This window comes from Curvibacter sp. EU05-FHT14A10 (genome assembly GCF_058791075.1).
This window is the reverse complement of the sequence record NZ_JBYTDE010000012.1, coordinates 1-55,543: the sequence shown is the minus strand read 5'-3', so window position 1 is coordinate 55,543 and position 55,543 is coordinate 1. Positions and strand designations below refer to the sequence as shown.

The 55,543-nt window shown below is 63.6% G+C and carries 53 protein-coding genes, 1 tRNA gene and 2 pseudogenes (1 of these 56 cut by a window edge); 34 read left to right on the top strand and 22 right to left on the bottom strand.

Annotated features, from left to right (window positions below; genetic code table 11):
- The 7 genes from AC3WUT_RS21130 to AC3WUT_RS21100 all read right to left on the bottom strand — a co-directional run.
- Positions 1–720, bottom strand: the 5' portion of a protein-coding gene (locus AC3WUT_RS21130; protein WP_492349058.1) for an ABC transporter permease. 204 nt of this gene lie to the left of the window's left edge; 720 of the gene's 924 nt are visible here — the first part of the coding sequence; its start codon is at positions 718–720; the stop codon falls past the left edge of the window.
- Positions 717–1,778, bottom strand: coding sequence for an ABC transporter permease (locus AC3WUT_RS21125; RefSeq protein WP_492349057.1), 1,062 nt, complete (start codon positions 1,776–1,778; stop codon positions 717–719). The genes AC3WUT_RS21130 and AC3WUT_RS21125 overlap by 4 nt, the downstream gene beginning before the upstream one ends.
- Complete coding sequence (locus AC3WUT_RS21120; RefSeq protein ID WP_492349056.1) at positions 1,775–3,343, bottom strand: ABC transporter ATP-binding protein; 1,569 nt, start codon at positions 3,341–3,343, stop codon at positions 1,775–1,777. The genes AC3WUT_RS21125 and AC3WUT_RS21120 overlap by 4 nt, the downstream gene beginning before the upstream one ends.
- Positions 3,336–4,280: a 5'-methylthioadenosine/S-adenosylhomocysteine nucleosidase gene (locus AC3WUT_RS21115; RefSeq protein WP_492349055.1), complete on the bottom strand. Its 945-nt coding sequence runs from the start codon at positions 4,278–4,280 to the stop codon at positions 3,336–3,338. The genes AC3WUT_RS21120 and AC3WUT_RS21115 overlap by 8 nt, the downstream gene beginning before the upstream one ends.
- Entirely contained in the window at positions 4,280–5,284 is a 1,005-nt protein-coding gene (locus AC3WUT_RS21110) for a BMP family protein (RefSeq protein ID WP_492349054.1), read from the bottom strand. Before AC3WUT_RS21110 ends, AC3WUT_RS21115 begins: the two co-directional genes overlap by 1 nt.
- A 92-nt stretch (positions 5,285–5,376) precedes the next feature.
- A complete protein-coding gene (gene upp / locus AC3WUT_RS21105; RefSeq protein ID WP_492349053.1) occupies positions 5,377–6,006 on the bottom strand; it encodes a uracil phosphoribosyltransferase in 630 nt (209 codons plus the stop codon).
- Between the two features lie 326 nt (positions 6,007–6,332).
- Positions 6,333–7,289, bottom strand: a complete 957-nt coding sequence (locus tag AC3WUT_RS21100) for a LysR family transcriptional regulator (RefSeq protein ID WP_492349052.1) — start codon at positions 7,287–7,289, stop codon at positions 6,333–6,335.
- Positions 7,290–7,414: 125 nt separating this feature from the next.
- On the opposite strand from AC3WUT_RS21100, the gene AC3WUT_RS21095 reads away from it, so the two are divergent.
- Entirely contained in the window at positions 7,415–7,681 is a 267-nt protein-coding gene (locus tag AC3WUT_RS21095; protein ID WP_492349051.1) for a DUF2798 domain-containing protein, read from the top strand.
- Between the two features lie 25 nt (positions 7,682–7,706).
- Here AC3WUT_RS21095 and AC3WUT_RS21090 read toward each other — a convergent pair whose 3' ends face one another.
- A complete protein-coding gene (locus AC3WUT_RS21090) occupies positions 7,707–8,681 on the bottom strand; it encodes a threo-3-hydroxy-L-aspartate ammonia-lyase (protein WP_492349050.1) in 975 nt (324 codons plus the stop codon).
- A gap of 19 nt (positions 8,682–8,700) precedes the next feature.
- On the bottom strand, positions 8,701–10,236 hold the full coding sequence (locus tag AC3WUT_RS21085; protein ID WP_492349049.1) for a helicase HerA-like C-terminal domain-containing protein: 1,536 nt from the start codon (positions 10,234–10,236) through the stop codon (positions 8,701–8,703).
- Between the two features lie 62 nt (positions 10,237–10,298).
- On the opposite strand from AC3WUT_RS21085, the gene AC3WUT_RS21080 reads away from it, so the two are divergent.
- From AC3WUT_RS21080 to AC3WUT_RS21040, 9 genes are read left to right on the top strand one after another with little or no spacing between them, the layout of a single operon-like run.
- Positions 10,299–11,018 (top strand): YebC/PmpR family DNA-binding transcriptional regulator, encoded by a 720-nt coding sequence (locus AC3WUT_RS21080; protein WP_492349048.1) that lies wholly within the window; start codon positions 10,299–10,301, stop codon positions 11,016–11,018.
- A gap of 5 nt (positions 11,019–11,023) precedes the next feature.
- On the top strand, positions 11,024–12,304 hold the full coding sequence (gene purD, locus AC3WUT_RS21075; RefSeq protein ID WP_492349047.1) for a phosphoribosylamine--glycine ligase: 1,281 nt from the start codon (positions 11,024–11,026) through the stop codon (positions 12,302–12,304).
- A complete protein-coding gene (gene hemF, locus AC3WUT_RS21070) occupies positions 12,304–13,242 on the top strand; it encodes an oxygen-dependent coproporphyrinogen oxidase (RefSeq protein ID WP_492349046.1) in 939 nt (312 codons plus the stop codon). Before purD ends, hemF begins: the two co-directional genes overlap by 1 nt.
- Positions 13,239–13,844 (top strand): nicotinate (nicotinamide) nucleotide adenylyltransferase, encoded by a 606-nt coding sequence (gene nadD / locus AC3WUT_RS21065; protein WP_492349163.1) that lies wholly within the window; start codon positions 13,239–13,241, stop codon positions 13,842–13,844. Before hemF ends, nadD begins: the two co-directional genes overlap by 4 nt.
- Positions 13,844–14,608, top strand: a complete 765-nt coding sequence (rsfS, locus tag AC3WUT_RS21060; RefSeq protein ID WP_492349045.1) for a ribosome silencing factor — start codon at positions 13,844–13,846, stop codon at positions 14,606–14,608. Before nadD ends, rsfS begins: the two co-directional genes overlap by 1 nt.
- 13 nt (positions 14,609–14,621) lie before the next feature.
- A complete protein-coding gene (gene rlmH / locus AC3WUT_RS21055) occupies positions 14,622–15,089 on the top strand; it encodes a 23S rRNA (pseudouridine(1915)-N(3))-methyltransferase RlmH (RefSeq protein WP_492349044.1) in 468 nt (155 codons plus the stop codon).
- Between the two features lie 59 nt (positions 15,090–15,148).
- The gene (locus AC3WUT_RS21050; RefSeq protein WP_492349043.1) at positions 15,149–15,769 is read left to right on the top strand and encodes a Maf family protein; all 621 of its coding nucleotides are present in this window, start codon (positions 15,149–15,151) and stop codon (positions 15,767–15,769) included.
- A 37-nt stretch (positions 15,770–15,806) separates the two neighbouring features.
- Positions 15,807–17,291 carry a ribonuclease G gene (gene rng, locus AC3WUT_RS21045; RefSeq protein WP_492349042.1) on the top strand — a complete coding sequence of 495 codons (1,485 nt, stop codon included), beginning with the start codon at positions 15,807–15,809 and terminating at the stop codon, positions 17,289–17,291.
- A gap of 8 nt (positions 17,292–17,299) precedes the next feature.
- The gene (locus tag AC3WUT_RS21040; protein WP_492349041.1) at positions 17,300–18,112 is read left to right on the top strand and encodes an aldose epimerase family protein; all 813 of its coding nucleotides are present in this window, start codon (positions 17,300–17,302) and stop codon (positions 18,110–18,112) included.
- Positions 18,113–18,329: 217 nt separating this feature from the next.
- Here the strand turns inward: AC3WUT_RS21040 and msbA are convergent, their stop codons facing one another.
- Positions 18,330–20,150, bottom strand: coding sequence for a lipid A export permease/ATP-binding protein MsbA (msbA, locus tag AC3WUT_RS21035; protein ID WP_492349040.1), 1,821 nt, complete (start codon positions 20,148–20,150; stop codon positions 18,330–18,332).
- A 329-nt stretch (positions 20,151–20,479) separates the two neighbouring features.
- Here msbA and tolB point away from each other — a divergent pair, with 329 nt between their 5' ends.
- The 16 genes and pseudogenes from tolB to typA all read left to right on the top strand — a co-directional run bounded on the left by tolB (position 20,480) and on the right by typA (position 36,224).
- Positions 20,480–21,706 (top strand): Tol-Pal system beta propeller repeat protein TolB, encoded by a 1,227-nt coding sequence (gene tolB / locus AC3WUT_RS21030; RefSeq protein ID WP_492349162.1) that lies wholly within the window; start codon positions 20,480–20,482, stop codon positions 21,704–21,706.
- A 67-nt stretch (positions 21,707–21,773) separates the two neighbouring features.
- Entirely contained in the window at positions 21,774–22,316 is a 543-nt protein-coding gene (gene pal, locus AC3WUT_RS21025; RefSeq protein WP_492349039.1) for a peptidoglycan-associated lipoprotein Pal, read from the top strand.
- Between the two features lie 20 nt (positions 22,317–22,336).
- The gene (ybgF, locus tag AC3WUT_RS21020) at positions 22,337–23,110 is read left to right on the top strand and encodes a tol-pal system protein YbgF (RefSeq protein ID WP_492349038.1); all 774 of its coding nucleotides are present in this window, start codon (positions 22,337–22,339) and stop codon (positions 23,108–23,110) included.
- 4 nt (positions 23,111–23,114) lie between these two features.
- A complete protein-coding gene (locus AC3WUT_RS21015) occupies positions 23,115–23,915 on the top strand; it encodes a tRNA threonylcarbamoyladenosine dehydratase (protein WP_492349037.1) in 801 nt (266 codons plus the stop codon).
- A 46-nt stretch (positions 23,916–23,961) separates the two neighbouring features.
- Positions 23,962–24,037 (top strand) — tRNA-Lys (locus tag AC3WUT_RS21010).
- 47 nt (positions 24,038–24,084) lie between these two features.
- Entirely contained in the window at positions 24,085–25,182 is a 1,098-nt protein-coding gene (locus AC3WUT_RS21005; RefSeq protein ID WP_492349036.1) for an acyltransferase family protein, read from the top strand.
- 191 nt (positions 25,183–25,373) lie between these two features.
- Positions 25,374–26,030: a c-type cytochrome gene (locus AC3WUT_RS21000; RefSeq protein ID WP_492349035.1), complete on the top strand. Its 657-nt coding sequence runs from the start codon at positions 25,374–25,376 to the stop codon at positions 26,028–26,030.
- Positions 25,925–26,464 (top strand): annotated as a pseudogene (locus AC3WUT_RS20995) (c-type cytochrome); the annotation flags it as partial. The gene AC3WUT_RS21000 and the pseudogene AC3WUT_RS20995, both read left to right, overlap by 106 nt.
- Positions 26,465–26,800: 336 nt before the next feature.
- On the top strand, positions 26,801–27,328 hold the full coding sequence (locus tag AC3WUT_RS20990; RefSeq protein ID WP_492349161.1) for a c-type cytochrome: 528 nt from the start codon (positions 26,801–26,803) through the stop codon (positions 27,326–27,328).
- Between the two features lie 34 nt (positions 27,329–27,362).
- The gene (locus AC3WUT_RS20985; protein WP_492349034.1) at positions 27,363–27,776 is read left to right on the top strand and encodes a thioredoxin family protein; all 414 of its coding nucleotides are present in this window, start codon (positions 27,363–27,365) and stop codon (positions 27,774–27,776) included.
- 180 nt (positions 27,777–27,956) lie between these two features.
- Positions 27,957–28,550 (top strand): ribosome maturation factor RimP, encoded by a 594-nt coding sequence (gene rimP, locus AC3WUT_RS20980; RefSeq protein WP_492349160.1) that lies wholly within the window; start codon positions 27,957–27,959, stop codon positions 28,548–28,550.
- 66 nt (positions 28,551–28,616) lie between these two features.
- Positions 28,617–30,101: a transcription termination factor NusA gene (nusA, locus tag AC3WUT_RS20975; protein ID WP_492349033.1), complete on the top strand. Its 1,485-nt coding sequence runs from the start codon at positions 28,617–28,619 to the stop codon at positions 30,099–30,101.
- A 24-nt stretch (positions 30,102–30,125) separates the two neighbouring features.
- Positions 30,126–32,999, top strand: coding sequence for a translation initiation factor IF-2 (gene infB / locus AC3WUT_RS20970; RefSeq protein WP_492349032.1), 2,874 nt, complete (start codon positions 30,126–30,128; stop codon positions 32,997–32,999).
- 27 nt (positions 33,000–33,026) lie between these two features.
- Entirely contained in the window at positions 33,027–33,398 is a 372-nt protein-coding gene (gene rbfA / locus AC3WUT_RS20965; protein WP_492349031.1) for a 30S ribosome-binding factor RbfA, read from the top strand.
- 4 nt (positions 33,399–33,402) lie between these two features.
- A complete protein-coding gene (gene truB / locus AC3WUT_RS20960) occupies positions 33,403–34,404 on the top strand; it encodes a tRNA pseudouridine(55) synthase TruB (protein ID WP_492349030.1) in 1,002 nt (333 codons plus the stop codon).
- Positions 34,401–36,224, top strand: coding sequence for a translational GTPase TypA (typA, locus tag AC3WUT_RS20955; RefSeq protein WP_492349029.1), 1,824 nt, complete (start codon positions 34,401–34,403; stop codon positions 36,222–36,224). The genes truB and typA overlap by 4 nt, the downstream gene beginning before the upstream one ends.
- A 259-nt stretch (positions 36,225–36,483) precedes the next feature.
- Here typA and AC3WUT_RS20950 read toward each other — a convergent pair whose 3' ends face one another.
- From AC3WUT_RS20950 to cyoA, 7 genes are all read right to left on the bottom strand, one after another.
- Positions 36,484–37,020 carry a response regulator transcription factor gene (locus AC3WUT_RS20950; RefSeq protein ID WP_492349028.1) on the bottom strand — a complete coding sequence of 179 codons (537 nt, stop codon included), beginning with the start codon at positions 37,018–37,020 and terminating at the stop codon, positions 36,484–36,486.
- Positions 37,010–38,314: an ATP-binding protein gene (locus tag AC3WUT_RS20945; protein ID WP_492349027.1), complete on the bottom strand. Its 1,305-nt coding sequence runs from the start codon at positions 38,312–38,314 to the stop codon at positions 37,010–37,012. Before AC3WUT_RS20945 ends, AC3WUT_RS20950 begins: the two co-directional genes overlap by 11 nt.
- A 65-nt stretch (positions 38,315–38,379) precedes the next feature.
- Entirely contained in the window at positions 38,380–39,165 is a 786-nt protein-coding gene (locus tag AC3WUT_RS20940) for an SURF1 family protein (protein WP_492349026.1), read from the bottom strand.
- Positions 39,162–39,563 carry a cytochrome o ubiquinol oxidase subunit IV gene (gene cyoD / locus AC3WUT_RS20935; RefSeq protein WP_492349025.1) on the bottom strand — a complete coding sequence of 134 codons (402 nt, stop codon included), beginning with the start codon at positions 39,561–39,563 and terminating at the stop codon, positions 39,162–39,164. The genes AC3WUT_RS20940 and cyoD overlap by 4 nt, the downstream gene beginning before the upstream one ends.
- Positions 39,560–40,207 (bottom strand): cytochrome o ubiquinol oxidase subunit III, encoded by a 648-nt coding sequence (gene cyoC / locus AC3WUT_RS20930; protein ID WP_492349024.1) that lies wholly within the window; start codon positions 40,205–40,207, stop codon positions 39,560–39,562. Before cyoC ends, cyoD begins: the two co-directional genes overlap by 4 nt.
- Complete coding sequence (gene cyoB, locus AC3WUT_RS20925; protein ID WP_492349023.1) at positions 40,200–42,206, bottom strand: cytochrome o ubiquinol oxidase subunit I; 2,007 nt, start codon at positions 42,204–42,206, stop codon at positions 40,200–40,202. Before cyoB ends, cyoC begins: the two co-directional genes overlap by 8 nt.
- Before the next feature lie 70 nt (positions 42,207–42,276).
- The gene (gene cyoA / locus AC3WUT_RS20920) at positions 42,277–43,332 is read right to left on the bottom strand and encodes a ubiquinol oxidase subunit II (protein ID WP_492349022.1); all 1,056 of its coding nucleotides are present in this window, start codon (positions 43,330–43,332) and stop codon (positions 42,277–42,279) included.
- A 169-nt stretch (positions 43,333–43,501) separates the two neighbouring features.
- On the opposite strand from cyoA, the gene AC3WUT_RS20915 reads away from it, so the two are divergent.
- The 3 genes from AC3WUT_RS20915 (at position 43,502) to AC3WUT_RS20905 (ending at position 46,996) form a co-directional block, all read left to right on the top strand.
- On the top strand, positions 43,502–44,842 hold the full coding sequence (locus AC3WUT_RS20915) for an MFS transporter (protein ID WP_492349021.1): 1,341 nt from the start codon (positions 43,502–43,504) through the stop codon (positions 44,840–44,842).
- Positions 44,843–45,029: 187 nt separating this feature from the next.
- On the top strand, positions 45,030–45,905 hold the full coding sequence (locus tag AC3WUT_RS20910) for a DMT family transporter (RefSeq protein WP_492349020.1): 876 nt from the start codon (positions 45,030–45,032) through the stop codon (positions 45,903–45,905).
- Complete coding sequence (locus tag AC3WUT_RS20905) at positions 45,902–46,996, top strand: enoyl-CoA hydratase/isomerase family protein (protein ID WP_492349019.1); 1,095 nt, start codon at positions 45,902–45,904, stop codon at positions 46,994–46,996. The genes AC3WUT_RS20910 and AC3WUT_RS20905 overlap by 4 nt, the downstream gene beginning before the upstream one ends.
- Positions 46,997–47,019: 23 nt before the next feature.
- Here AC3WUT_RS20905 and AC3WUT_RS20900 read toward each other — a convergent pair whose 3' ends face one another.
- The 4 genes from AC3WUT_RS20900 to smpB form a co-directional block, all read right to left on the bottom strand.
- Positions 47,020–47,880 carry an anti-sigma factor family protein gene (locus AC3WUT_RS20900; protein ID WP_492349018.1) on the bottom strand — a complete coding sequence of 287 codons (861 nt, stop codon included), beginning with the start codon at positions 47,878–47,880 and terminating at the stop codon, positions 47,020–47,022.
- Between the two features lie 22 nt (positions 47,881–47,902).
- On the bottom strand, positions 47,903–48,472 hold the full coding sequence (locus tag AC3WUT_RS20895) for an RNA polymerase sigma factor (RefSeq protein WP_492349017.1): 570 nt from the start codon (positions 48,470–48,472) through the stop codon (positions 47,903–47,905).
- A gap of 12 nt (positions 48,473–48,484) precedes the next feature.
- Complete coding sequence (locus AC3WUT_RS20890) at positions 48,485–48,883, bottom strand: COG4315 family predicted lipoprotein (protein WP_492349016.1); 399 nt, start codon at positions 48,881–48,883, stop codon at positions 48,485–48,487.
- 90 nt (positions 48,884–48,973) lie between these two features.
- The gene (gene smpB / locus AC3WUT_RS20885) at positions 48,974–49,447 is read right to left on the bottom strand and encodes an SsrA-binding protein SmpB (protein WP_492349015.1); all 474 of its coding nucleotides are present in this window, start codon (positions 49,445–49,447) and stop codon (positions 48,974–48,976) included.
- Positions 49,448–49,626: 179 nt separating this feature from the next.
- Here smpB and AC3WUT_RS20880 point away from each other — a divergent pair, with 179 nt between their 5' ends.
- Both AC3WUT_RS20880 and AC3WUT_RS20875 read left to right on the top strand, forming a co-directional pair.
- Positions 49,627–50,067: a type II toxin-antitoxin system RatA family toxin gene (locus tag AC3WUT_RS20880; protein WP_492349014.1), complete on the top strand. Its 441-nt coding sequence runs from the start codon at positions 49,627–49,629 to the stop codon at positions 50,065–50,067.
- A complete protein-coding gene (locus AC3WUT_RS20875) occupies positions 50,060–50,416 on the top strand; it encodes an RnfH family protein (RefSeq protein WP_492349013.1) in 357 nt (118 codons plus the stop codon). The genes AC3WUT_RS20880 and AC3WUT_RS20875 overlap by 8 nt, the downstream gene beginning before the upstream one ends.
- A 42-nt stretch (positions 50,417–50,458) precedes the next feature.
- Here the strand turns inward: AC3WUT_RS20875 and AC3WUT_RS20870 are convergent, their stop codons facing one another.
- The gene (locus tag AC3WUT_RS20870) at positions 50,459–50,983 is read right to left on the bottom strand and encodes a DUF4124 domain-containing protein (protein WP_492349012.1); all 525 of its coding nucleotides are present in this window, start codon (positions 50,981–50,983) and stop codon (positions 50,459–50,461) included.
- 116 nt (positions 50,984–51,099) lie between these two features.
- Here AC3WUT_RS20870 and guaB point away from each other — a divergent pair, with 116 nt between their 5' ends.
- From guaB to AC3WUT_RS20855, 3 genes and pseudogenes are all read left to right on the top strand, one after another.
- Positions 51,100–52,569 (top strand): IMP dehydrogenase, encoded by a 1,470-nt coding sequence (guaB, locus tag AC3WUT_RS20865; protein ID WP_492349011.1) that lies wholly within the window; start codon positions 51,100–51,102, stop codon positions 52,567–52,569.
- A gap of 14 nt (positions 52,570–52,583) precedes the next feature.
- Positions 52,584–54,203 (top strand): glutamine-hydrolyzing GMP synthase, encoded by a 1,620-nt coding sequence (gene guaA / locus AC3WUT_RS20860; protein WP_492349010.1) that lies wholly within the window; start codon positions 52,584–52,586, stop codon positions 54,201–54,203.
- Between the two features lie 306 nt (positions 54,204–54,509).
- Positions 54,510–55,465, top strand: a pseudogene (locus AC3WUT_RS20855) (tyrosine-type recombinase/integrase); the annotation flags it as partial.
- Between the last annotated feature and the right edge of the window lie 78 nt (positions 55,466–55,543).

Sequence of the window (55,543 nt, the reverse complement as noted above, 5' to 3'; positions counted from 1 at the left end):
GGGTCGCCACGAGGCAAACACCACCAGGGCCACGCAGATCCAGCCGCGCCCATTGACCATGTTGAAGAAAAAGGCATTGAAGGCCGACAAGGTCAGGAAGGAGCCCGCCACACCCATCAGGGCTGAACCAGCCACGATGCCTGCCGTGCGGGTGCGGCCCACGCTGAGGCCCTGGCCTTCTGCGGCCTGGGGGTTTTCGCCCACCATGCGCAGCGCCAGCCCCGATGGGGTTCGGTACAGCCACCAGGCCAGGGCTGGCACCAGCAGCAGGGCCAGCAGGGTGAGCGGGGTCTGCGCCGACAGCACCGGAATGCCCAGCCCGTCCATGGCCGTGAAGGGCGTGATGGTGGGGGGCGTGTTCACCTTGGGAAAGCTGACCCGGTAGCCGTAGTAGCTGAGCGCAGTGGCCAGCATCGTGATGCCCAGGCCCGCCACGTGCTGCGACAGCGCCAGGCCCACGGTGAGCGCGGCATGCAACAGGCCGAAGGCCGCCCCGGTCAGTGCGGCCACGGCCACGCCGCCCCACAGCGGCAGACCCAGGTAGACCGCCAGCCAGCCGGCGAAAGCGCCTGCGACCATGATGCCCTCGATGCCCAGGTTGAGCACTCCGGCACGTTCGCACAGCAGCACGCCCAGGGTGCCGAAGATCAGGGGCGTGGCGATGCGCAACACGGCCACCCAGAAGGCCGGTTGGGCCAGGATGTCGAACAGTTCGGTCATTTCAGGCGCACCCGGTATTGCGTGAGCAGGGTGGCCACCAGCACTGACAGCAGCGAGGCCGCCACGATCACGTCGGCGATGTAGGTGGGCACGCCCACGGCGCGGCTCATGCTGTCGGCGCCTACCTGCACGCCGGCCACAAAGATGCTGGCCACCAGCACACCCAGAGGGTGCAAGCCGGCCAGCATGGCGATCACGATGCCGCTGTAGCCATAGCCCGGTGACATGTCCAGCGTCACATAGCTGGTGCGCCCGGCCACCTCGACGGCCCCCGCCAGCCCGGCCAGTGCCCCCGACATCATGGCCACCAGCAAAGCGGTGCGTCCGGTCGCCACCCCGGCAAAGGCCGCCGCGCGGGCATTGGCGCCCGTGGCCCGGATGTCAAAGCCCAGCACGGTAAAGCGCATCAGCACCCACACGCCCAGGCACAGGGCCGCCGCCAGCAACAGACCGGTGTGCACCCGGGTGCCCTCGACCAGGCGCGACAGCTCCATCTCGGGCTGCAGGGCCACACTTTGCGGCCAGCCCAGGGCGGTGGGGTCTTTCATGGGACCGTCCAGCAAGGCCGACACGCCCAGCAGGGCCATGAAATTGAGCAGCAGGGTGGTCACAACCTCGTCCACGCCAAGCCGGCTCTTGAGCAGCGCCGGCCCCAGCAGCAGCATGGCGCCGGCCGCGGCTGCCGCCAGCAGCATCAGGGTGAACAGCAGCGGCATTGGCAAGGACCAGCCGGCGCTGTCGTGCATGCCACCCACGGCCACGGCGGCCAGGGCCCCGGCATACAACTGGCCCTCGGCGCCGATGTTGAACAGCCGGGCCCGGAAGGCCACAGCGGCCGCGAGGCCGGTGAAGATCAGCGGGGTGGCGCGCGTCAGGGTCTCGCTCCAGGCGAACAGCGAGCCGAACCCCCCCTGAACCAGCAGGCCGTAGGTGCGCCCCACCGGGGCCCCGGCCCACAGCACCAGCAGGGCACTGATCAGCAGGGTGAAGGCGATGGCCCCCAGCGGGGCCAGCACATGGGCCAGGTGAGAGGCCTGGTGCCGTTTCTCAAGTCTCATGGGGTCTCCGAGGCCTGGGCCGCGACCGGGCCGCCGGCCATGGCCAGGCCGATGCTGTCGCGGCTCCAGTGGGAACTGGGGTGGGCCGGGCTCAGATGCCCGTGATGCATGACCGCGATGCGGTCACCGAGGGCCATGGCTTCGTCCAGGTCGTCGGTGATCAACAACACCGCGGCCCCTGCGTCACGGGCGGCCAGCAGCTGTTGCTGCACATAGGCCACGGCGCCGATGTCCAGGCCCCAGGTGGGTTGGTGGGCCACGATCAGGCAAGGCCCCTGTTGGGCGGTCTGGCCGGGCAGGGGCAGCAGGGCGCGGCCCAGGATGAGTTTCTGCATGTTGCCGCCCGACAGGGCCCGGGCCGGGCTCAGGGGGCCGGCGCCGCGCACATCGAAGGCCTCGATCACCCGCTGGGCGTGTTGTCGCGCCACGGCACGGCGCACCCAGCCCCAGCGCGAGAACACGGGGTGCCGAAGCCGCTCTGAGACCGCGTTCTCCCAGACCGGCAGATCACCGACCACGCCCACAGCGTGCCGGTCCTCGGGAATCCGTGCCACCCCTTGGGTGACCAGCCAGGCAGGCGAGGCCTGCAGGGGCTGGCCCTTGAGCCAGACCTCGCCCTGGGCGGCGCGGCGCGTGCCACACAGCAGTTCGGCCAGCGCCAGTTGCCCGTTGCCTGAGACGCCGGCGACGGCCACGATCTCGCCCGCCCTCAATTGCAGGTTGACCTGGCTGAGGCGCTCGCGCTGACCGGCCGGTGTGCTGACGTTGCGCAATTCACAGGCCACCGGGCCAGGCGCCGCCGCGGGGCGCCGTTCGGGCGCTGAGACGGCGTGGCCCACCATCCACTGCGCCAGCTGAGCCTGGGTGGTTCCGGCAGCCGGGGCTTCGGCGACCAGGCGGCCGCCGCGCAGCACCGCTACCCGGTGCGAGACGCGCAGCACCTCGGCCAGTTTGTGGCTGATGAAGATCACTGACAGGCCCTCTCGGACCAACTGGGCCAGGGTGTCGAACAGGGCCTCGCTCTCTTGCGGGGTGAGTACGGCCGTGGGCTCGTCCAGGATCAGGATGCGCGCGCCGCGGTACAAGGCCTTGAGGATCTCGACGCGCTGGCGCTCGCCCACCGAGAGCTGGCCCACACGGGCCTCGGGCTGGACGGTCAGGCCAAAGCGCTGACCCACCTGCATCAGGCGGTTCCGGGCCCGGGCCCGGGCCGACCAGGGCTGCCAAAGGGCTTCGGTGCCCAGGATCACGTTGTCCAGCACACTGAGGTTGTCGGCCAGCGTGAAGTGCTGGTGCACCATGCCGATGCCGGCGGCCAGGGCCGCGGCCGGATTGCCAGGGGGCAGGGGCTGACCGTTCACGGTGATGTGGCCTTCGTCGGCCCGGTAGTGGCCGAACAGGATGGACATCAGGGTGGATTTACCGGCCCCGTTTTCGCCCAGAAGGGCCAACACCTCGCCTGCGTTCAGGCTCAGGGAGATGTTGTCGTTGGCCACCAGCGGGCCAAAGCGCTTGGTGATGCCCTGCAGTTGCAGCACCGGGGCGGGGTGGGGGGTGTCAGTCATGGAGGGCTGCCAGAAAGGCCAGCAGAACCCGCGCCGAATTGCCGGCGGCCAGCGTCATGAAGGTGTGCATTTCGTTTTCGCCCTCGCCGCCGCCCGCCAGATCGCTGAGGGAGCGGAACGCAATGAAGGGGACCTGGTTGCTGTAGGCCACCTGGGCGGTGGCGGCGCTTTCCATGTCGAGCACCTGCGCCTGGAAAGTATTGAAGGCGTACTCGCGCCAGGCTGCGTTGTCGACAAAGGCGGCGCCCGAAACGCCATTGCCGCCTACCACCACGCGGGGTGCCTGGCTCAGGCATTGCTGACGGGCATCGCAGCGCTGCAGCGGGGTCTGGGCGATGCGCTCGGCCATGGCCAGCAGGGCCGCATCGACTTCGAACCAGGCTTTGCGCTCGGTGCCCGCCTGGCGGCTGGAACGCACCTCGACCGAGCGCGGCACGAAGGGGCCGAAGCCCGGGCCGACCAGGTCGTCCATCCAGGGCGGGGGCTGGTAGTGGCCTGGGGTGGTTTCGCGGGCCAGCACCCCTTCGAGGTAAGGGGCCCAGCGGCGTGGAACAGCCACATCACCCACATGCAGGGCAGGGTCGACACCGCCAGCGATGCCGCTGAACAACAGTCGGCGCACCTTGAAATGGTCCAGGGCGCGTTGGGTGTTCATGGCTGCATTGGTCATGCTGATGCCGCTGAGAAACAGCAGCACGGGCTTGCCCTGCAACTGGCCGGTGGTGAATTCGACCCCGGCGATCCGTTGCACGCGGGGCTGGCGCAGCTGCGAGCGCAGCAGCACCAGCTCGGGCTCGAACGCAGACACGATGGCTGTGCGCGGCACGCCATCGTGCCTGGGGGCCGCTTGCAGCGGCGCGGCGAGGGCACCGGCCAGCAGGCCGGCCGTCAGCAAGCTGCGCCACCGAGGCACGCTGGGTGGGGCAGGCCGCCTCATCACTTGGCGCTGGACTTGGGCTGGCTGTCGTCCACCTTGACGGTGAACTTGCCGGACAGGATCTCGGCCTCGCGTGCCTTGACCTTGTTCATGATGGTGGCAGGCACTTTTTTCTCGAAGGTGCCCAGGGGCGCCAGCTCAGAGCCCTTGTGCTTCATCGTCGAGTAGGGGCCGTAGTCTTCGGCGGTGAATTTGCCTTCCTTGACCAGCTTGAGGGCGCGATCGATGCTGGGCTCCATGTTCCACAGCGCCGAGGCGACCACGGTGTCAGGGTATTTGTCCTGGGTGTTGATGACGTTGCCGATGGCCAGCTTGCCCTTTTCTTTGGCGGCATCACTGACGCCGAAGCGCTCGGCATACAGCACGTCGGCGCCCTGATCGATCATGGCAAAGGTGGCTTCCTTGGCCTTGGGCGGGTCAAACCAGCTGTTGATGAAGCTCACGCTGAAGGTCACCTTGGGGTTGACCTCCTTGGCGCCCGCCATGAAGGCATTCATGAGGCGGTTCACCTCGGGAATGGGGAAACCGCCCACCATGCCGATCTTGTTGGATTGGGTCATGCCACCCGCCACCATGCCGCTGAGGTAGGCCGGCTCTTGGATGTAGTTGTCGAAGACGCTGAAGTTGGGCGCCTGCGGCTTGCCCGAAGAGCCCAGCAGGAAGTAGGTCTTGGGTGAGTCTTTGGCCACCTTGCGGGCAGCGGCCTCGACCCCGAACACCTCGCCGACGATCAACTGGTTGCCACCGGCGATGTATTCGCGCATCACGCGCTCGTAGTCGGCGTTGGCCACGTTTTCGCTGGCCTTGTATTCAATCTCGCCACGGGCCTCGGCGGCTTTCAGGGCCTTGTGGATGCGGCTCACCCATTGCTGCTCGAAGGGCACGGTATAGATGGCCGCCACCTTGATCTTGGCCTGGGCCAGGACGGGCAACGAAACCGAAGCCGCGAGCGCGGTGGCTGCCACCACCAGGTGGCGGCGGGACGGGGCGAAACGACGGGACATGAAGGCTCCTTTTGGCAAAGTTGGCGGGGGTTGCAAAATTGAGCGGGCCCGGCAGGCCCCGGACGGCCCGTCGTGGCGGCCGTAGGCGGTGTTTACTGGGTACCGAAGATGCGGTCGCCCGCGTCACCCAGGCCCGGCAGGATGTAGCCGTGGTCGTTGAGCTGGCGGTCGATCGACGCGGTGTAGATGGGGACGTCGGGGTGGGCGGCCTGCATGGCGGCCACGCCCTCGGGGCAGGTCAACAGGCACACGAACTTGATCGACTTGGGTTTCAGGGCCTTGAGCTTTTCAATCGCCGCAATGGCCGAGTTGCCGGTGGCCAGCATCGGGTCGACCACGATGATGTCGCGCTCGGTCATTTCCGAGGGCATCTTGAAGTAGTACTCGACCGGCTTGAGGGTGTCGGGGTCGCGGTACAGGCCAATGTGGCCGACCCGGGCGCCAGGCACCACGTTGAGCATGCCCTCCAGAATGCCGTTGCCGGCACGCAGGATGGACACGAAAACCAGCTTCTTGCCGTCGATCACGCGGCCAGTGGTGGTTTCCAGGGGGGTCTGAACCTCAACGTCCTGCAACGGCAGTTCGCGGGTGATCTCATAGGTCATGAGGCTCGCCAGTTCGCCGAGCAGGCGGCGGAAGCTGTTGGTGCTGGCCTCGCGGTTGCGCATCAGGGTCAGCTTGTGCTGAACCAGGGGGTGGTCGATGACGTGGACGTTGCTCATGGTGTTGGGCTTGGGTGCAGTGAAAGGTCAGGGACGCCCGCCGGCAGCGCTGGCCGGACCGGGGTGATCAGTGCAAGCGCTGTGCCAGGATGGGGGGAAGACCGGTGGCATGGGGTGACAGGGCTCCTGCAGGGCTTGGCAAAGAGGGGCCGCTGTCGGGTGGCCTTGGGCCCAGGCGGACGCCGGGCCAGGGCGCACCCCCGCAGCGGGCGGTGGCTGGGGCAAAAGAATACCATGCAGGCGCACCCGGCTGGTGCCTGGGGGGCACCAAATTTGATCAGATGGTCAAGAAACGGGCGCCCCGCGAGGCCGAGTGGGCCTGGTAGTCAGGGCGGGGGCAGGCCAGGGCGTCGCGGCATGTGCAGCCCCGGGTGATGGCTCAAGTCTTCGCTGAGTTCGTCGATGAACAGGCGCAGCTTGGGTGGCACGTGTTGGCGGTCGCGATAACACACATAGAACTCCAGTGGCTCGGGTGCGGCATGGGCTGTGGCCGGGTCGGTGAACAGCGGGATCAGTTCGCCCGATTCAATCAGCGGGTTGGACACGAAGCTGCCCAGGCGCGCGATGCCGGCACCGGCCAGGCAGGCTTGCGCCAGGGTGTCGATGTCGCTGCAGGTCAGGCTGGGCTCAAAGGCGGCTTCAATGCGCAAACCCTCCCGGATGAACGGCCAGGGCATGATCCGGCCGTCCATGGCCATGCGGTAGGCCAGGCAGCGGTGTCTGGCCAGGTCTTCCAGCGTGGCGGGCTGCCCGTGATGGGCCAGGTAGGCTGGCGAGGCGCAGTAGTGGATCGGCGCACTGGCGATGCGCCGGGCCACCAGGCCGGGCTCCAGCATGTGCTGGTAGCGGATGCTGGCGTCGACGTTCTCGTGCAAGAAGTCGACCTGCCGGTCGACCACCAGCAACTCCACGTTCAGGCGCGGGTAGCGTTGCATGAAGCCGGTGATCCAGGGCCCCAGCACATGGCGACCGAAGGCCACCGAGCAGGCCACCTTGAAGCGGCCCTGGGGTTCGCCCCGCAGTGCCCCGATCTCGCCATGCGCGTCCTCCAGCACGCCGAGCACCGGTCGCACGCGTTCAAAGTAGATCTGGCCCTCGTCGGTCAGCGCCAGGGACCGGGTGCTGCGGCGCAGCAGCCGGGTGCCCAGATCGGCTTCCAGTCGGGCAATGCTCTGGCTGGCGGCGGCAGCGCTCAGGCCCAGCTGGCGACCTGCCGCCGCAATGCTCCCGCCTTCCACCGCCTTGATGAAGGCCTCGATGCCGCGCAGGGAAGGGGTGGTCATGTCTTTTGAATGATGGTCATCAGTCGAAAGATTTTAGGATGACTGACGGTGTGCCAAGCCCTCTTCTGCGCTGGGATGAAGCTGGCCAGAATCCAGCCATCGAACTGAACCTGAGGGAATTGACCATGCCACACACCACGGACACCCGCCCGCGGCGCCGGATTCCGCGCCTGCACAAACGTTTCACTCCGCTGGTTTTTGCCTTTTACATGGCCGGGATCATGGCCTTGCTGATGTCGGCCGTGATCGTCGCCGCCGGCTCGGGCCTGGGAGGCGATTACCACTGGCGCGTACTGCGCGCCTACGCGCTGGCCATGCCGGTGGCCTTTGTCTGTGTGATGCTTGTGCGGCCCGTGGTGATGCGCCTGGTGGCCCTCACCGTGCAAGGCTGAGGCCCGCAGCCTGCGGTGCCGTGGCTCAGACGCCCTGGCTCAGCAGCTGGGCATAGCGGGGCAGGTCGACGTTGCCGCCGCTGATGATCACCCCCACGCGCAGGCCCTTCAGGTCCAGCCCGCCATGGTGGGCGCCTGCCAGGCTGAGTGCGCCGGTGGGTTCCACCACCAGTTTCATGCGTTCGGCATAGAAGCGCATGGATTCGACCAGTTGGGCATCACTGACGGTCAGGATGTCGCTGACATCGCGGCGGATGATGCCGAAGGTCAGTTGCCCCAGGTGCTGGGTCTGCGCGCCGTCGGCGATGGTGCGGGGTGGGGCGATGTGGATCACCTCGCCACGGCGCAGCGATTGTTGGCCGTCGTTGCCCGCCTCGGGCTCGACCCCATACACGCGGCAGTCGGGCGACAGGGCCCGCGCGGCCAAGGCGCTGCCGGCCAGCAGGCCGCCCCCGCCCAGGCAGACCAGCAACACATCCAGGGGGCCCACCTCTTCGAGCAACTCTTTGGCGGCGGTGCCTTGCCCTGCGATCACATCGGCATGGTCGAATGGCGGGATCAAGGTCATGCCCCGTTCGGCAGCGACGCGGCGGCTGATGGCATCCCGGTCTTCGCTGTAGCGGTCGTAGGTGATGACTTCGGCCCCATAGCCGCGGGTGGCCTGCAGCTTGGCCGCGGGCGCATCGGCGGGCATCACGATCACCGCCGGCATGCCCAGTTCGCGCGCCGACAGGGCGATTGCCTGGGCGTGGTTGCCGGACGAGAAGGCCAGCACGCCGGCACGTCGCTGATCTGCACTGAAGCGGCTCAGCGCATTGAAGGCGCCGCGAAACTTGAAGGCGCCCATGCGCTGCAGGTTTTCGCATTTGAAGAACAGCGTCGCTTGCAGGGCCTCGTTGGCCGTGCGCGAGCGCAGCACCGGTGTGCGGTTGGCGTGGCCGGCCAAACGGGCCGAGGCGGCCTCGACATCGGCGTAAGTGGGCAGGAGCAGTTCGGTCATGGGGAGGCTTTCGTGGGGCTCAGCGGCTCTTGCCGCCAAAAATGCCGCCCAGCACGCCGCGGATGATTTCCTTGCCTACGGTGGTGCCCATGGTGCGCAGCGCCGATTTGGCCAAGGTCTGCGCCAGACCATCGTGGTGGCCGCCACGGGGGCCGGTGGTGCCGAACAACACATCGTTGAGCACTGAGCCCAGGCCGGCACTGCCGGCCTGGCCGCCCTGCGGCTGCAGACCGGGCAGGGTGGGTTTGGCCGATCCCTGGGCTGGTGCTGCCGGTGCGCTCGCGGTACGGCCCTTGAGCACTTCGTAGGCCGATTCCCGGTCGACGGCCTTTTCATAGACGCCAGCGACCAGCGACCCGGCCAGCAAGACCTGTCGCTGCGCCGGGGTGATCGGGCCGATCTGGCTGCCGGGGGGCAGCACATAGACACGCTCGGTTTCGCAAGGGCGACCTTTGGCATCCAGCAGGCTGATCAGGGCCTCGCCCACGCCAAGCTCGGTGATGGCGGCCTCGATGTCCAGGCCGGCCTTGGGCCGCATGGTCTGGGCGGTGGCCTTGACGGCCTTCTGGTCACGCGGTGTGAAGGCGCGCAGCGCATGCTGCACGCGGTTGCCGAGCTGGGCCAGCACGGTGTCGGGGATGTCCAGCGGGTTCTGGGTGACGAAATAGACCCCCACCCCCTTGGAGCGCACCAGGCGCACCACCAGTTCGATGCGCTCGACCAGTACCTTGGGTGCCTCGTTGAACAGCAGGTGAGCCTCGTCAAAGAAGAAAACCAGCTTGGGTTGGTCGGGGTCGCCGATTTCGGGCAGGTGTTCGAACAGCTCGGACAGCATCCACAGCAGAAAGGTGGCATACAGGCGCGGTGCGTTCATCAGCTTGTCGGCTGCCAGGATGTTGACCACGCCGCGGCCGTCCACGGTCTGCATCAAGTCGCTGATGTTGAGCATGGGCTCGCCGAAGAATTTGTCGCCACCCTGGGTCTCGATTTGCAGCAGGCCGCGTTGGATGGCCCCCACGCTGGCGGCGCTGATGTTGCCGTAGCTGGTGGTGAATTCGGAGGCGTTGTCGGCCACGTGCTGCAGCATCGCGCGCAGGTCTTTGAGATCCAGCAGTGCCAGGCCGTGGTCGTCCGCGATCTTGAACACCAGGTTCAGCACGCCGCACTGGGTGTCGTTGAGGTTGAGCATGCGCCCCAGCAGCAGGGGGCCCATGTCCGACACGGTGGCACGCACCGGGTGGCCTTGTTCGCCGAAAACGTCCCACAGGGTGGTAGGGCAGGCCTGGGATTCGGGCGTGGGCAACGCACGTTCTTTCAGGGCCGCGGCCAGCTTGCCGCTGATCTGGCCGGCCTGGCTGATGCCGGTCAGATCGCCCTTGACGTCGGCCATGAATACCGGCACACCGATGCGGGAAAAGCTCTCGGCCAGGGTTTGCAGGGTGACAGTCTTGCCGGTGCCGGTGGCCCCTGTGATCAGTCCGTGGCGGTTGGCCAGGCCGGGCAGCAGAGTGCATTGGGCGTGGGCATTTTGGGCAATCAGGATCGGGTCGGCCATGGTGGGGTGGGCGAAAAGTAAAATCGGTCCCGATAGATTAAACAATTAATAAGGAATCTCCCGTGGCTGGACACAGTAAATGGGCCAATATTCAACACCGCAAGGGTCGTCAGGACGAAAAGCGCGGCAAGGTCTGGACCCGCGTCATCCGTGAAATCATGGTGGCCGCGCGTGCCGGTGGCGGCGATCTGACCACCAACCCCCGTCTGCGCCTGGCCGTTGAAAAGGCCAAGGCCGCCAACATGCCGGCCGACACCATCAAGCGCAACATCGACAAGGCCACTGGCAACCTCGAAGGCGTGAGCTACGAGGAAATCCGGTACGAGGGCTATGGCATCGGCGGCGCTGCGATCATCGTCGACACCATGACCGACAACCGTGTCCGCACCGTGGCCGATGTCCGTCACGCCTTCAGCAAGTACGGCGGCAACATGGGCACCGAAGGGTCGGTGGCCTTCCAGTTCAAGCACTGCGGCCAGATGATCTTTGCGCCGGGCACCGACGAGGACAAGCTGATGGAATTGGCCCTGGAGGCCGGGGCCGAAGACGTGATCACAGGCGATGACGGCGCCATCGAGGTGCTGACGGCACCTGCTGACTTTGAGGCCGTGAAGAACGCCCTGGAGGCCGCCGGCCTGAGGCCCGAAGTGGCCGAGGTGACCATGCGCGCCGAGAACACCATCGAGTTGACCGGCGACGACGCCGCCAAGATGCAAAAACTGCTCGACATGATCGAAGACCTGGACGATGTCCAGGAGGTCTACCACAACGCTGCACTGTGAGCACCATGAAAGTATTAGTCATTGGCGGCGGTGGCCGCGAACATGCCCTGGCATGGAAACTCAACCAGTCGCCCAAGGTGCACAAGGTCTATGTGGCGCCCGGCAACGGCGGCACGGCCCTCGACAATCGCCTGATCAACGTGCCCATCACTGATGTGAAGGCCTTGCGTGAGTGGGCCCAGGCCGAGAAGATTGGTCTGGCCGTGGTGGGCCCTGAGGCCCCGCTGGCCGCCGGGGTGGTGGATGAATTCCGCGCCCACGGCCTGCGGGTGTTCGGCCCGACCAAGGCGGCGGCCCAACTGGAAAGCTCGAAGGCCTTCTCCAAGGCCTTCATGAAGCGCCACGGCATTCCGACCGCTGAATACGAGAGCTTCACCGATGCGGCACTGGCCCACGCCTATGTGGACGCCAAGGGCGCCCCGATCGTGGTCAAGGCTGATGGCCTGGCTGCCGGCAAGGGCGTGGTGGTGGCCATGACGGCCGCCGAGGCCCATGAAGCCATCGATTTCATGCTGCTCGACAACAAGCTCGGCGTGGTGCACAACGATGGTGGCGCCCGCGTGGTGATCGAAGAGTTCCTGCAGGGCGAAGAGGCCAGTTTCATCGTGCTGTGCGATGGCAAGAATGTGACCGCCCTGGCCACCAGCCAGGACCACAAACGCTTGCTGGATGGCGACGAAGGCCCCAACACCGGCGGCATGGGCGCCTACTCGCCGGCCCCGGTGGTCACGGCCGACGTGCACGCCCGCGCCATGCGCGAAATCATCCTGCCGACCATCCGCGGCATGGAAAAGGACGGTATCCCCTACACCGGCTTCTTGTACGCCGGCTTGATGATTGATGCACAGGGCCGGCCCAAGACCCTGGAGTTCAACTGCCGCATGGGCGACCCGGAAACGCAGCCCATCATGATGCGCCTGAAGAGCGATCTGTCCGATGTCTTGGCCGCTGCGGTCGATGGCAAGCTCGACCAGATCGAACTGCAATGGGACCGTCGCACTGCCCTGGGCGTGGTGATGGCCGCCCACGGTTACCCCATGACCCCCCGCAAGGGCGATGTCATCACCGGTTTGCCGGCTGAGGCTGACGATGCTGTGGTGTTTCATGCGGGCACTGAGCTGCAAGACGGTGCTGTGCGCGTGACCGGCGGGCGAGTGTTGTGCGTGACGGCCTTGGCCGACAACGTCAAGCTGGCACAGCAGCGCGTGTATGAGGTGGCGGCGGGCATTCATTTCGACGGTGCGCAGTACCGTCGTGACATCGGTCACCGCGCGGTGAAGATCTGATGGAGGCCGCACACGACGCCGTGGCCTCGGTGCGGTCCTGGCTGCTGGGACTGCAAGATCGCATCACCTCGGCGATCGAAGCCCAGGAAACAGCCGGGGGCGGCGCAGCCCGCTTCCTGGCCGACGCCTGGGACAAACCTGCCGGCGAGAAGTTGCAGGGCAATGGCCTGACCAAGATCCTGGAGGGCGGCACGGTGTTTGAGCGCGCCGGCTGCGGCTTTTCGCACGTGCGTGGCCCGCAGTTACCGCCCTCGGCCACCCAGCACCGCCCGGAGCTGGCCGGTGCGCCCTTCGAGGCGATGGGCGTGTCGCTGGTGTTCCATCCGCGCAACCCCTATGTCCCGACCGTGCACATGAACGTGCGCATGATTGCTGCCACTCCGGCGGACAAGGCGCCGGTGTGCTGGTTTGGCGGCGGCATGGACCTCACGCCCTTTTACGGCTTTGATGAGGATGCACGGCACTTTCATACCACCTGCCGGGATGCGCTCGCCCCCTTTGGCGACGACAAGTACCCTCGCTTCAAGACCTGGTGCGATGAGTATTTCTTCTTGAAGCATCGCAACGAACAGCGTGGCGTGGGCGGGGTCTTTTTTGACGATTTTGCTGAACTTGGCTTTGATCAGAGCCTGGCCATGACGCAGGCCGTGGGCGATGCATTTTTGCAGGCCTACCTGCCCATCGTTGAGCGCCGGGTGAGCACGCCTTATGGCGAGCATGAGCGCGCGTTTCAGCTGTACCGTCGTGGGCGCTATGTGGAGTTCAATCTGGTCTGGGACCGGGGCACCCACTTTGGTCTGCAGTCGGGTGGGCGCACCGAGTCCATCCTGTTGTCGATGCCGCCGCTGGCCAGTTGGGCTTACCAGCAGACCCCGGCAGAGGGCACGGCTGAGGCGCGCCTGTACGAGCACTTTCTGGTGCGCCAGGCGTGGGTCTGACCCTGAAACAGCCCCGTTTGGGGGTGTTCGGCGGGGCATTCGACCCGCCTCACCGGGCCCATGTCGCCTTGGCCGAGGCGGCGCTGCAGCAACTGAGCCTGGCGCGCTTGCATGTTCTGCCCACGGGGCAGGCCGCGCACCGGGCCGGCTTGTCGCCAGGCGAGCATCGACTCGCGATGGCCCGACTGGCCTTCGCCAGCCTGCCCGGGGTGGTGGTGGATGAGCGTGAATTTCATCGCGCCGGCCCCAGCTACACCGTGGACACGCTTGATGAACTGAAGCGCGAATATCCGGCCTACGAGCTGGTGCTGATCATCGGTGCCGACCAGGCCCGGGCCTTTGGCCAGTGGCATCGCCACGATGAGATTTTGCGCAAAGCTATAATTTCGGTAGCTGGTCGTGAGCAAAGTGCTGCGGCCGGCGGTCAAACTGAGCTTCAAGATCTCCCGGGAGGGCGATGGGAGCCTCTGCAGTGGCCCCTCATGTCCGTGAGTGCAACGGACATCCGGTCGCGCGTCGCACAAGGCCTGGGCATCGAACATCTGGTTCCCGCTGGCGTTGCGCGCTATATTGAACAACATCATCTTTACAAATCCGCCTGATGACCACCTCCACGGACTCCTCCGCTAAAAAAGACATCCAGAAACTCCAGCGGGCCATCGTCGATGGCCTGGAGGATGTGAAGGCCCAAGACATCCAGGTTTTCAACACCGAAGCCCTCTCGCCGCTGTTTGAGCGCGTGATCGTGGCCTCCGGGACCTCCAACCGCCAGACCAAGGCCCTGGCCTCCAGCGTGCGCGATGCCGTGCGTGAGGCCGGCTTCAACAAGCCTCGTACCGAGGGCGAAGAAAACGGCGAATGGATCATTGTTGACTGCGGCGCAGCCGTGGTCCACGTGATGCAGCCCGCGATCCGCCAGTACTACCGCCTGGAAGAGATCTGGGGCGCGACGCCAGTGCGTCTGAAACTGGGTGCGCCCAAGCCGGTTGCCGCAGAAGGTGCCAAGGCGCCGGCCAAGAAGGCTGCAGCCAAGAAGACGGCCGCCAAGTCTGCCAAGACCGCCGAGCCCGCCGCCACCACCCCGGCCAAGGCTGCTGCCAAGGCCACCAAAGCCTTGAAGGGCGCCCCTGTGGCTGAGAAGGCACCTGCCAAGACATCAACCCGCGCACCCGCCAAGACGGCGGTCAAGGCCCCTGCCAAGACGGCTGCAAAAACACCCACCAAGACCGCAGCCAAGACCAGCACGGCCAAGCCGGCGGCCAAGAAGGCTCCGCTCAAGGTGATCAAGGTGGGCGCACCGAAGAAGCCGGCAGCCAAGAAGGCGGTTGCTGCACCGGCCCCGCGCAAGAAGCCCAGCAAGGCTTGATGGATCGCCAGGCATGAAGCTGGTGATCGTGGCGGTGGGGCAGCGCGTGCCCGATTGGGCTCAGACAGCCTGGGACGATTACGCCAAGCGCTTCCCCCCTGAGCTCAAGGTCGAGCTCAAGGCCGTCAAGACTGAGCCCCGCAGCTCCAAGACGCTTGAAACCCTGCTGGCGGCCGAGCGTGAGCGCATCGAGGCGGCCATTCCGAAGGGCGCCCGTGTGGTGGCGCTCGATGAGCGGGGCACCCAGCTCACCACCGTGGCGCTGGCCGCCAAACTCAAAGGCTGGCAGCTGGCGAGCGACGACGTGGCCTTGATCATCGGGGGGCCCGATGGCCTGGAGCCCGCGTTTCGTCAGGCTGCGCATGAGCGCATCCGTTTGTCCGACCTGACGCTGCCTCATGCCATGGTGCGCGTGCTGCTGATCGAGCAGCTATACAGGGCCTGGTCGGTCAACGCTGGCCACCCTTATCACCGCGAGTGATTTCCGGGGCGTGGCCTTGGCTGCGCCCTGTTCCGTGTCAACCTGGCTGGAGCCTGTCCATGGCCAACCCCGAATTCATCTACCTTGCCTCCCAGAGCCCGCGTCGGCGCCAGTTGCTTGAGCAGTTGGGCGTGTCGCATCGGTTGCTCCTGCCGAATACCGATGGTGACCTTGGCGAAGATGCCGAAGCCATCGAGGCTGTGCTGCCTGGCGAGGCGCCGGCCACCTATGTGCAGCGTGTGACCGGCCTCAAGCTGGATGCCGCCTTGGCCCGGCTCAAACGCCGGGGCCTGCCGGTGGCGCCTGTGTTGTGTTCTGACACCACGGTGGCCCTGGGCCGGGAGATTTTTGGCAAGCCCGATGATGCCGCCCATGCCCGGCGCATGCTGGCTGCGCTGTCTGGCCAGACCCACCGGGTGCTGACGGCTGTGGCCATTCAAAAAGGCCGCCGTCGCATGGCCGCGCTGAGCACCTCCAAGGTGACCTTTGCTGAACTCACGCCGGCCCGTATCAAGGCCTACGTGGACAGTGGTGAGCCGTTGGGCAAGGCCGGGGCCTACGCGGTACAAGGCCGCGCTGCGGCGTGGATCTCGCAGTTGAGCGGAAGTTATTCGGGCATCATGGGGCTACCGATGTTTGAGACGGCCGAACTGCTGCGCCAGTGCGGCTGGAAACTTTGAGGCCTGCCCGGCCTGACTTTGAGGAAAAAGCCAAGCCATGCAACAAGACATTCTGATCAACTGGTCTCCCCAGGAGACCCGCGTGGCCGTGATCGAAAACGGCGCTGTGCAGGAGCTGCACATCGAGCGTTCGCTGGAGCGGGGCTTGGTGAGCAACGTTTATCTGGGCAAGGTCACCCGCGTATTGCCTGGCATGCAATCCGCCTTCATCGACATCGGGTTGGAGCGCGCGGCATTCCTGCACGTGGCCGATGTCTGGCAAAAGCATCCCGAAGGTGAGGCGCCGCCCGCGCGACAGGCGCAACCAGCCGTGCCCATTGAACGCCAGGTGTTTGAAGGTCAGGCCTTGATGGTGCAGGTGATCAAGGACCCCATTGGCACCAAGGGCGCCCGCCTGTCCACCCAGATCAGCATTGCCGGGCGTCTGCTGGTGTTCTTGCCACAGGACGAGCACGTTGGGGTGTCTCAGAAAATCCCGGTCGGCGAGCGGGAGGCCTTGCGCAGCCGCTTGCAGGCGCTGGTGGGCGAGAAGGCCACCGGAGGCGGCGGCGGATTCATCCTGCGGACCAATGGCGAAGATGCCAGCGATGCTGAGTTGGCCGACGACATTGCGTACCTGCGCAAGACCTGGGCCCGCATCAAGGATGCGTCGGTGCGTCTGCCACCGGCTTCGTTGCTGCATGAAGACCTCAACTTGCTGCAGCGCGTGTTGCGCGATCTGGTGGGCGAGCAGACCCAGAACATCCGCATCGATTCGAAAGAACAGTCTGAAAAGTTGTTGGCTTTCGGGCAGGAGTTCATGCCTTCGGCCGTGGGCAAACTTCAGCATTACAAGGGCGAGCGGCCGATCTTTGACCTTTTCGGGGTGGAGGAAGAGATTGTGCGAGCCCTGGGGCGGCGGGTGGACCTGAAATCGGGGGGCTACCTGATCGTGGACCAGACCGAGGCCCTGACCACGGTGGACGTGAACACCGGTGGCTTTGTGGGGGCACGCAACTTTGACGACACCATCTTCAAGACCAACCTGGAGGCGGCCCAGGCCATTGCACGTCAATTGCGGCTGCGCAATCTGGGCGGCATCATCATCGTCGACTTCATCGACATGGTGCGTGATGACCACCGTGAGGCCGTGCTGGCGGAGTTTCGCAAGCAACTGGGCCGGGACCGGGTCAAGACCATGATCGGGGGCTTTTCGCAACTGGGCCTGGTCGAGATGACGCGCAAGCGCACCCGTGAATCACTGGCACATATGCTGTGCGAACCTTGCCCGCAATGCCATGGCTCGGGGCAGGTGAAGACGGCCCGCAGCGTGACCTACGACATCCTGCGGGAGATCCTGCGGGAGGCGCGGCAGTTCAATCCCCGCGAGTTCAGGGTGGTGGCTTCGACGCAGGTGGTCGATCTGTTCCTGGATGAAGAAAGCCAGCACCTGGCCGGCCTGTCGGACTTCATCGGCAAACCGATCTCGCTGCAGGCCGAAGGCAGCATGGGGCAGGATCAGTACGACATTGTGCTGTTGTGAGGCCCGGGATGCTGAACGGTCAGGAGGATGCGCAGGGTTTGCGCCACCAGGCTTTGGGGGCGCAGTTGCTGCAGGCAGTCACCCCACAGGGATTGTCTCTGCTGTACCTCAGCCCCTTGAGCTTGGCCGACCAGCCGGCGCGTGGGGGCGTGCCTTTGCTGTTTCCGCAGTTCGCGCAGTTTGGCCCGGGGCGCAAGCACGGCTTTGCCCGGCATCAGCGTTGGACGCTGGAGCGTGCCGAGCCTGACTCTCTGAGCTACTGCCTGGAGGTACTGCCAGACCAGTTGGATGGATGGCCGCACGCAGCGCGATTGCGCCTGATTGCCACCCTGGACAGAGGGGCCTTGAATCTGAATTGGCAGGTGGAGAACACCGGGCAGACGGGTTTTGAATGGGGGGGTGGCCTTCATCCGTATTGGGCAGTGTCATCGCTGGAGGCTTGCGAGCTGCTGGGGCTGGAGGCCACACCGGGGTTGGACAACCTGTCCGGTCAGCCCTTGCCACCCCAGGCTCAGCCCTGGCGCTTTGGGCCGGAGGGCATGGAGTACCTGTTCGAGGGGCTTCCCTCACTGCAGTTGAAGACCTCGACCCACACCTTGCACCTGCAGGCCAGCGGCTTCACGCAGTGGATGGTCTGGAATCCAGGGCAGGAAGGGGCCCGGGGCCTGTCAGACCTGCCTGATCACGAGGCACTCCAATTCATTTGCATCGAGCCGGTGTGCGCCCGCCCCATGCAGTGGCTGGCACCGGGGGCGGGTTTCAAGGGCACGCTTCAGGTACGTTGGGAGTGTGTTTCGGGGGCACGCCCCGATGGCGCCTAAGAACCCCAAACCACGCGGTTCTTGCAGGGCTGCGGATTCGCGCCAAGTCTGACTTGGCTCCTGCGGCTTGAAGGCTGCCAGCAGCCCACAGTTCAGCTTGTTCACAAGACTCTAAATGTTATCTGCATCGGTTTAAAGAATGGACCACCCAGCCAGTTTTCAGGATGAAGGGGGCGTTGGGTGCGCGCCCCAGGCATGCCGGGGGCGCTCTAAAGGCTCAGTTGGCCTGCTCAGTTGGGCTGTCGAGCGAGGTGCTTGGGCTCATGCCGTGCCCGCCGCCGCTTTGGGCCTGCAAACGGGCGTAAAGGCCCTGCCGGGCCATCAATTCCGCATGGGTGCCTTGTTCTGCGATCCGCCCCTCGGCCATCACCACCACCCGGTTTGCATGCTCGATGGTGGAGAGTCGGTGCGCAATCACCACAGTGGTGCGACCTGCCATGAGCCGGTTCAGGGCCTCTTGCACCAGCCGCTCAGACTCCGTGTCCAAGGCCGAGGTGGCTTCGTCGAGGATCAGGATCGGTGCGTCTTTGTACAGGGCGCGGGCGATGGCCAGGCGTTGGCGCTGCCCACCCGACAACTGGTGAGCGTTGTGGCCCACCACACTGCGCAGCCCCTCAGGCTGCCGGGCCACGTAGTCGCCGAGGTTGGCGGCCTGAAGGCAGGCCAGAACACGAGCCTCGTCCACGGCCTGGCCCATGGCCACGTTGTTGGCCAGACTGTCGTTGAACATCACGACATCCTGACTGACCAGGGCGAACTGATGGCGCAGAGAGCCGAGGTTCCAGTCGGGCAGGGCCACACCGTCCAGCAGTACCTGCCCCTGGCTGGGGCTCACAAAGCGTGGCAGCAAATTGGCCAGAGTTGTCTTGCCCGAGCCCGATGGACCGACCAGGGCCACCACTTCACCAGGCTCGATCCGCAGGCTGACCTGGTCCAGGGCCGGCGGATTGTCGGCGTGGTAACTGACCGAGACGCTTTGCAATTCCAAGTGTCCACGCACCGTGGTGGCCTGGTGTGAACCTTGGGTTTCAGGCTGGACCTGGTCCAGCAGCCGCAGTCCGCGTTCCAGTGCGGCCAGGCCGCGTGTCAGCGGGTTGGCCAGATCGGCGAGTCGCCGGATGGGGGCGATCAACATCAACATGGCGGTGATGAAGGCCACAAAGCCCCCGACGGTGATGGCCGCATTGGTCGCACCAGTCACTTGGCGCCCCTGCCAAAGGGCCACGCAGATCACCACCGACAGGGCGCCTGCCGACAGCAACTGGGTCAAGGGCGTCATGGCCGACGAGGCGATCGTTCCCTTGATGGCCAGGCCACGCAGGCGTTGACTCAGGCCCTCAAAGCGCCCAGCCTGGCCACGCTGTGCGCCATGCAGGCGCACCATTCGATGAGCCAGCACGTTTTCTTCGACCACATAGGCCAGCTCATCCGTGGCCTGTTGGCTGGCCTTGGTGAGGCGGTAAAGGCGTTTTGATAGGGTTTTCATCACCCAGGCCACCCCCGGCACGACCACTCCCACGATCAGCGTGAGCTGCCAGTTCAGGTAAAGCAGATAGCCCAGCAGGGCCAGCAATGTGAAGCCGTCGCGCGAGAAGCCCAGCGCGGACTGCACCAGCAACTGGGCACCGGTCTGCACCTCGTAAACCACCGTGTTGGACAGTGCACTGGCACTTTGCTCGCGGAAAAGGCGCAAGTCAGCGCTGAGCAGGCGATCAAACAGGTCTTTGCGCAGGCGCATCATGCCGTCATTGGCGATGCGAGCCAGTGCGTACTGGGCGATGAATTGAGCCAAGCCACGGATGACAAACAAGCCCATCAGTGCCAATGGCACAAACCACAGCGGCAAAGTGCCCTTGGTAAAGCCCTGGTCCAGCAGCGGCTGCATCAGGGCCGGTATCAGGGGTTCGGTGCCGGCGCCGATCAGCGTGGCCAGTACGGCCATGCTCCAGGCCATGGGCTGGCGCCCAAAGTAGCTGTTCAGGCGCGCCAGTCGTTGGCGCAAGGGCAGAGTGGGGTGGTTGGCATCATCGGTGGGCATGTTGGGGGCCGATTCTACGGGTCCCCCGCGTGCCCGAGCGGTATGGAGACCCGGCCTGAGGCCCCATGAGGGCCCGCGCTTGATACAGATTGACACCACTGCGGACCATGTAAAGTACACACTTTGTGACAGTGCCCCTTGGGCAGTGTGTAACATCACGGTCTTTGGCGCGGTGCCACTCGCCTTTCATCCGCCGCCCAACCAATTCCCGTGTCGTCACCTGACCACCACTGCGAATGAATCTCCAACGCCACGATCTCCCTGGTTCCGCTCCTTTTTTCCAAGCCTCGCGGCGCGCTCTGCTGACGGGCCTGGCCCTGTCGGCGGCCATGCCAGCCATGGCCCAGTTCCGCGTCGAAGTGTCTGGCGTGGGCCTGACACAACTGCCCATTGCTGTGGCGCCCTTCAGGGGCGAGACCAGCACGCCTCAGCGACCGGCAGGCATCATTGCGGCCGACCTGGAGCGAAGCGGACAGTTCCGCCCCATCGATGCCTCAGGGCCCCAGTTGGACGAGGCTTCCCGCCCGGACGTGAGCCTGTGGCGGCAGCGTAATACCGATTCGCTGGTGACCGGCAGCATCTCCAAGTTGGCTGACGGCCGCTATGACGTTCGCTTCAGGCTGTGGGACGTGGTCCGAGGGCAGGATCTGGGTGGCCAGAGCTATGCCGTGCCAGCCGCCGACCTGCGCCTTGTCTCACACCGCATCGCCGACTTCGTTTATGAAAAGCTGACCGGTGAAAAAGGCATTTTTTCGACCCGCATCGCCTACGTAACGAAGGCGGGTCTGAAATACAACCTTTGGGTCGCCGATGCCGATGGTGAGAACTCCCAGTCGGCCCTGACCAGCCCTGAGCCCATCATTTCGCCAGCGTGGTCGCCCTCTGGAGGGCAATTGGCCTATGTGTCTTTCGAGTCGCGCAAGCCTGTGGTCTATGTGCATGACGTGAGCAGTGGCAAGCGTAGGCTGATTGCCAATTTCAAGGGCTCGAACAGTGCCCCGGCCTGGTCGCCCGATGGGCGTCAGTTGGCTGTCACGCTGAGCCGCGACGGGGGCTCCCAGCTCTACACCATTGACTCGGTCAACGGCGGAGAGCCACGTCGGCTTTTGCAGAGCAATGGCATTGACACCGAGCCGGTGTATTCGGCCGATGGCCGTTACATCTATTTCGTCAGCGACCGCGGCGGCGCCCCGCAAATCTACCGTGTGGCCACCACTGGTGGGGCCGCTGAACGGGTGACCTTCACGGGCGGGTACAACATTTCGCCCACGCTGAGCCCGGACGGTCGATGGCTGGCGTACATCTCGCGGGTGTCAGGCGCTTTCAAGCTCCATGTGATGGATCTTGGGTCGGGCACCGTCAACGCGATCACCGATACCCAGGCTGATGAGAGCCCCAGCTTTGCCCCGAACGGCCGGCTGATCGTTTACGCAACGCAGCAAGGGGGGCGTGAAGCCCTGATGACGACCACGCTCGATGGCAAGATCAAAGCCCGCTTGGCGGGGCAGGGCGGCGACATCCGCGAACCCGACTGGGCCCCTTTCCAGAAGAATTGAGCTTGACGATGCCTTGTGCACGGCAGGCCCTACAGATTGACAGATCAACATCATTCAGGAGTTTTTCATGAGCCAACGTTTCTCCATCGCCCTGGTGGCCGCCATGCTGGTGGCGGGTTGCAGCTCCGGCGTCAAGCTGGACCCGGCCCCGGTCGAAGACCGCAGCGCCACCAGCACCACAGGTTCGACAGATGCCAGCGGCAATGCCTCTGGCACGTCACAAAGCGGTGTCAAGGGGGTTGACCTGAACGGTGCGGACAGCAAGGCCGCAGGCCCGGTCGGTGTTGAGCGTCTGGTTTATTTCGATTACGACAGCTACGTGGTCAAGCCGCAGTTCCAGGCCTTGCTGGATGCGCATGCCCGTTTCCTGAAATCCAATCCGGCCCGCAAGGTGAACCTGGAGGGTCACACTGATGAGCGTGGCGGCCGCGAATACAACCTGGCCCTGGGCCAAAAGCGTGCCGAAGCGGTGCGCCGTTCGCTGACCTTGCTGGGGGTGTCTGATTCGCAGCTTGAGGCTGTGAGCTTTGGCAAGGAAAAGCCGGTGGCTCTGGGCGCCGACGAGGCCTCGCTGGCACAGAACCGCCGCGTTGAAATCACCTACCGTTGAACATGGCCATGCGCTGCTCCATGAACCCTGTGGCCCGCACCTTGTCGGGCGTGGCATTGGCCTGCGCGGCCTTGGTCTCGCAGCCCAGCCAGGCTGCGCTGTTCGGTGACGATGAGGCTCGTCAGGCCATCATCGAGTTGCGTCAGAAGGTGGACGGTCAGACCCGCCGCCAAGCCGACGAAGCGTCACGTGCTGCAGAAGACCTGGCCCAACTGCGCCGCAGTCTGTTGGATCTGCAGGCGCAAATTGAGACTTTGCGCGCTGAACAGGCCAGTCTGCGTGGCCAGAACGAGCAACTTGCACGTGACGTGGCCGAGATGCAGCGTCGGCAGAAGGACATTGCCCAGGGCGTGGATGACCGCCTGCGGCGCTTCGAGCCCGTCAAGGTGACGGTGGACGGTCGCGAGTTCCAGGTGGATCCGGCCGAAAAGAAAGACTTCGAGGCTGCCCTGGGACAATTCAGGCAAGGGGCGTTCCCTCAGGCGCAGAGCGGGTTTGCTGATTTCATCCGTCGTTATCCGCAAAGCGGCTATATGCCGACGGCCTTGTTCTGGTTGGGCAACGCGCAGTACGCGACACGTGATTACAAAGAGGCCATTGCCAACTTCAAGACGCTGTTGAGCGTGGCCTCCGATTCTCCTCGGGCGCCGGAGGCCGCGTTGTCGATTGCCAACTGCCAGACCGAGTTGAAGGACGCCAAGGCTGCCCGCAAGACCTTGGAAGACCTGGTCAAGGTGTACCCGCAGTCCGAGGCTGCCACGGCAGCACGTGACCGCATCGCCCGCATGAAGTAAGCCTGTGGCCGACCTGCTGGAGGGCCTTGAGCCTGACCTCGACAGGCGCTTCGGCGGCTTGGCGCGTTTGTACGGTGTCGAGGGTGCCGCGCGCATCCGCGCGGCCCATGTGGTGGTGGTAGGCATCGGCGGCGTGGGCTCCTGGGCAGCCGAGGCTTTGGCGCGCAGTGGCGTGGCTGAGCTGACCTTGATCGACCTGGACAATGTGGCCGAGTCCAACATCAACCGCCAGATCCATGCCTTGGGTGCCACGGTGGGGCAGGCCAAGGTGGACGCCATGGCCGAGCGCATCGCCGACATCCATCCGGGCTGTGTCGTGCATCGGGTGGAGGATTTCGTGACCCCCGAGAATTGGCATGACTTGTGGCCTGTCGGGGCTTCTGCGGTGATCGATGCCTGTGATCAGGTCAAAACCAAGACGGCGCTGGCCGCCTGGGCTCGGCGAAGTTCGGTGCCCTTCATTTCGGTGGGTGCAGCCGGTGGCAAGCGTCAGGCTCATCTGGTGGACATTGACGACCTGAGCCAGACCACCCACGATCCCTTGCTGGCTCAACTCAGATACCGCTTGCGCCGCGAGCATGCGGCGCCCAAGGATGGTAAGCGCATGGGTGTGGCCTGCGTGTTCAGTCGCGAGGCAGTGGCCCCCCCGGATCCATCGTGCCAGTTGGCTGGCGACGGATCCTTGAATTGCCATGGCTATGGGTCGGTGGTTAGCGTGACCGCCACGTTCGGGCAATGTGCGGCAGGCTGGGTTTTGGATCAATTGGCTGCCGTGAGTTCTAAACGGTCAAAAAACACGATATAATCTGAGGCTTCGCTGATTCAGATATCGAAAATTTGAAAAAGCTGTTGGGACGTTAGCTCAGTTGGTAGAGCAGCGGACTTTTAATCCGTTTGTCGTGGGTTCGACCCCCGCACGTCCCACCAAAGACACCCAAGCCAGCCCGTGGGGCTGGCTTTTTTCATGGGCCGTCATGACGACTTCTAGTGCTGTCAATCGAATGCCTCTGGTGGACGCCCTCAAAGGCGTCGCCTGTGTGCTCATCGTGAGTCACCATCTGGCTTTTTATGGTCCCATGTCGGATGTGGCGCTGGCCCTTGCGCCGGCCCTCATCAGTTGGCTGTATGACTATGGTCGCCTGGCTGTTCAGGTGTTTTTGGTCATGGCTGGTTTTCTCACGGCAGGCCAACTGTCCCGCTTTGCCCGTTCTGGGCAGCGTGTTCCTCTTTTCTCCCTTGTCTGGCAGCGGTATCTTCGCCTGGCCATCCCTTATGTCTCCGCCTTGCTGCTGGCCATCGTCATGGCTGCTTTGATCAGGCCATGGTTGCACCATGAGTCGGTGCCGTCGGCGCCTGATTTTTGGCGTGTCGTCTCGCATGTGTTCATGTTGCATAACTGGCTGGGGCATGAGGCGCTGTCTGCGGGTGTCTGGTATGTGGCCATCGATTTGCAGTTGTACAGCCTGGCGGTGTTGTTGTTCTGGATGGGTCAGAAGCTGGCTGGGCCCATGGATCCCCATGATGTGGTGGCACGATCGCGCCTGACGGCCTGGGTGGTCAGCCTCACCAGCGTGCTCATGCTTGCTTCGCTGCTGTTCTTCAATCGGGACGCCGGGTTTGATGTCACGGGGCTCTATTTCTTCGGCTCCTACGCGCTGGGGATGATGGCGCGTTGGGCTTCGGGGCGCCGTCATCCTTGGTTGTGGCTGGCTGCTCTGGCGGCGGTCGGTGGTCTGGCGTTGATGCTGGAGTTCCGCATTCGCATTGCCATTGCCTTGGCAACTTCGATGTTGCTTGGCGTGGTGTTGCTGCGCGGCTCCTGGCATTGGCTGCATCATGGTTTGTTGGCTTGGCTGGGCCGAATTTCCTATTCGGTTTTCTTGATTCACTTTCCCATCTGTCTGCTGTTCAACGCCGCTTGGCATCATTGGTTTCCGACCCAGCCCTGGGTCAACATCCTTGGGATGGGCTTGGCCTTGATGAGCAGCCTGGCTTGCGGTCACCTGTTCTGGCTGCTGGTCGAAAATCGTGGCAGCGCCAAGGTCATGGGTGCGTTGGCGGCTCTGCGCTGATCCGGTCTTTTATCGGGCTTCTGCTATGGGTGCTTTGGTCGGCGCCCGTTAGAGTGCTTTGTATCTTTGATTCAAGGCGAGTGAGGTGGCTGGTGCAGCGTGATTGGTGGTTTAAGGCCCTTGTGGGTGTGATCTTGCTGGCATCGGCCTTGTCATGGGCTCAGAAGCCGAATGGTGGTGCGCCGGCCCCGATGTCGAATTCTGCTGTACCACCTCCGGACTCGATGGCTGCACGTCTTCAGGCCTGTACGGCCTGCCATGGCCGCGAAGGGCGGGCCACGCCGGACGGGTACTTTCCTCGCTTGGCGGGCAAACCGCAGGGCTACCTTTACCATCAGTTGTTGAATTTCCGGGAGGGTCGCAGACGCTATCCCCTGATGTCCGGTTTGCTGGAGCACCTCAGCGACGCCTACCTGGCGGAGATGGCGGGCTACTTTGCCGAGTTGGAGATCCCCTATCCGGCACCGCGTCCACCGCAGGTGGATGCCGCGCAGCTGGAGCGTGGCAAACGCCTGGTTCAGCAGGGCGATGGTGCACGCGGCTTGCCGGCCTGTGTTCAATGCCACGGCCCGGCGATGACGGGTTTGCAGCCGGCGGTGCCTGGCCTGCTTGGTTTGCCTCGGGATTACCTCAACAGCCAGTTGGGCGCATGGCAGACGGGGCAGCGACAGGCTTTGGCTCCTGATTGCATGGCTCGTGTCGCACGCATGCTGAGTGCTGACGAGGTCAGCGCCGTCTCGGCATGGCTGGCCACTCAGCCGTTGCCTGCGAATGCTCGGGCGGTCAAGAGTCTGCCTCAGCCCCTGCCTTTGAAATGTGGTGGCCTGAGCGTGAGGGAGGCGTCATGAGGCGATTGATTTGGGTCGCGGCGTTGGTTTGTGGGGCGGTGTTGACGGTGTTTGCTGCGCTACTTTGGATGGGTTGGCGCGATCCGGCGGAGGCTTTGCCTGTCCTGTCTGGGGAGGGTGAACAGGCCTTGCCCGCCGATCAGGTGTCCCGGGGTGCCTATCTGGCCAGGGCCGGCAATTGCGCAGCTTGCCATACCGCACAAGGTGGCCCGATATATGGCGGGGGGCGAGCGATCGAAACCCCGTTCGGGCGTGTGTTTTCCAGCAACTTGACCTCCGATCCAGCGACGGGTCTGGGGCGTTGGACGGCGGACGATTTCTGGTGGGCTCTAAGGCACGGGCGTTCGCGCGATGGGCGCCTGCTGAATCCTGCGTTCCCGTACCTTGAGTTCAGTCGGGTGACGCCAGAGGATGCGATGGCTTTGTGGGCTTATTTGAGAACGATCCCGCCAGTCACTCGTGAAAATCGGCCTCATGATTTGGCTTGGCCTTACCGCACGCAATGGGCGCTGGCTTTCTGGCGCGGCTTGTATTTCCGTCCCGCAGTCTGGCAGGACCTGCCCGATCGAAGCCCGTCCTGGAACCGCGGTGCCTATCTGGTTCAGGGATTGGGTCATTGCGGTGCTTGTCATACTCCGCGAGATGCCCTGGGTGGTTATCGCCCTGGCGCTGAATTGGCGGGGTACCGTCTGCCTGGACAGGGGTGGTATGCCCCGTCACTCGTGGATGCGGAGCAGGCTGGGGTGGCGGCTGGGAGGGGTGAAGAGTGGGTGAAGGTGCTCAAATCGGGCGCGGGCGCAGCTGCCGTGGTGACCGGCCCCATGGCCGAAGTCGTCTTCCGCAGTACGCAGTACCTCAGTCCGGAGGATTTGCGCGCCATGGCGTCCTATCTGGAGCCATCTTCGCAGGCGTCTGGACACTTGCCCTCGGCGGAGGGGGGGCGGGTGCATGTGCCTTCTGTCGCTGCGGCGGGTCCAGGGGGGCAGCTCTATGAGCGCCATTGTTCCTCCTGTCATGGTGAGCAGGGGCAGGGCGTCAAGGGGGCCTACCCCGCGTTGGCTGGCAATCGGGCTGTGCTGATGCCGCAAACCAGCAATCTGGTGCGTACGGTGCTGGAGGGTGGGTATGGACCCAGTACGCTGGACAACCCGCGGCCGCATGGCATGCCGCCTTTTCGTCTGGTCTTGCGTGACGAAGAGGTGGCTGCTGTGTTGTCCTATGTGCGCAATGCCTGGGGAAACGCCGCGCCGCCAGTCCTGCCTCTGGATGTTCTTCGCGACGGCGGAACTGCGCATTGAAAATGCGGCCCATGGATCATGAACTTGCAAAAGTTTGCGCTACCATCCGGCCAAACTGGGGGTGTCGATGTCAGAGTGGTTTGTGGTTTGTCTCTGTGCCGGTTGGTGCGGGGTCTGCAAGGAGTATTCGGCAGGATTCCGTGCTCTGGCGGCGCGCCATCCTGAAGCTGCCTTTCATTGGGTGGACATTGAAGACGAAGCGGAGGTCATGGGCGACGTGGATGTGGAGACCTTTCCCACCTTGTTGATCGCTTGTGGCACTGAGGTGCACCACTTCGGCGCCTTGCCTCCGCAGCCCGAAGTTCTGGTGCGTTTGCTGGGTGGATTCCAGGCCGATCCGGGGCGCGTTCCGAGGACTGATGCAGAAGCAAAGGCCTTGTGGCAAAGGGTGCGCGGGGTGCTGGGCGTCGATACGGTATGCACTGATCCCGCCTCGTGCAAAAACTAAAGCTGAAACCTTTGCAAATCAACACTTTAGACGTTACAATAAGGGCTTCACGACCAAACGGGCGGGTAATTACCGCCCGTTTTTTTTGGTTAATCGTTTTTGGTGTGGTGCTTGTGCCCTGGTGTGAACCTGGCTTTTGGCGCCACTGACCACCTCTTAACAGGTTGCATCCGGATCAACGTGGCGCTACAGCAAACCGTCGAACAAACCGTAACTGGACTGGGTTATGACCTCGTGGAGATCGAGCGCTCCGCATCGGGCTTGCTACGCATCACCATTGATCTGCCCTGGTCTCCCGAAGCCGCAGCCCTGCCGCCCGTGTATGTCACGGTCGAAGATTGCGAAAAAGTCACTCGCCAACTGCAATTCGCTCTTGAAGTCGAAGATGTGGACTATCGGCGTCTCGAGGTCTCCTCTCCCGGTCTGGACAGGCCGTTGCGCAACGAACAGGATTTCGTGCGTTTTGTGGGCGAGATCATCGACATCACCTTGAAAAGCCCCATGGGCGCCGCAGCCGGTGGCCTGGTTAGCGCGAGTCGCAAGAAATTTCGCGGCACGCTGGAGCGTGTCGAATCTGCCGAAGCACCGGCCCAGTGGCAAATCGTCTGGCGTGATGAGCCGGCGGTCAAGCCTGGGCAGAAGATCAGCAAGAAGCGCGTGCCTGCGCCCTTGCAGGTGCTTGGTTTCACGCTTGATGAGCTTCGCGAAGCCCGTCTGGCGCCCATCGTCGATTTCAAAGGGCGCGCTTCCCCGCAGGAAGCGCCGTCTGCTTGAACGGGTGCTTGGCCGAGCGATCTGCCAGCACCCCCATTGCATCGTTTTGGATAGGAGAGTCGTGACATGAATCGCGAATTGTTGATGTTGGTCGAAGCCATCTCGCGCGAAAAGAATGTGGAGCGTGATGTGGTCTTTGGGGCCGTCGAATCGGCACTGGCCCAGGCTACCAAGAAGCTCTATGAGGGCGAGGTGGACATTCGCGTGGCGATTGACCGCGACACGGGCAATTACGAGACCTTCCGCCGCTGGCACGTGGTGCCCGATGAGGCCGGTCTGCAACTGCCTGACCAGGAAATCCTGCTGTTCGAAGCCAAGGAACAGATCCCTGACATCGAACTCGACGAGTACATCGAAGAGTCCGTTCCTTCGGTGCCGATCGGCCGCATTGGCGCCATGGCAGCCAAGCAGGTGATTCTCCAGAAGATCCGTGACGCCGAGCGCGAAATGCTGCTCAACGACTTCATGTCGCGTGGCGACAAGATTTTTGTCGGCACGGTCAAGCGCATGGACAAGGGCGACATCATCGTCGAGTCGGGTCGTGTCGAAGGCCGTCTGCGTCGTGGCGAGATGATCCCCAAGGAAAACCTGCGCAATGGCGACCGCGTCCGCGCCATGATCATGGAAGTCGATCTGACCCTGCGAGGTGCTCCGATCGTGTTGTCGCGTTCGGCGCCAGAATTCATGATCGAACTGTTCCGTCAGGAAGTGCCTGAAATCGAGCAAGGCCTGCTTGAGATCAAGTCTTGCGCCCGTGATGCCGGCTCCCGCGCCAAGATCGCCGTGCTGTCGCACGACAAGCGTGTCGACCCGATCGGCACCTGCGTTGGCGTGCGCGGCACCCGCGTCAATGCCGTGACCAACGAATTGGCAGGTGAACGCGTCGACATCGTGCTGTGGAGCGAAGACCCGGCTCAGTTCGTGATCGGTGCACTGGCCCCAGCCAACGTGCAGTCGATTGTGGTGGACGAAGAAAAGCACGCCATGGATGTGGTGGTGGACGAAGAGAACCTCGCCATCGCCATCGGCCGCGGTGGTCAGAACGTGCGCTTGGCCTCTGACCTGACGGGTTGGAAGATCAACATCATGGACGCAGCCGAATCGGCTCAGAAACAAGCCAATGAAACACAGGCCACGCGCCAGTTGTTCATGGAAAAGCTGGATGTCGACGAGGAAATCGCCGAGATCCTGATTTCTGAAGGCTTCACCAGCCTCGAAGAAGTGGCCTATGTGCCGATCCAGGAAATGCTGGAGATCGAAAGCTTCGACGAAGACACGGTGAATGAACTGCGTTCGCGGGCCAAGGATGCTCTGCTGACCATGGAAATCGCTCGTGAAGAGAGCGTTGACGAAGTTTCCCAGGACTTGCGTGATCTCGAGGGCCTCAGCCCCGAATTGATCGGCAAGCTGGCAGCTGGCGGGGTCCATACCCGCGACGAACTGGCGGATCTGGCGGTGGATGAACTCACCGACATCACCGGCCAGACCCCTGAAGAAGCCACGGCTTTGATCATGAAGGCACGCGAACATTGGTTCGCGGGTCAAGAGTAATGGTCATGGAGGCAAGAACCAAATATGTCAAGTACCACTGTCGCCGAGTTCGCTAACGAACTCAAGAAGTCCCCTGAAACCCTGCTCGAGCAGCTTCGCACGGCGGGCGTTTCCAAGCGCTCCTCTTCCGACAACCTGACCGAGTCCGACAAGCAGCAGCTGCTGAGTTTTCTGCAAGCAAGCCACGGCACCACGGCTGTGGATCGCAAGAAGATCACGCTCGTCAAGAAGTCGACCAGCGAAATCAAGCAAGCCGATGCCACTGGCAAGGCGCGCACCATTCAGGTGGAAGTGCGCAAGAAGCGCACCTTCATCCAGCGCGAGGAAGACGTGCGCCCTGAATCCGCCGCTGTGGTGGAGCAGGAAGTGCCGCCGACGGCCGCTGAAACCGCACACAACGCTGACCTGAGCCGCCGTGAGGAAGAAGCCCGTCGCCAGGCCGAGCAGATCCGTGATCAGGAAACCGAGCTGGCGACCAAGCGCCGTGAGCGCGAAGAGCTGGAGCGTCGTGAACGCGAAGCCGAAGAGCGTGCCGCCGCCTATGCCGCCCAGGAAGAAGCCCGTCGGGCCCAAGCCATGGCTGAGAAGGAAGTGGCCAGCAAGGAGCAGGCAGAAGCTGCCGCTGCCGTGCGTGCCGCCGCCGCTGCTGCACGTGAGAAGGCTGAGTCCGAATCCCGGGCCCGCGCTCAAGAAGAGGCCACCCGTGCCGCCGACCTGAGCGAGCGCCGCCGCAAGGCCGAGGCCGAAGCGGCCGCCATCCGTTCGATGATGGCCACTCCCAAGAAGGTTCTCGTGGCCAAGAAGCCCGAGGAGCCGAAGCCGGTGGCCAAGCCTGCTGATGCCAAGGCTGGCGTCAAGGGCACGCTGCACAAGCCTGCCGGAACACCTGGCGCTGGTGCGGGCACCCGCACGGCCAACGCACCGGCACCTGCCGCAGGCCCTGGTGGCAACAAGGAAGTCAAGTCGGCCAAGCTGTCCTCCAGCTGGGCGGGCGATCCGGCCAAGAAGAAAGAAATCAAGACCCGCGGCGACAGCAGTGGTGGCGTGGGCCGCAACAGTTGGCGCAGTGGTCCGCGTGGCCGCCGTGGCAATGACCGCGACAGCCGCGATGACCAGCAGCAGCAGGCACCGGCTGAAGCACGTGTGATCGAAGTGCACGTGCCTGAAACCATCACCGTGGCCGAACTGGCCCACAAGATGGCGGTCAAGGCCTCCGAGGTGATCAAGCACCTGATGAAGCTGGGTCAGATGGTCACCATCAACCAGCCGCTGGATCAGGACACCGCGATGATCGTGGTCGAGGAAATGGGGCACAAGGCCATCGTGGCCGCACTGGATGACCCGGAAGCCTTCACCGACGAAGACGTGGCAGCCCAGGACGCCGAACAACTGCCTCGTGCACCTGTCGTGACCGTGATGGGCCACGTCGACCACGGCAAGACCTCGCTGCTGGATTACATCCGTCGCACCAAGGTGGCCTCTGGCGAAGCCGGTGGCATCACCCAGCACATTGGCGCCTACCACGTGGAAACCCCGCGCGGCATGGTGTCCTTCCTGGACACCCCGGGCCACGAGGCCTTCACGGCCATGCGTGCCCGTGGCGCTCAGGCCACCGACATTGTCATCCTGGTGGTGGCTGCCGACGACGGCGTGATGCCGCAGACCAAGGAAGCCATCAAGCATGCCAAGGCTGCGGGTGTACCGATCGTGGTCGCCATCAACAAGATCGACAAGCCGGATGCCAACCTGGAGCGCGTGAAGAGCGAGTTGGTGGCTGAAGAAGTCGTGCCTGAAGAGTTCGGCGGCGAGTCTCCCTTTGTGCCGGTGTCGGCCAAGATGGGGACGGGCATCGATGAGTTGCTCGAACAGGTGCTGCTGCAGGCTGAAGTGTTGGAACTCAAGGCCCCGGTTGATGCCAACGCCAAGGGCCTGGTGATCGAAGCCAAGCTCGACAAGGGCCGTGGCCCCGTGGCCACCGTGCTGGTTCAGTCCGGTACGCTCAAGACGGGTGATGTGGTGCTGGCTGGCCAGACCTACGGTCGTGTGCGTGCCATGCTCGATGAAGCCGGCCGCGCCATCAAGTCGGCAGGTCCGTCGATCCCGGTTGAAATCCAGGGTCTGACCGAAGTGCCTCAGGCCGGTGATGAATTCATGGTGCTCACGGATGAACGCCGTGCCCGTGAAATCGCCACCTACCGCGCCGGCAAGTTCCGCAACACCAAGCTGGCCAAGCAACAGGCCGCCAAGCTGGAGAACATGTTCTCCGACATGTCGGCAGGCGAAGTCAAGACCTTGCCGATCATCATCAAGGCCGACGTGCAGGGTTCGCAGGAAGCCCTGGCTGCCTCGCTGCTCAAGCTCTCCACCGACGAAGTCAAGGTGCAACTGGTCTACGCCGCTGTGGGCGCGATCAGTGAATCCGACATCAACCTGGCCATCGCATCGAAGGCCATCGTGATCGGCTTCAACGTGCGTGCCGATGCCGGCGCCCGCAAGACGGCCGAAGGCAACTCGGTTGACATCCATTACTACAACATCATTTACGACGCCGTCGATGAGTTGAAGGCAGCGATGTCGGGCATGCTGACGCCGGACAAGAAGGAAGAAGTCATCGGTACGGCCGAAATCCGCACTGTGTTCGTCGCCTCCAAGATCGGCACGGTGGCTGGCTGTATGGTCACCTCTGGCATGGTCAACCGCTCGGCACGCTTCCGCCTGCTGCGCGACAACGTGGTCATCTACACTGGCGAGCTTGAGTCCCTCAAGCGCGTCAAGGACGATGTCCGCGAAGTCAAGGAAGGCTTCGAGTGCGGTATCAAGCTCAAGAACTACAACGACATCTCCGTGGGCGACCAGTTGGAGTTCTTCGAGATCAAGGAAATCGCCCGCACGCTGTGAGCGTGAGGCGACGACCCGAGCAAGACGATGGTACGCAAGGCATCCAGCACCCCTAACCGCAGCTTCAAGGTGGCCGATCAGATCCAGCGCGATCTGACCGAGCTGATCGCGCGCGAACTCAAAGATCCGCGTGTCGGCATGGTCACCCTGCAGGCTGTGGAGGTGACGCCCGACTATGCGCACGCCAAGGTGTATTTCAGTCTCCTGATTGGCGACCCGAAAGAAACCGAGGAAGCGCTGAACCAGGCCGCCGGCTTCCTGCGCAACGGCCTGTTCAAGCGTCTGCACATTCACACTGTGCCGACACTGCACTTCCACTTCGACCGCACCACCGAGCGTGCGGCCGACATGAACGCCTTGATTGCCAAGGCGGTTTCTTCTCGCGCGAAAGACGACTGACCCCATGAACGCGCCACGCACAAGGGTGCAACGGCGCCCTGTGCATGGGGTGTTGTTGCTCGACAAACCGCTCGGACTCTCGAGCAACAATGCCTTGCAGAAGGCCAAATGGCTGCTGCGGGCCGAAAAAGCGGGCCACACCGGCACGCTAGATCCTTTGGCCACTGGGGTGCTGCCGCTGTGCTTTGGTGCCGCCACCAAGTTCAGCCAACTCCATCTGGACGCCGACAAGACCTATGTGGCGGTGGCCCGCCTGGGTCAGCGCAGCAGCACGGGCGACCGTGAGGGCGAGATCATCGAGACCCGTGAGGTCGATCCCGCCTGCCTCAGCCCGGTGTCACTGGCGGCAGTCCGCCAACGCTTTCTGGGGCCGATCCGTCAGGTGCCGCCCATGCACAGCGCCCTGAAGAAAGACGGCAAGGCTTTGTACGAATATGCCCGCGAGGGCATTGATGTCGAGCGCCCGGCGCGGGATGTGACCATTTTTGAGCTGCAACTGACAGACGTTTCGGCAGAGCAGGGGTTTCCTGCGGTGCGCATCGAGGTCCGTTGCAGCAAGGGCACTTATATCCGTACCCTGGGCGAAGACATTGGCGAAGCGCTGGGTTGCGGGGCCTACCTCGTGTCCTTGCGCCGCACCGTGACGGGTGACTTCGACCAAGGCCAGTGCGTCAGCCTGGAAGCGCTGGAGGCTCTGCCCGAAGGCGAGCGCCTGGCCAGCCTGATGCCGGTACAGACCTTGCTGACGCATCACACCCGCGTCACGCTGGACAGTCAGAATGCGGGGCGATTTCTGAGCGGCATGCGCCGCCGAGGCGCCTGGGCTGATGCCCAGGCCGTGGCGGTGTTCGGTGATGAACCGCCCGCTTTGCTGGGGGTGGGCCACACGTTGGCCGGTGAGCTGATCCCGGAGCGGCTGTTGAGCCCCATCGAGATCCAACAGATTCTTGAAAACATGGAACGAACCCACGGAAGCGAAGGCAACCGTACTGAGGAAACGAAATGAGCAAACAAATTCGAAACATCGCCATCATTGCCCACGTTGACCATGGCAAAACCACCATGGTTGACCAACTGCTGCGTCAGTCGGGCACCTTCGCGGAACACGAGAAAATCGTGGACACCGTGATGGACAACAACGCCATCGAAAAAGAACGTGGCATCACGATTCTGGCCAAGAACTGCGCCGTGAGCTGGGAAGGCACCCACATCAACATCGTCGACACCCCGGGCCACGCGGACTTCGGCGGCGAAGTCGAACGTGCCCTGTCGATGGTGGACGGTGTGGTGCTGCTGATCGACGCCCAGGAAGGCCCGATGCCGCAAACCCGTTTCGTGACCAAGAAGGCCCTGGCCCTGGGCCTGCGCCCGATCCTGGTGGTGAACAAGGTCGACAAGCCCGGCGCCAACCCGGACAAGGTCGTCAACGCTGCTTTCGATCTGTTCGACAAGCTGGGCGCGACCGACGAACAACTGGACTTCCCCGTGGTGTACGCCTCGGGCATCAATGGTTGGACCTCGCTGGAAGAAGGCGTTCCGGGCGAACAATGGGGCCCCGACATGTCGGCCCTGTTCAACACCATCCTGAAGCACGTTCCGTCGCAAAAGGGTGACCCGAACGCTCCTCTGCAACTGCAAATCTCGGCATTGGACTTCTCCACCTTTGTGGGTCGCATCGGTGTGGGCCGCATCAGCCAAGGCACGCTCAAGCCCATGAGCGACGTGCTGGTCATGGAAGGTCCGGACGGCAAGGCCGTCAAGGGCCGCGTCAACCAGGTGCTGACCTTCCAGGGCCTGGACCGCGTCCAGTCCACTGAAGCCGGCCCGGGCGAAATCGTGCTGATCAACGGCATTGCCGACATCGGTATCGGCGTCACCGTGACCGACGTGAACAACCCGGCTCCGCTGCCCATGCTGAAGGTTGACGAACCGACCCTGACCATGAACTTCTGCGTCAACACCTCGCCGCTGGCCGGCCGTGAAGGCAAGTTCGTGACCAGCCGTCAGATCTGGGACCGCCTGCAAAAGGAACTGCAACACAACGTGGCCCTGCGCGTGAAGGAAACCGACGAAGAAGGTATCTTTGAAGTCATGGGTCGCGGCGAACTGCACTTGACCATTCTGCTGGAAAACATGCGTCGCGAAGGCTATGAAATGGCCGTGTCCAAGCCGCGTGTGGTGTTCCGCGACATCGACGGTGTGCGCTACGAGCCGATCGAGATGGTGACGGCCGACATCGAAGAGGGCCACCAAGGTGGCGTGATGCAAGCCCTGGGCGAGCGCAAGGGCGAGCTGGTCAACATGGAACCCGATGGCCGTGGTCGCGTCCGCCTGGAATACCGCATCCCGGCCCGTGGCCTGATCGGTTTCACCAACGAGTTCCTGAACCTGACACGCGGTTCTGGCCTGATCAGCAACATCTTCGACAGCTACGAACCCCACAAGGGTGAAATCGGTGGCCGTAAGAACGGCGTGCTGATCTCCATGGACGATGGTGAAATTTTCACCTACGCCCTGGGCAAGCTGGACGACCGTGGCCGCATGTTTGTGAAGGCCAACGACCCGGTGTACGAAGGCATGATCGTCGGTATCCACAGCCGCGACAACGATCTGGTGGTCAATGCCACCCGCACCAAGCAGTTGACCAACTTCCGCGTGAGCGGCAAGGAAGACGCCATCAAGATCACGCCCCCGATCGAACTCACGCTGGAATACGGCGTTGAATTCATCGAGGACGACGAACTGGTCGAAATCACGCCCAAGTCGGTGCGTCTGCGCAAGCGCCACCTGAAGGAACAGGACCGCAAGCGCGCCAGCCGCGCTTGAGGTGGCTGACTCAGCCCCGCCTGTGTTCATGTGACGCAGGCGGGGTTGTGAAGAGAGAAGGGGGCTTTGGGCCCCCTTTTTTGTTTTTGGAGCGGATGCCGACCTGGTGAGGTGTGCGTTTCTCGGATGGGCCGATATCGGCTCGGGGTGGTCGGCTACCTCGACACGGGCTTGATCAAGGGGCGAGTCCGTTGGGGAAACGCCCGAGGCTGGGCGGGGGGCTAAAACAGCTCATCAGAAGCCATGGCTTCGACGCTGCTCACTTGACCCGCTGCTTCTCCAGCTTGCGGGCCAGGGTGCGGCGGTGCATGCCCAGGCGGCGCGCCGTTTCGGAGATGTTGAAGCCCGTCTCGGCCAGGGTTTCGTGGATGCGCTCCCATTCGAGCGTTTTGATCGAGGTGGAGCGGTTGGTCAGTTCGACCTCGGTGCTGCCAGCCACATGGCCAAAAGCGGCTTCGATGTCGTCGGTATTGGAGGGCTTGGCCAGGTAGTGGCATGCGCCCAGCTTGATGGCTTCTACCGCGGTGGCAATGCTGGCAAAACCGGTCAGTACCACGATCAAGGCCTCAGGCACTTTCTGGTGCAGTTGCTGCACGCAGGCCAGGCCAGTGGCATCTCCGTTGAGTTTGAGGTCGATCACGGCATAAGCCGGCTGGTGTTCTTGCAGCAGGGCCTGCATGTCGTGCAGGGTGCTGGCGTGCAAGGTGCGATAGCCACGGCGTTCGAACGATCGGCCCAGGGTGCGCGCAAAAGCGGCATCGTCTTCAACGATCAACAGCAGACGTTCAGCTTCCATGGCCGCTATTGTCGTCGAGTGTGATGGCCCGCAAAGGCAATCTCAGGGTGACAACCGCACCCCCGTCAGGGCGATTTTCGGCCCGCACCGAGCCGCCCAGGGTACGGGCCACGTTGAAGACCAGAAACAGCCCCAATCCACCGCCCTGGCGCCCTTTGGTGGACTGGTAAGGTTTGCCAATCTGGCGCAGAACCTCCACTGCAAATCCCGCGCCTCGGTCTGACACCTGCAGGGTCAGCCAGTCGTCGTCGCTCTGCGCGCTCACCTTGACCCAGCCGGGTGAGGCCTCCTGGGCGTTGTCCAGCACATTGCAGATCATCTGGCGCAAGGTGGTGTCGGCCGCCAACGGCAGGTCGGTCTTCAGCTTCATTTCAAACTCGAACTGGCCCAGTTCGCGGGTACCGCGCCATTGCGTCACCACCTGTTCGAGAAAGGCCTGCAAGGTGCTGCGTTCGGCCCCCTCACCGCGTGCCTCACCAGCCGACATCAGGATGCCGGTGACGATGGATTTGCAGCGCGCCAACTCTCCCTGCATGTCGGTCAGCTCATCCAGCAGGTCAGGGTTCTGGCGGAACAAGGGCATGCGCCGCCAATCTCCGAGGATCACCGCCAGGGTCGACAGGGGTGTTCCCAGTTCATGGGCCGCTCCCGAGGCCAGCAAGCCCATGCGAATGATGTGCTCCTGCTCGGCGGCTTGCTGTCTCAGGTTGGCCAGTCGGGCATCGCGCAGGCGCAGGTTGTCCTGAATGCGGGTCATGAAGACCACCAACAGGGCGGCATTCAACATGAAGCACAGCAGCAGGCCCAACACGTAGAAGCTCGCCAAGCCCCGGTCATGGTCCAGGGGCAAGTCCAGTGGACGGGCCAACAAGGCCAGGCCCGCCACACACAGCGTGCACACCACCACCATCGCCCAGGTCGACCAAGCCTCGAGCAGCATGGCGCACAGGGCGATTTGCAGCAGGTAAAGAAAGACAAACGGGTTGGTGGTACCGCCGCTCAGGTACAGCTGCAAGGTGAGCACGGCCACATCCACGCTCAGGGCCAGCAACAGCTCATGGTTGCCCACCTCGCGCTGTTCATGCCAGCGCAGGTGGCTGGCGATGTTGAAACCGATCAGGCAGGCCAGCACCTCCACCATCTGCGGCATGGGCAGATGGATGTCCAGCATGAGCTTGGCGACGGCAATGGTGGCAATCTGGCCCATCACTGCAAACCAGCGCAGCTGGATCAGCAGCAACATGTTGCGGTGTCCGGTCAGGTGGTCCAGCCGGGATTGCTCTTTGCTTGTCATGGGCTGCGCATCAGGGGTTGGGAGGCGGTTCATTCGGCCCGCCACACCACGGGCGCGGCGGACGGTCAGGCTGTGGCGTGCTTTTGGCGCCAGGCATAGACCAGGGCACCGGCCACCATCACGGCCAGGGCATACCAGGTCAGCGCATACACCAAGTGGTTGTTGGTGAAATTCACGACGGTCAGGCCCCCCACGGGGCGTTGGGGCTGACCGGCCTTGGCATCTTCGTTTGCGCCGGATTGTCCCAGATCGCCGGCACCTGCGTCGGCATCGATGAAATAGGGCGCCACCGTGCTCAGGCCGTGGATCTGGGCCAGAGCCTGCACATCGCGTGAGTACCAACGTTGTTCGGCGGGATCGTTGTGACGCAGGAAGCCGCCTCCAGGCTCGCTCAGCCGCAACAGGCCCTGAATCTCGATCTCGCTCGTCACGGGGTCAGCCACGGGCGCCCGGTGCTCTACAAAGCCACGGTTGATGAACACCACCTCGCCAGCCGAGGTGCGCAAGGGGGTCAACACCCAGAAGCCGGCACCGCGCACGGTCGAGGCCTGTACCAGGCTCGTCTTGTCTGAAAGCAAGTGCCCGCGCAGGCTGACGTGGCGGTACTCATCGCTGCGGGCCGTGATTTGGGGCCATTGGCCCGGGCCGGGGGCCGGTGTGGCTGGGGCGTGCACGCGTTGTTCGACGCGCTCGATCAGGTCCAGCTTCCAGCCCAGGCGTTGCACCTGCCAGGAGCCCAGGGCCAGAAACAAGACCATCAGCAACACCCCGGCCAACAGCAGGGCCACGTGCAGTGCGCGAGAGCGCTGTCGTGGTTCTGCCGTTGATTGGGGGGTTGCCGTCAGGCTCATGGCAGGTTGCGCATCTCATGTGCCGAGGTCGGCATCATGTTGTGGTTCAGGTGGAACATCACCCAGAGCGAACCGGCCAGTGTGATCACCACCAGCATGGTGGTGAAGATCAGGGCCAGCATGGACCAGCCGCCTTCGGAACGGGTGTTCATGTGCAGGAAGTACACCATGTGAACCACAATCTGCACGGCGGCAAAGCCCAGGATCACCATGGCGGTGGTGCTGGAGCTGCCGAAGGTCTTGCCCATCACCAGCCAGAACGGGATGGCGGTCAGGATCACCGACAGGATGAAACCCGTGGCGTAGCTCTTCAGACTGCCATGGTCGTGGCCGCCATGCTCATCGTGGTCGTCGTGACCATGGCCATGATCGGCGTGGTCGTGGTGGTGTGCGCTCATGGCAGAACTCCCATCAGGTAAACGAAGGTGAAAACGCCGATCCAGACAACGTCCAAGAAGTGCCAGAACATCGACAGACATTGCAGACGGCGGCGGTTGGCGGCGTTGAGGCCGTGCTGCTTCAGCTGGAACACCAGCGTCACCAGCCACACCAGACCGAAGCTGACGTGCAGGCCGTGGGTGCCCACCAGCGTGAAGAAGGAGGACAGGAAGGCACTGCGCTGCGGGCCGGCACCTTCGTGGATCAGGTGGGCAAATTCATACAGCTCCAGGCTGATGAAGCCCGCGCCCAACACGCCGGTGACCAGCAGCCAGGCGATGGTGCTGTTCAGGCGCTTCTTCTGCATTTCCAGCATGGCAAAGCCATAGGTGATGGACGACAGCAGCAGCAGCGAGGTGTTGACCGCCACCAGGGGCAGGTCGAACAGCTCGGCGCCCGAGGGGCCGGCCGCATAGCTGCGCCCCAACACGGCGTAGGTGGCAAACAGGCAGGCAAAGATGAGGCAATCGCTCATCAGGTAGAGCCAGAAGCCCAGCAGCGTGCCGTTTTCCGGATGGTGTTCCAGCACGTAGTAGCGCGAGCTCGGGTTCGAGCCCGCCGATGCGCCGGCCAGGCCGGCAGAGGCGGTGTGTGACTTAGACATGGGCGGTGGCCAGTTGGCGGGTACGGGCGGCTTCAACACGCACGACCTCTTCGGCCGGGATGTAGTAGTCGCGCTTGTAGTTGAAGGTGTGGACGATGATGGCAGCCAGTGTGGCCACAAAGCCCAGACCGACCAGCAACCACATCTGCCAGATCAGGCCGAAGGCCGTGGCGGCACTCAGCGCAGCGATCACGAAGCCGGCGGCCGTGTTCTTGGGCATGTGGATGGCCACAAAGCCCTGCTGCGGACGCTGGTAGCCGTTTTTCTTCATGTCGTCCCAGGCATCGTTGTCATGCACCACGGGGGTGAAGGCAAAGTTGTAGTCGGGCGGCGGCGACGAAGTGGACCATTCCAGGGTACGGGCATTCCATGGGTCACCCGTGGTGTCGCGCAGTTGTTCGCGGCGCAGGTAGCTGACCACCAGCTGGATGATGAAGCTGCCGATGCCCAGGGCAATCAACACGGCACCGAAGGCGGCCACCTGGAACCAGATCTGCAGCGACGGGTCTTCGAAGTGGCTCAGACGACGGGTCACGCCCATCAGGCCCAGCACGTACAGCGGCATGAAGGCCAGGTAGAAGCCGACCAGCCAGAACCAGAACGAGCACTTGCCCCAGAACGAGTCCAGTTTGTACCCAAAGGCCTTGGGGAACCAGAAGTTGATGGCGGCAAACACGGCAAACACCACGCCGCCGATGATCACGTTGTGGAAGTGGGCGATCAGGAACAGCGAGTTGTGCAGCACGAAGTCGGCCGGGGGCACGGCCAGCAAGACGCCTGTCATGCCGCCGATCACAAAGGTCACCATGAAACCGATGGTCCACAGCATGGGCACCTCGAAGCGGATGCGACCCTTGTACATGGTGAACAGCCAGTTGAAGATCTTGGCCCCTGTCGGGATCGAGATGATCATGGTGGTGATGCCGAAGAACGAGTTCACACTCGCCCCAGAGCCCATGGTGAAGAAGTGGTGCAGCCACACCAGGTAAGACAGGATGGTGATCACCACGGTGGCGTAGACCATCGAGGTGTAGCCGAAGAGGCGCTTGCCGCAGAAGGTCGAGACGATTTCGGAATACACGCCGAAGCAAGGCAGTACCAGAATGTAGACCTCAGGGTGACCCCAGATCCAGATCAGGTTCACGTACATCATGGCGTTGCCGCCGAGGTCGTTGCTGAAGAAATTGGTGCCGACATAGCGGTCCAGCGACAGCAGGGCCAGCACGGCGGTCAGCACCGGGAAGGCTGCGACGATCAACACGTTGGTGCACAGGGCGGTCCAGGTGAACACCGGCATCTTCATCAGCGTCATGCCGGGTGCGCGCATTTTCACGATCGTGGCGATCAGGTTGACCCCCGAGAGCAGCGTGCCCACCCCCGCGATCTGCAGGGACCAGATGTAGTAATCCACCCCCACGTCCGGGCTGCCCAGGATGCCCGACAGCGGCGGGTAGGCCAGCCAGCCGGTGCGGGCGAATTCGCCCACAAACAGCGAAGCCATCACCAGCACGGCGCCGAAGGTGGTCATCCAGAAGCTGAAGTTGTTCAGGAAGGGGAAGGACACGTCGCGCGCGCCGATCTGCATGGGCACGATGTAGTTCATCAGGCCCGTCACGAAAGGCATGGCCACGAAGAAGATCATGATCACGCCGTGGGCCGTGAACACCTGGTCGTAGTGGTGCGGCGGCAGGAAGCCGGCGGCGTCACCAAACGACAGGGCCTGCTGCGCACGCATCATCAGCGCGTCGGCAAAGCCGCGCAGCAGCATGATCACGCCCAAGATCATGTACATGATGCCGATGCGTTTGTGGTCGATGCTGGTGATCCAGTCGCGCCACAAGGGCCCCCAGAGGCGGAATTTGGTCAGCAAGGCCAGCACGGCCAGGCCGCCAAGCGCCACCATGATGAAGGTGGCCAGCAGAATGGGTTCGTGGAACGGGATGGCGTCCCAGGAGAGACGGCCAAAAATAAGCTTCGTCAGGTCAAGATGTTCGAGCATGGTCAGTCTCGCGGGGAAAGAGTAGGGGAGCCGTGCGCGGTCTGGCCGCAGGCGTCAGTGGCAGCTCGTGTCACAGGCCGGTGGGGGCACTGGAGGCCCCTTCCAGGTTGCTGGGGTCGTTGGGGGTGCACAGCTCGGCCTTCACGTAACGTGCGCCGCGCTGCTTCCAGCCCTGGGCTTCGCCCCGGGTGGCCACGCTGAAGTTGTTGGTGCCCATGCCGCCGGCGGCGTCAATGGCCATCATCTCGTTCATGCACATCTTGCTGCTGTCCACACAGCGGTTCAGGATGGCGTTGTAAAGGTCGGGCGCCACGCTCGCAAAGCGCTGCACGGGATCACGTTCGCTGGGTTGCTCCAGCTTCAGGTATTCGTTGCGGCCCAGGGTGCTGCCCGTGTTTTTGTTGGTCTGCACCCATTTTTCGAAGTCAGCACCGCTCAGACCGTGGAACTTGAAGTGCATGCCCGAAAAGCCCGCGCCGCTGTAGTTGGCCGAGAAACCTTCAAATTCGCCAGCCTGGTTGATCACGGCGTGCAATTGGGTCTGCATGCCCGGCATGGCGTAAATCTGACCGGCCAAGGCTGGGATGTAGAACGAGTTCATCACTGTCGAGGCCGTGATCTTGAACTGGATCGGCACGTCCACCGGCGCCGCCAGCTCGTTCACCGTGGCAATGCCTTGCTCGGGGTAGATGAACAGCCATTTCCAGTCCAGTGCCACCACTTCCACCGTCAGGGGCTTGATGTCCGAGGGCATCTCGCGCTGGGCATCCAGGCGATGCAGCGGGCGATACGGATCCAGGGTGTGGGTGCTGATCCAGGTCAGCAGGCCCAGCGCGATGATGATCAACAGCGGGGCACCCCAGATCACCAGCTCCAGCTGGGTGGAGTGATCCCAGTCCGGTTCGTAGGCCGCTGCCTTGTTGCTCTGGCGGTAGCGCCAGGCGAACAGCAAGGTCAGCACGATCACCGGAACGATGATCAGCAGCATCAGCAAGGTGGACACCACGATCAGGTGGGCCTGCTGGGATGCGATGTCCCCCGAAGGGTTCATCACCACGGTATTGCAACCGGTCAAGAGAACTGCAGCCAGCGGCAGCAATCCCCGAAGGGGCTTGAGGAGGGTCATGCCAGGGAAAAGCAGTATGTGCTAAGGAGATTGGGTGCGGTAATCTAGCGCTGCCTGCCGTTTTTGGCGATTGGACGTTTTGTCCCAGGTCAAATGTCGGTGGGGGTTCGCTTTGGGCCTGCCCGGGCGGATGGCACAACTATTTGAGAGGCAAACTATGGTGTCCAGCATGACTCATACCCTCGGCCTTGGCGCCGAAGCAAACCTGCCGTCTCAGGACGCAGTCCGCCGCGAGGGCCACGGCGCCCACGGCAGTCCCATCGCCCCCGGAGAGATCGCCGTTGGCGTGATTGTCGGGCGAGCGTCCGAGTATTTCGATTTCTTCGTCTATGCCATCGCGTCGGTGCTGGTTTTTCCCAGCGTCTTCTTTCCGTTTGAGGGGCGGCTGGAAGGTACGCTGTATTCGTTTGTGGTGTTCTCGTTTGCCTTTGTGGCCCGCCCGGTGGGGTCGGTGCTGTTCATGGCCATTCAGCGGCACATGGGGCGTGAGGCCAAACTGACCCTGGCCTTGTTCCTGCTGGGGCTGTCGACGGCGGGCATGGCCTTTTTGCCCTCGTATGCGCAGTTGGGCATGGCTTCCATCGTGCTGCTGTCGGTGTTCCGGGTGGCGCAAGGCATTGCCCTGGGGGGCTCCTGGGATGGTCTGCCCTCCTTGTTGGCGCTGAACGCGCCGGCTGAGCGCCGGGGCTGGTATGCGATGCTCGGGCAATTGGGCGCGCCGCTGGGCTTCTTCATCGCCGCGGGCCTGTTCTCTTACCTGCTGGGCAACCTGGAGGCATCTGATTTTCTTGAGTGGGGCTGGCGTTACCCCTTCTATGTGGCATTCGCCATCAACGTGGTGGCCCTGTTTGCCCGCCTGCGTCTGGTCTCGACCAATGAATACGCCCGGCTTCTTGAAGAGCGTGAACTGCAACCCACCCGCGTGACCGAGCTGGTGCGCTCGCAAGGCCGCAACCTGATCATTGGCGCCCTGGCTGCCCTGGCCAGCTATGCGCTGTTCCACCTGGTCACGGTATTTCCACTGTCCTGGATCACCTTGTATTCCAACCGCTCCATCAGTGAGTTCCTCATGGTGCAGATGTTCGGCTCGGTGCTCGCCGCCGGGGGGGTGGTGATGTCGGGCCTGATTGCAGACCGCTTTGGGCGCCGTACCACACTGGGGACCCTGGCGGCCTTGATCGCCTTGTTCAGTGCCGCCGCGCCCACCCTCATGGGGGGTGGCCAATCGGGCCAGGATGCCTTCATCGTGACCGGCTTTTTGCTGTTGGGGCTTTCTTATGGGCAGGCCGCTGGTGCTGTGACCGCCAATTTCCCGGCCAAGTTCCGTTACACCGGGGCGGCGTTGACCTCTGACCTGGCCTGGCTGGTCGGTGCTGGCTTTGCGCCGCTGGTGGCTTTGGGCTTGTCGGCCCATTTTGGTCTGGCCTATGTGGGAATCTACTTGCTGTCGGGCGCCATCGGTACCTTGGCTGCGCTGAGCTTGAACCGCGCCCTGGAGATCCGCGACTGAGCGCGGCCCGATCCCGATCCTGGCTCTGACCCCGCCCCCGGCACCAATCCGGGTGGCACGGCGGCAGACGGGCCCCGCGCTCGGCGCGTCGGGCTGAGGATCGTGCAAAATATTCAATTTGGCCCGATGCGCCGGGTCAGTCCCCTTGTCCGGGCCCCATGAGGGGCCCGGCTTTTCTTTCTTTGTGATGCGACTTTCCCATTCCCGAGCGGTCATTCTGATGGTGGCCGTGACCCTGATGTGGTCGATTGCAGGCGTCGTGACGCGTCAACTCGACCATGCCCAGAGTTTTGAGGTCACCTTCTGGCGCAGCCTGTTCAATGTGCTGGCCTTGTTGTTGATCCTGCCTCTGGTGCAGGGGCGCGCCGTGTACGCCAACATGCGCCATGGTGGGCGGGCGCTGTGGGTATCGGGGGTGTGCTGGAGTGTGATGTTCACAGCCTTCATGGTGGCCATCATGCTGACCACGGTGGCCAACGTACTGGTCACCATGGCCTTGGGGCCCTTGTTCACGGCCTTGATTGCGCGGGTGTTTCTGGGACATCGCATCGCTACCCGGACCTGGCTGGCCATCGTGGTGGCCGGGCTGGGCATCGCCTGGATGTATGGCAGCCAATTGGGCCATGCTCCCTGGGTCGGTACCCTGGTTGCTTTGTGTGTGCCGCTGGCGGGTTCGATCAATTGGACCGTCGTTCAGCGCTCCCATGCCCAGGGTCACACCATCGATCTGGTGCCCTCCGTGCTGATCGGCGCATTGATTTCGGTCCTGACCACCTTGCCGCTGGCGTTTCCCTTTCAGGCCAGTGGCTCGGATCTGGGCTGGCTGGCCCTGCTGGGGGTGGTTCAGCTGGCGATTCCCTGTGTGCTGGCCGTGCGCTGCGCGCGGGTCCTGAAGGCCCCCGAGGTGGCCTTGCTGGCCCTGCTGGAGGTGATTTTCGGCATTCTGCTGGCCTGGCTTGGGGCCGGAGAGCGGCCCGCACCGCAAGTGCTGGCCGGCGGGGCTCTGGTGATCGGGGCCCTGGTATTCAACGAACTATTAGGTTGGAAGGAGCAAAACGCATGAGTATTTTCAATGGCGACGTGGTGACCGAGGTGCGTGGCCGCATTGGCCTGATCACGCTGAACCGGCCTCGGGCGCTGAATGCGCTCTCTTTGGGCATGGTGCGTGACCTGACGGTGGCCTTGCAGGCCTGGGCGCAAGACCCGGCCGTGCTGGCTGTCGCGATCCGTGGCTGCAACAAGGAGGGCGCTTTCGGGGCGTTCTGTGCCGGTGGCGACATCCGTTTTCTGCACCAGGCCGGAACAACGGCTGATCCGGATCTGGAAGCCTTCTTCACCGAAGAGTACGCGCTCAACCACCTGATCCATGCCTACCCCAAGCCCTACATCGCCTTCATGGATGGCATCGTCATGGGCGGTGGCATGGGCATCAGCCAGGGCGGCAGCGTTCGCATCGTGACCGAGCGCACCAAGATGGCCATGCCCGAGACCAACATCGGCCTGTTCCCGGACGTGGGGGGCGGCTACTTTCTGTCGCGCTGCCCTGGCCGCGTGGGCGAATGGCTGGCCTTGACGGGGGATGCCATCGGTGCCGCGGACGCCTTGGTATATGGGCTGGCAGACCACTACCTGCCCGCAGAGCGGCAGGCCGGCCTGTGGGAGGCCCTGGCCAGCGGTGAATGGGCCACGACCGAGGCGCTGCAGGCCTTTTTGCAGACCCAATGGGTTCAGCCACCTGCGGCAGAGCAAGCCCACCGCGCTGCGGTGGACCAGTATTTCGCCCTGGCGGATGCCAGCACCATCGTGGCCTCGCTGGCGGCTTCTGGCGACGACTGGGCCCGTCACACGGCGGCCACCTTGCGCAAGCGTTCCCCTTTGATGCTGCATGTGGTGCTGGAGCAGATCCGGCGCGCCCGCAGCCTGGACCTGGCGCAAGACCTGCGCATGGAACGAGACATGGTGCACCGCTGCTTTCACCTGCGCCCTGGCCAAAGCGAGACGGTGGAGGGCATCCGTGCGCTGGCCGTGGACAAGGACCACCAGCCACGCTGGAACCCCAGCCGGGTCGAAGACGTGCCTGCGGATCTGGTGGCTCAGTTCTTCAGCAGCCCCTGGTCGGCGTCCGAGCACCCCTTGCGTGACCTGAAGGGCTGAGCCCCGAGGTCTTTGACGCGGCCTCAGAGCTGCTTGTAGACGGCCAACGCCAGGTCCAGCAAGACTTGGCGTGGCAGATCGGCCTGCAGGGCATAGCCGAAATCGCCCTCGACCCAATAGAAAGAGGGCACCGGCCCCTTCTGGCTGAAACTGAACCCCGCCAGCGGGGCCGCTCCGGCCTGAGTTTGGCCTGTCCCTGTGCCCTGCGCGGGCGATGGGGGCAGGGCACCCAGGTACAGCGTGAGCCGATGCCCTTGCCCATTCTGGTACATGAACTGGGCACGCGCACCGGTGTCGCCGGGCAGCAATCTGCCCCCGACCAGGGCATACCCTTTGGTTTGCAGGTCGGGCAGTTTGAGTGGGCGTCCCAGCCGCTTGGAGAGCCACTGCACCAGATGTTGTTGTTGGCTGGCATCCACCTCCACAGGGTGTTTCTGTTCGGGGGCATACACCGCATGGGCCACGCTGGCCTGCGCCGAGAACTGGCGGCCAGGCGCGCGATCCAGCGCCAGGTTCTGGCCAGGGGCTTGCAGGCCCCGGCTCCACCAGCCTGCACCAAACGTGAGCAACACGGCCGCGGCCATGGCAGACCATCGGGCAGCGCTGTGCCAGTGCTGCTGTCGTCTGCCGGCGCGCTCGAGCGTCGCCTGCAACACGGTGGGGATGGGTTCTTCAAGCACCTCGGCATGCAGCGCCTGCAGGGCCAGCCGATCGGCCTGCTGGGCCTGCACCTCGGCAGTCCGTGCCGGCTCGCGAGCCAGGGCCTGCCAGGCGGCGGCGCTATCGGCAGGGCCCAGGCGCTGGTCGATCAAGGCCTGCAGAACGTCATCGGGCGGCAGGTTCGGCGGCTGGCCCTGAGAGGGGTGTGGGGTGTTGTCAGGCATGGCTGGATGGGCTGTGGGGGCCTCAATGAGGCCGTTGCCGGGCAATCGGGTGCACCTTGCCCGTGGTGTCCGGCGTCTGGGCTGGTACCGCGACCTGGGGCCGTGCCGGGGCTTCGAGCAATTCCCGCAGTCGCGCCCGGCCGCGCGACAGGCGTGACATCACGGTGCCCACAGGCACGCCGGTGATGTGCGCCACCTGTTCATAGCTGAGGTCTTCCAGGCTGACCAGCAGCAGGGTTTCCCGTTGCTCGTGTGGCAGCCGCAGCAGGCAGCGCTGCAAGTCCATGGCCTGCTCATGGCCCGAGGCGGGGGCGGCCACGTGGTCCAGCGCCGAGCCGCTCAGATCGTCCTGCCCGGGGCTGTCGCTCACGATGTGCAGGGCTGGCCGGCGCAACTGGTTGATGAACACGTTGTGCATCAGCGTGAACAACCAAGCCCGCAGGTCGGTGCCGGGCAGCCACAGTCGCCACTTGCTGCAGGCTCGTTCCAGGGTGTCTTGCACCAGATCGTCGGCAGCCCAGCGGTCACCCGTCAGCGAGCGGGCATAGCGCCGCAGGCGGGGAATGTGTTCGCTGAGCGCCGTGGCATTCATGGTTTGAGACGATCAGGGGCGGGCCGTGTGCCAGACCTGATTGAAACCGTCGCCCGTGCGGTCGCCCGGCTTGCTGTCCTTGGCCCAGTGGTACAGCGGCTTGCCTTTGAAGGCCCACTGCAGTTGGCCATCATCGCGGGTGAGCACGCTGTAGTCGCCGCGGGCCTTGTCGGTGGCGCTGGCCTTCAGAGGCGGCCAGTTGGTGGCGCAAGGACCGTTGCACATCGATTTGCCTGAGCCGGCGGTGTCTCGGTCAAACACGTAAAGCGTCATGCCGCTGGGGCCCACCAGCGCATCGCCCGACACCGTGGCGGGCAGGGGAGGCGAGCTCATCGAGGCGCACCCGCCCAGCAAAGCAGTGGCCAACAGAGTGGCGACAAGCGCCGAACGCGAAAAATTCAAGGGGGTCATGGTGTTCTCCTGGGTATGCAGGGGGTCTGCAAGTGGGTGAACACGTCGCGAGCCCGGAATATTCCGTGACGCTGAAAAAAAATTTCAGGGTCAGCGGTTGCGGCTCTTCATGGCCCGCTCCACCTCACGCTTGCCCTCGCGGTCCTTGATGGTGTCGCGCTTGTCGTGCTCGGCCTTGCCCTTGGCCAGAGCCACTTCGCACTTGATCTTGCCGTTCTTCCAATGCAGGTTGATCGGCACCAGGGTGTAGCCTTTTTGTTCCACCTTGCCGATCAGGCGCTTGATTTCGTCTTTCTTCATCAGCAGCTTTTTGGTGCGGATGGAGTCCGGGCTGACGTGGGTGGAGGCTGATCTCAGCGGGTTGATCATGCAGCCCAGCACATACAGCTCGCCATCACGGATCACGACATAGCCGTCGGTGAGCTGGACTTTGCCTTCGCGGGCGGCCTTGACCTCCCAGCCTTGCAGCACCATGCCCGCCTCGAAGCGCTCTTCGAAGAAATAATTGAACGCGGCCTTCTTGTTGTCGGCAATGCGGGTAGAGGTTTCGGGTTTTTTCGCCATGGTGTCCAGATGGGGCGGCAACAAGAGATTGAAAGAGCCGGGCCATCCCGACCCTGCCATCGCCGCGGCTTGCGGCCAAAAGGCGGCAGCCACTCACTACAATCCGTTTCGCCTGAACCCAAGATTTTAGGCGCCCCGGTGCCTGTGGGGCGCCGAGTTGCGGGCTGGCCCGCAAATTCATGAAAACCGTCAACAAGTCCGTCCTGATCTGGTACAGCCCGCAGGAAATGTTCAAGCTGGTCACCGATGTGGCGCAATACCCCCAATTTCTGCCTTGGTGCGACCACGCCCAGGTCCTGGCCAAGCAAGAGGGCGGTATGACGGCCGAGGTGGGCATCGCCTTCAGCGGCATCCGTCAGACCTTCGTCACTGAAAACACCCATGTGGAAGGCCGCGAGGTGGGCATGAAACTGGTGAAGGGGCCTTTTTCCAAGCTCGAAGGCACCTGGCAATTTTTGCCGGTGGGTGATGGCACGCAGCGCGCCTGTCGTGTTGAGCTGGTGCTGAGCTATGGTTTTTCCAACAAGGCGCTTGGCGCGCTGGTCGGGCCGGTTTTCGACAAGATTGCCGGCAGCCTGGTGGATGCTTTCGTCAAACGGGCTGAGCAGGTGTATGGCTGAGTCCACCCCGTTGCTGACCCTCACCGTGGCGATGGCCCCGGCGCCTCGTCAGGTGCTCGAGCAGGCACTGAGGCTGCCTGCGCCCGTCACGGTCATGCAGGCGCTTCGTGCCTCGGGATGGCTGGAAGCCGGCGAGGGCATCGATCTGAACCACTACACCGTCAGTGTCTGGGGGCGACGGGCTGGCTGGGATCAGCCCCTGCGGGAGGGTGACCGGGTCGAGCTGTGTCGCGCCCTGGTGGTCGACCCCAAGGTCGCACGGCGCGAGCGCTTTGCCAAGCAAGGTGCACGGGGCACCGGTCTGTTCGCCCGGCGCCGGCCAGGGGCTGCGGCCGGTTACGGCGCCTGAGGCGGGCTGGCCGCGCCGCTGCCGGCGCTGGGTGCCAGCCAGTCAGCGGCAATCCGAGTCGATCGTGGCCTGAGCACGGGTGACTTCGGCGTTGCGGGCACTGTCGTCCAGAATGACCCGCTCGCCGTTTTCGTTGACCTGCGCCAGTCGGATGCCTGATTGCAGGGTGGCCATGTTCTGGCGGGCCCGCGCGCAGTTGTCGGCCTTTTGGCTGGCAATGCGTGCCTCTTCTGCTTTCTTTTTCTCGTTTTCTGCCGCTTCGGCCTGGCGCTTGCGCTCTTCGACGGCCTTGTCCAGATTGCTCTTGCCAGGGGTTGCGGCGGGTTTGGGGGCGTCCGGCGTGTCGCTGCGAGCGCCATTTGCCGCGTCGTTGCCCCCCGAGGCATCGCCTGCGGAACGCGCCGGCATGCCAGGCTGCTTCAGGATGCTCTTGGCCGGCACCTCGGGTGGCGGGGCCCGATCGCTGAACACTTTGCGGCCATCCTTGTCCAGCCACATCCATTGGGCAAAAGCAGGGGTCGCCGCCATCAGCAGGGCGGCAGAAAGCAGCAGCAAAAGTGATCTCATGGCCTGAGTTTATCCTGCGGCCATTGTCCCGCGACAGTCCGCCAAAAGCAGGTTGTGAGGGGCCAGCCGGTCAAGGGTCCCCGACACGGCTACAATCCTTCTTTTGGAGCTTTGACATGCGCCTTCTCGGAAAAGCGCTCACCTTCGACGATGTGTTGTTGGTGCCAGCGTACTCCCAAGTCCTGCCAAAGGACACTTCCCTCGCCACGAAATTCACCCGAAACATTACCCTGAACCTGCCCTTGGTGTCTGCCGCCATGGACACGGTGACGGAAGCCCGCCTGGCGATCGCGATCGCCCAGGAAGGGGGCATCGGGATCGTCCACAAGAACCTCACTGCGCAAGAGCAGGCCGCTCAGGTGGCCAAGGTCAAGCGCTACGAATCCGGCGTGTTGCGCGATCCGGTGGTCATCACCCCGGAGCACACCGTGCTGCAGGTGATGCAGCTGTCCGAGCAACTGGGCATCTCGGGTTTCCCGGTGTGCGACGGTGGCAAGGTGGTGGGCATCGTGACCGGCCGTGACCTGCGTTTTGAAACCCGCTACGACGTCAAGGTCTCGCAGATCATGACGCCGCGCGAGAAACTCATCACGGTCAAAGAGGGCGCCACCGCCGAAGAGGCCAAGGCCCTGCTGAACAAGCACCGCCTGGAGCGCCTGATGGTGGTCAACGACGCCTTTGAGCTCAAGGGCCTGATCACTGTCAAAGACATCACCAAACAGACCAGCTTCCCCAATGCCGCACGCGATCCCTCGGGCCGTCTGCGGGTGGGCGCTGCCGTCGGCGTGGGTGAGGGCACCGAAGAACGCGTTGAAGCCCTGGTCCGGGCCGGCGTCGATGCCATCGTGGTCGACACCGCCCACGGCCATAGCAAGGGTGTGATCGAGCGCGTGCGCTGGGTCAAGCAGAACTACCCCCAGATCGAAGTCATTGGCGGCAACATCGCCACCGGCGCTGCGGCGCTGGCCCTGGTGGAAGCCGGTGCCGATGCGGTCAAGGTCGGTATCGGCCCCGGCTCGATCTGCACGACCCGCATCGTGGCCGGCGTGGGTGTGCCCCAGATCATGGCCATCGACAACGTGGCCAGTGCTCTGAAAGGTACCGGTGTGCCCCTGATCGGCGACGGTGGCATTCGTTACAGCGGTGACATCGCCAAGGCTTTGGCGGCAGGCGCCTCCACCGTGATGATGGGCGGCATGTTTGCGGGCACCGAAGAAGCCCCGGGCGAAGTGATCCTGTTCCAGGGCCGCAGCTACAAGAGCTACCGCGGCATGGGCAGCATCGGCGCCATGCAACAAGGCAGTGCCGACCGCTACTTCCAGGAGTCCAGCACCGGCAACCCGAATGCCGACAAGCTGGTGCCCGAAGGCATCGAAGGCCGTGTGCCCTACAAGGGCTCCATGGTCTCCATCGTGTACCAGATGGCGGGCGGCATCCGGGCCTCCATGGGCTACTGCGGTTGCGGCACCATTGCCGAAATGCATGAGCATGCCGAATTCGTCGAGATCACCTCGGCCGGCATCCGCGAAAGCCACGTGCACGACGTGCAGATCACCAAAGAAGCGCCCAACTACCGCGCCGAGTAAGCGAAGCCCCTGCGATGCAACACCAGAAAATCCTCATCCTCGACTTCGGCTCCCAGGTCACCCAGCTGATCGCACGTCGCGTGCGCGAAGCCCATGTGTTCTGCGAGGTTCATCCCTGCGACGTGTCTGACGAGTGGATTCGCCAATACGCGGCCGATGGCCAGCTCAAGGGCGTGATCCTGTCCGGCAGCCATGCCAGCGTCTATGAAGAAACCACCGACAAGGCGCCTCAGGCCGTGTTCGAGCTGGGGATTCCGGTGTTGGGCATCTGCTATGGCATGCAAGCCATGGCGCACCAGTTGGGCGGCAAGGTCGAAGGCGGCCACAAGCGTGAATTCGGCTTTGCCGCGGTGCGCGCCCGCGGGCATACCCGTCTGCTCGAAGGCATCCAGGACTTCGTCACCGACGAAGGCCATGGCATGCTCGACGTGTGGATGAGCCACGGCGACAAGGTCACCGAGCTGCCCCCGGGCTTCAAGCTCATGGCCAGCACCGACAGCTGCCCCATCGCCGGCATGGCCGACGAAGACCGTCGCTTCTACGCCGTGCAGTTCCACCCCGAAGTCACGCACACCAAACAAGGCCCGGCCTTGTTGCAGCGCTTTGTGCTGGGCATCTGCGGCGTCTCGCCGGATTGGATCATGGGCGACTACATCAGTGAGGCGGTCGAAAAGATCCGCCAGCAGGTGGGCGACGAAGAGGTGATCCTGGGCCTGTCGGGTGGCGTGGACTCCAGCGTGGCCGCCGCGCTGATCCACCGCGCCATCGGCGACCAACTGACCTGTGTGTTCGTCGACCACGGTCTGCTGCGCCTGAACGAGGGCGACATGGTGATGGAGATGTTTGAAGGCAAGCTCCACGCCAAGGTGATCCGTGTGGATGCCTCCGACCTGTTCCTGGGGCAATTGGCCGGCGTCAGCGAGCCCGAAGCCAAGCGCAAGATCATTGGTCGCGAGTTTGTCGAAGTCTTCAAGTCCGAAGCGGCCAAGCTCAAGGCCGGCAATGGCGGCCACAAGGGCGCCACCTTCCTGGCCCAGGGCACCATCTACCCCGACGTGATCGAGTCGGGCGGTGCCAAGAGCAAGAAGGCCGTCACCATCAAGAGCCACCACAACGTGGGCGGCCTGCCCGAGCAACTGGGCCTGAAGCTGCTGGAGCCCCTGCGCGAGCTGTTCAAGGACGAAGTGCGCGAGCTGGGCGTCGCCCTGGGCCTGCCTCACGAAATGGTCTACCGCCATCCCTTCCCAGGCCCCGGCCTGGGGGTGCGCATCCTGGGCGAGGTCAAGAAGGAATACGCCGATCTGCTGCGCCGCGCCGACGCCATCTTCATCGAAGAGCTGCGCAACTTCCGTGACGAGGCCACCGGCAAGACCTGGTACGACCTCACCAGCCAGGCATTCACCGTCTTCCTGCCGGTCAAGAGCGTGGGCGTGATGGGCGATGGCCGCACCTACGACTACGTGGTGGCCCTGCGCGCCGTGCAGACCAGCGACTTCATGACCGCTGACTGGGCCGAGCTGCCCTACGCGTTGCTGAAGAAGGTCTCCAGCCGAATCATCAACGAGGTGCGTGGCATCAACCGCGTCACCTACGACGTGAGCTCCAAGCCGCCAGCGACGATCGAGTGGGAATGATCCCGCGTTTGGCAATGGCTGGCACCACCAGGCACTAAAACAACGCTAAGCCCGCGATTTCGCGGGTTTTTTTCATTTTTTTAGTGGCACTGACTGGCACCTTCTGGCACGTCCAAGCAGACTTTTTTCATGGCATTCTGAATGGTACTATGCGTCATCGATGCCATGATTGACTTCAATACCATGCCATGAAGCTACGGGTTGACATGGTATTGAAATCACGCAAGTGATTGATCTACATAGAAAAGACGGCAAAAATGAGAGTCGTCTTGAGCATGGTATCGGCGACCGATTAGGACCGAGAACATGCTGACTGATACCAAGCTGCGCAGCCTGAAAGCGCAGGACAACTCTACAAGGTGAACGACCGCGATGGCCTCTATGTGGCCGTAACCCCGGCGGGGGCGATCTCCTTTCGCTACAACTACTCGATCAACGGCCGGCAGGAGACCATCACCTTCGGACGCTATGGCGTCGGAGGGATCACCCTGGCCGAAGCTCGCGAGCAGCTGGCGGACGCCAAAAAGATGATCGCCAACGGCAAGTCGCCGGCGAAGGAGAAGGCGCGAGACAAGGCCCGCGTGAAGGATGCTGAGACTTTTGGCGCGTGGGCTGAGAAATGGCTACGCGGGTATCAGATGGCCGACTCCACCCGTGACATGCGCCGGGCGGTCTATGAACGTGAGCTGAAGCCGAAATTCAGCAACCAGAAGCTGGTCGAAATCACCCACGAGGATCTGCGGGCGTTGACCGATGCCATCGTGGAGCGCGGCGCACCGGCCACAGCAGTACATTCCCGCGAGGTGGTGCTGCAGGTCTACCGCTGGGCCATTGAGCGCGGCCAGAAGGTCGAGAACCCGGCAGAGCTAGTGCGCCCGACCACCATTGCCAAGTTCGAGCCGCGCGACCGGGCGCTAACGCCGGATGAGATCGCGCTGATGTACCAGTACATCGAGCGCATTGGCACCACACCATCTATTCGGGCAGCGGCCAAGCTGCTATTGCTGACGATGGTTCGCAAGAGCGAATTAACGAACGCCACCTGGAGCGAGATCAGTTTCAGCGAGGCGCTGTGGACGATCCCCAAGGAGCGGATGAAGCGGCGTAACCCGCACCTGGTGTTCCTATCCCGGCAGGCGCTCGACATTTTCATTGCCCTGAAGACCTTTGCCGGCGGATCGGACTATGTGCTGCCGTCACGCTACGACTCGGATGCGCCAATGAGCAGCGCCACGCTTAACCAGGTGCTGACGCTGACGTACAGTGAGCGTCCAGTCAGACCATCTTGAGGAATCGTTAGGCACATAGGAGTCTCGTGTCCACCTCAACTTTTGGTGGAT

What these genes read in the sequence shown, in the direction of transcription:
- AC3WUT_RS21125 (WP_492349057.1), bottom strand. Translation starts at nt 1,778, where the DNA reads ATGAGACTTGAGAAACGGCACCAGGCCTCTCACCTGGCCCATGTGCTG.
- AC3WUT_RS21120 (WP_492349056.1), bottom strand. Translation starts at nt 3,343, where the DNA reads ATGACTGACACCCCCCACCCCGCCCCGGTGCTGCAACTGCAGGGCATC.
- AC3WUT_RS21115 (WP_492349055.1), bottom strand. Translation starts at nt 4,280, where the DNA reads ATGAGGCGGCCTGCCCCACCCAGCGTGCCTCGGTGGCGCAGCTTGCTG.
- AC3WUT_RS21110 (WP_492349054.1), bottom strand. Translation starts at nt 5,284, where the DNA reads ATGTCCCGTCGTTTCGCCCCGTCCCGCCGCCACCTGGTGGTGGCAGCC.
- upp (WP_492349053.1), bottom strand. Translation starts at nt 6,006, where the DNA reads ATGAGCAACGTCCACGTCATCGACCACCCCCTGGTTCAGCACAAGCTG.
- AC3WUT_RS21100 (WP_492349052.1), bottom strand. Translation starts at nt 7,289, where the DNA reads ATGACCACCCCTTCCCTGCGCGGCATCGAGGCCTTCATCAAGGCGGTG.
- AC3WUT_RS21095 (WP_492349051.1), top strand. Translation starts at nt 7,415, where the DNA reads ATGCCACACACCACGGACACCCGCCCGCGGCGCCGGATTCCGCGCCTG.
- AC3WUT_RS21090 (WP_492349050.1), bottom strand. Translation starts at nt 8,681, where the DNA reads ATGACCGAACTGCTCCTGCCCACTTACGCCGATGTCGAGGCCGCCTCG.
- AC3WUT_RS21085 (WP_492349049.1), bottom strand. Translation starts at nt 10,236, where the DNA reads ATGGCCGACCCGATCCTGATTGCCCAAAATGCCCACGCCCAATGCACT.
- purD (WP_492349047.1), top strand. Translation starts at nt 11,024, where the DNA reads ATGAAAGTATTAGTCATTGGCGGCGGTGGCCGCGAACATGCCCTGGCA.
- hemF (WP_492349046.1), top strand. Translation starts at nt 12,304, where the DNA reads ATGGAGGCCGCACACGACGCCGTGGCCTCGGTGCGGTCCTGGCTGCTG.
- rsfS (WP_492349045.1), top strand. Translation starts at nt 13,844, where the DNA reads ATGACCACCTCCACGGACTCCTCCGCTAAAAAAGACATCCAGAAACTC.
- rlmH (WP_492349044.1), top strand. Translation starts at nt 14,622, where the DNA reads ATGAAGCTGGTGATCGTGGCGGTGGGGCAGCGCGTGCCCGATTGGGCT.
- AC3WUT_RS21050 (WP_492349043.1), top strand. Translation starts at nt 15,149, where the DNA reads ATGGCCAACCCCGAATTCATCTACCTTGCCTCCCAGAGCCCGCGTCGG.
- rng (WP_492349042.1), top strand. Translation starts at nt 15,807, where the DNA reads ATGCAACAAGACATTCTGATCAACTGGTCTCCCCAGGAGACCCGCGTG.
- AC3WUT_RS21040 (WP_492349041.1), top strand. Translation starts at nt 17,300, where the DNA reads ATGCTGAACGGTCAGGAGGATGCGCAGGGTTTGCGCCACCAGGCTTTG.
- msbA (WP_492349040.1), bottom strand. Translation starts at nt 20,150, where the DNA reads ATGCCCACCGATGATGCCAACCACCCCACTCTGCCCTTGCGCCAACGA.
- tolB (WP_492349162.1), top strand. Translation starts at nt 20,480, where the DNA reads ATGCCAGCCATGGCCCAGTTCCGCGTCGAAGTGTCTGGCGTGGGCCTG.
- pal (WP_492349039.1), top strand. Translation starts at nt 21,774, where the DNA reads ATGAGCCAACGTTTCTCCATCGCCCTGGTGGCCGCCATGCTGGTGGCG.
- ybgF (WP_492349038.1), top strand. Translation starts at nt 22,337, where the DNA reads ATGAACCCTGTGGCCCGCACCTTGTCGGGCGTGGCATTGGCCTGCGCG.
- AC3WUT_RS21005 (WP_492349036.1), top strand. Translation starts at nt 24,085, where the DNA reads ATGACGACTTCTAGTGCTGTCAATCGAATGCCTCTGGTGGACGCCCTC.
- AC3WUT_RS21000 (WP_492349035.1), top strand. Translation starts at nt 25,374, where the DNA reads ATGTCGAATTCTGCTGTACCACCTCCGGACTCGATGGCTGCACGTCTT.
- nusA (WP_492349033.1), top strand. Translation starts at nt 28,617, where the DNA reads ATGAATCGCGAATTGTTGATGTTGGTCGAAGCCATCTCGCGCGAAAAG.
- infB (WP_492349032.1), top strand. Translation starts at nt 30,126, where the DNA reads ATGTCAAGTACCACTGTCGCCGAGTTCGCTAACGAACTCAAGAAGTCC.
- rbfA (WP_492349031.1), top strand. Translation starts at nt 33,027, where the DNA reads ATGGTACGCAAGGCATCCAGCACCCCTAACCGCAGCTTCAAGGTGGCC.
- truB (WP_492349030.1), top strand. Translation starts at nt 33,403, where the DNA reads ATGAACGCGCCACGCACAAGGGTGCAACGGCGCCCTGTGCATGGGGTG.
- typA (WP_492349029.1), top strand. Translation starts at nt 34,401, where the DNA reads ATGAGCAAACAAATTCGAAACATCGCCATCATTGCCCACGTTGACCAT.
- AC3WUT_RS20950 (WP_492349028.1), bottom strand. Translation starts at nt 37,020, where the DNA reads ATGGAAGCTGAACGTCTGCTGTTGATCGTTGAAGACGATGCCGCTTTT.
- AC3WUT_RS20945 (WP_492349027.1), bottom strand. Translation starts at nt 38,314, where the DNA reads ATGACAAGCAAAGAGCAATCCCGGCTGGACCACCTGACCGGACACCGC.
- AC3WUT_RS20940 (WP_492349026.1), bottom strand. Translation starts at nt 39,165, where the DNA reads ATGAGCCTGACGGCAACCCCCCAATCAACGGCAGAACCACGACAGCGC.
- cyoD (WP_492349025.1), bottom strand. Translation starts at nt 39,563, where the DNA reads ATGAGCGCACACCACCACGACCACGCCGATCATGGCCATGGTCACGAC.
- cyoC (WP_492349024.1), bottom strand. Translation starts at nt 40,207, where the DNA reads ATGTCTAAGTCACACACCGCCTCTGCCGGCCTGGCCGGCGCATCGGCG.
- cyoB (WP_492349023.1), bottom strand. Translation starts at nt 42,206, where the DNA reads ATGCTCGAACATCTTGACCTGACGAAGCTTATTTTTGGCCGTCTCTCC.
- cyoA (WP_492349022.1), bottom strand. Translation starts at nt 43,332, where the DNA reads ATGACCCTCCTCAAGCCCCTTCGGGGATTGCTGCCGCTGGCTGCAGTT.
- AC3WUT_RS20915 (WP_492349021.1), top strand. Translation starts at nt 43,502, where the DNA reads ATGACTCATACCCTCGGCCTTGGCGCCGAAGCAAACCTGCCGTCTCAG.
- AC3WUT_RS20910 (WP_492349020.1), top strand. Translation starts at nt 45,030, where the DNA reads ATGCGACTTTCCCATTCCCGAGCGGTCATTCTGATGGTGGCCGTGACC.
- AC3WUT_RS20905 (WP_492349019.1), top strand. Translation starts at nt 45,902, where the DNA reads ATGAGTATTTTCAATGGCGACGTGGTGACCGAGGTGCGTGGCCGCATT.
- AC3WUT_RS20900 (WP_492349018.1), bottom strand. Translation starts at nt 47,880, where the DNA reads ATGCCTGACAACACCCCACACCCCTCTCAGGGCCAGCCGCCGAACCTG.
- AC3WUT_RS20895 (WP_492349017.1), bottom strand. Translation starts at nt 48,472, where the DNA reads ATGAATGCCACGGCGCTCAGCGAACACATTCCCCGCCTGCGGCGCTAT.
- AC3WUT_RS20890 (WP_492349016.1), bottom strand. Translation starts at nt 48,883, where the DNA reads ATGACCCCCTTGAATTTTTCGCGTTCGGCGCTTGTCGCCACTCTGTTG.
- smpB (WP_492349015.1), bottom strand. Translation starts at nt 49,447, where the DNA reads ATGGCGAAAAAACCCGAAACCTCTACCCGCATTGCCGACAACAAGAAG.
- AC3WUT_RS20880 (WP_492349014.1), top strand. Translation starts at nt 49,627, where the DNA reads ATGAAAACCGTCAACAAGTCCGTCCTGATCTGGTACAGCCCGCAGGAA.
- AC3WUT_RS20875 (WP_492349013.1), top strand. Translation starts at nt 50,060, where the DNA reads ATGGCTGAGTCCACCCCGTTGCTGACCCTCACCGTGGCGATGGCCCCG.
- AC3WUT_RS20870 (WP_492349012.1), bottom strand. Translation starts at nt 50,983, where the DNA reads ATGAGATCACTTTTGCTGCTGCTTTCTGCCGCCCTGCTGATGGCGGCG.
- guaB (WP_492349011.1), top strand. Translation starts at nt 51,100, where the DNA reads ATGCGCCTTCTCGGAAAAGCGCTCACCTTCGACGATGTGTTGTTGGTG.
- guaA (WP_492349010.1), top strand. Translation starts at nt 52,584, where the DNA reads ATGCAACACCAGAAAATCCTCATCCTCGACTTCGGCTCCCAGGTCACC.